General features: G+C 42.0%; 53 protein-coding genes and 1 pseudogene (1 of these 54 cut by a window edge). 43 read left to right on the forward strand and 11 right to left on the reverse strand.

From position 1 onward, the window contains the following. The first annotated feature begins 263 nt into the window (after nucleotides 1-263). From H9647_RS18945 to H9647_RS18965, 5 genes are all read left to right on the forward strand, one after another. Nucleotides 264-626, forward strand: coding sequence for a B-box zinc finger protein (locus H9647_RS18945; protein ID WP_225229412.1), 363 nt, complete (start codon nucleotides 264-266; stop codon nucleotides 624-626). Between the two features lie 135 nt (nucleotides 627-761). Next, nucleotides 762-1,559 (forward strand): prolipoprotein diacylglyceryl transferase, encoded by a 798-nt coding sequence (locus H9647_RS18950; protein ID WP_191802891.1) that lies wholly within the window; start codon nucleotides 762-764, stop codon nucleotides 1,557-1,559. 27 nt (nucleotides 1,560-1,586) lie between these two features. Beyond that, nucleotides 1,587-3,029, forward strand: coding sequence for a radical SAM protein (locus H9647_RS18955; RefSeq protein WP_191802893.1), 1,443 nt, complete (start codon nucleotides 1,587-1,589; stop codon nucleotides 3,027-3,029). A 146-nt stretch (nucleotides 3,030-3,175) separates the two neighbouring features. Next, nucleotides 3,176-3,751 (forward strand): RNA polymerase sigma factor, encoded by a 576-nt coding sequence (locus tag H9647_RS18960; RefSeq protein ID WP_191802895.1) that lies wholly within the window; start codon nucleotides 3,176-3,178, stop codon nucleotides 3,749-3,751. After that, complete coding sequence (locus H9647_RS18965; RefSeq protein ID WP_191802897.1) at nucleotides 3,748-4,869, forward strand: DUF4179 domain-containing protein; 1,122 nt, start codon at nucleotides 3,748-3,750, stop codon at nucleotides 4,867-4,869. Before H9647_RS18960 ends, H9647_RS18965 begins: the two co-directional genes overlap by 4 nt. Before the next feature lie 113 nt (nucleotides 4,870-4,982). Here H9647_RS18965 and H9647_RS18970 read toward each other — a convergent pair whose 3' ends face one another. Continuing rightward, nucleotides 4,983-6,107: an ROK family transcriptional regulator gene (locus H9647_RS18970; RefSeq protein ID WP_191802899.1), complete on the reverse strand. Its 1,125-nt coding sequence runs from the start codon at nucleotides 6,105-6,107 to the stop codon at nucleotides 4,983-4,985. A 249-nt stretch (nucleotides 6,108-6,356) separates the two neighbouring features. Here H9647_RS18970 and H9647_RS18975 point away from each other — a divergent pair, with 249 nt between their 5' ends. From H9647_RS18975 to H9647_RS18990, 4 genes are all read left to right on the forward strand, one after another. Further along, on the forward strand, nucleotides 6,357-7,133 hold the full coding sequence (locus tag H9647_RS18975) for an SDR family oxidoreductase (protein ID WP_191802901.1): 777 nt from the start codon (nucleotides 6,357-6,359) through the stop codon (nucleotides 7,131-7,133). A 47-nt stretch (nucleotides 7,134-7,180) separates the two neighbouring features. Next, on the forward strand, nucleotides 7,181-8,710 hold the full coding sequence (locus H9647_RS18980; RefSeq protein ID WP_191802903.1) for an FGGY-family carbohydrate kinase: 1,530 nt from the start codon (nucleotides 7,181-7,183) through the stop codon (nucleotides 8,708-8,710). 76 nt (nucleotides 8,711-8,786) lie between these two features. After that, nucleotides 8,787-10,115 carry an MFS transporter gene (locus H9647_RS18985; RefSeq protein ID WP_191802905.1) on the forward strand — a complete coding sequence of 443 codons (1,329 nt, stop codon included), beginning with the start codon at nucleotides 8,787-8,789 and terminating at the stop codon, nucleotides 10,113-10,115. A gap of 251 nt (nucleotides 10,116-10,366) precedes the next feature. After that, nucleotides 10,367-10,528 (forward strand): hypothetical protein, encoded by a 162-nt coding sequence (locus H9647_RS18990; RefSeq protein ID WP_191802907.1) that lies wholly within the window; start codon nucleotides 10,367-10,369, stop codon nucleotides 10,526-10,528. A 169-nt stretch (nucleotides 10,529-10,697) separates the two neighbouring features. Here the strand turns inward: H9647_RS18990 and H9647_RS18995 are convergent. Then, a protein-coding gene (locus H9647_RS18995) for an IS3 family transposase (RefSeq protein ID WP_404822640.1) occupies nucleotides 10,698-11,815 on the reverse strand; the annotation gives its coding sequence in 2 pieces (ribosomal slippage) (nucleotides 10,698-11,569 and nucleotides 11,569-11,815; 1,119 coding nt in all). A 308-nt stretch (nucleotides 11,816-12,123) separates the two neighbouring features. On the opposite strand from H9647_RS18995, the gene H9647_RS19000 reads away from it, so the two are divergent. The 3 genes from H9647_RS19000 to H9647_RS19010 all read left to right on the forward strand — a co-directional run bounded on the left by H9647_RS19000 (nucleotide 12,124) and on the right by H9647_RS19010 (nucleotide 14,010). Continuing rightward, nucleotides 12,124-12,444 (forward strand): nucleoside triphosphate pyrophosphohydrolase, encoded by a 321-nt coding sequence (locus H9647_RS19000; RefSeq protein WP_191802912.1) that lies wholly within the window; start codon nucleotides 12,124-12,126, stop codon nucleotides 12,442-12,444. Nucleotides 12,445-12,610: 166 nt separating this feature from the next. Further along, complete coding sequence (locus H9647_RS19005; RefSeq protein ID WP_191802914.1) at nucleotides 12,611-13,753, forward strand: WXG100 family type VII secretion target; 1,143 nt, start codon at nucleotides 12,611-12,613, stop codon at nucleotides 13,751-13,753. Nucleotides 13,754-13,758: 5 nt separating this feature from the next. Next, nucleotides 13,759-14,010 carry a hypothetical protein gene (locus tag H9647_RS19010; protein WP_191802916.1) on the forward strand — a complete coding sequence of 84 codons (252 nt, stop codon included), beginning with the start codon at nucleotides 13,759-13,761 and terminating at the stop codon, nucleotides 14,008-14,010. Between the two features lie 115 nt (nucleotides 14,011-14,125). On the opposite strand, the gene H9647_RS19015 is transcribed toward H9647_RS19010, so the two are convergent. Continuing rightward, nucleotides 14,126-15,571, reverse strand: a complete 1,446-nt coding sequence (locus tag H9647_RS19015) for a methyl-accepting chemotaxis protein (protein WP_191802918.1) — start codon at nucleotides 15,569-15,571, stop codon at nucleotides 14,126-14,128. Nucleotides 15,572-16,041: 470 nt separating this feature from the next. Here H9647_RS19015 and H9647_RS19020 point away from each other — a divergent pair, with 470 nt between their 5' ends. From H9647_RS19020 to H9647_RS19030, 3 genes are read left to right on the forward strand one after another with little or no spacing between them, the layout of a single operon-like run. Then, the gene (locus H9647_RS19020; protein WP_191802920.1) at nucleotides 16,042-16,212 is read left to right on the forward strand and encodes a hypothetical protein; all 171 of its coding nucleotides are present in this window, start codon (nucleotides 16,042-16,044) and stop codon (nucleotides 16,210-16,212) included. Next, nucleotides 16,209-16,697 (forward strand): hypothetical protein, encoded by a 489-nt coding sequence (locus tag H9647_RS19025; protein ID WP_191802922.1) that lies wholly within the window; start codon nucleotides 16,209-16,211, stop codon nucleotides 16,695-16,697. The genes H9647_RS19020 and H9647_RS19025 overlap by 4 nt, the downstream gene beginning before the upstream one ends. Nucleotides 16,698-16,744: 47 nt before the next feature. Next, on the forward strand, nucleotides 16,745-17,221 hold the full coding sequence (locus H9647_RS19030) for a GNAT family N-acetyltransferase (RefSeq protein ID WP_191802924.1): 477 nt from the start codon (nucleotides 16,745-16,747) through the stop codon (nucleotides 17,219-17,221). Nucleotides 17,222-17,350: 129 nt separating this feature from the next. On the opposite strand, the gene H9647_RS19035 is transcribed toward H9647_RS19030, so the two are convergent. Beyond that, nucleotides 17,351-17,935, reverse strand: coding sequence for a GNAT family N-acetyltransferase (locus H9647_RS19035; RefSeq protein WP_191802926.1), 585 nt, complete (start codon nucleotides 17,933-17,935; stop codon nucleotides 17,351-17,353). Between the two features lie 407 nt (nucleotides 17,936-18,342). Further along, nucleotides 18,343-19,314 (reverse strand): aldo/keto reductase, encoded by a 972-nt coding sequence (locus H9647_RS19040; RefSeq protein ID WP_191802928.1) that lies wholly within the window; start codon nucleotides 19,312-19,314, stop codon nucleotides 18,343-18,345. Nucleotides 19,315-19,480: 166 nt separating this feature from the next. Between H9647_RS19040 and H9647_RS19045 the strand changes: the two genes are divergently transcribed. Beyond that, nucleotides 19,481-19,672 (forward strand): hypothetical protein, encoded by a 192-nt coding sequence (locus H9647_RS19045; protein ID WP_191802930.1) that lies wholly within the window; start codon nucleotides 19,481-19,483, stop codon nucleotides 19,670-19,672. Between the two features lie 101 nt (nucleotides 19,673-19,773). Here the strand turns inward: H9647_RS19045 and H9647_RS19050 are convergent, their stop codons facing one another. Continuing rightward, the gene (locus H9647_RS19050; protein WP_191802932.1) at nucleotides 19,774-20,109 is read right to left on the reverse strand and encodes a nuclear transport factor 2 family protein; all 336 of its coding nucleotides are present in this window, start codon (nucleotides 20,107-20,109) and stop codon (nucleotides 19,774-19,776) included. 411 nt (nucleotides 20,110-20,520) lie between these two features. Here H9647_RS19050 and H9647_RS19055 point away from each other — a divergent pair, with 411 nt between their 5' ends. Both H9647_RS19055 and htpG read left to right on the forward strand, forming a co-directional pair. Beyond that, nucleotides 20,521-21,297: an arylamine N-acetyltransferase family protein gene (locus H9647_RS19055; protein ID WP_191802935.1), complete on the forward strand. Its 777-nt coding sequence runs from the start codon at nucleotides 20,521-20,523 to the stop codon at nucleotides 21,295-21,297. Nucleotides 21,298-21,462: 165 nt separating this feature from the next. Next, entirely contained in the window at nucleotides 21,463-23,349 is a 1,887-nt protein-coding gene (gene htpG / locus H9647_RS19060; protein WP_191802937.1) for a molecular chaperone HtpG, read from the forward strand. A 77-nt stretch (nucleotides 23,350-23,426) separates the two neighbouring features. Here htpG and H9647_RS19065 read toward each other — a convergent pair whose 3' ends face one another. The 4 genes from H9647_RS19065 to H9647_RS19080 form a co-directional block, all read right to left on the reverse strand. Further along, a complete protein-coding gene (locus H9647_RS19065) occupies nucleotides 23,427-23,696 on the reverse strand; it encodes a hypothetical protein (protein WP_191802939.1) in 270 nt (89 codons plus the stop codon). A 74-nt stretch (nucleotides 23,697-23,770) separates the two neighbouring features. After that, nucleotides 23,771-24,043: a hypothetical protein gene (locus H9647_RS19070; protein ID WP_191802941.1), complete on the reverse strand. Its 273-nt coding sequence runs from the start codon at nucleotides 24,041-24,043 to the stop codon at nucleotides 23,771-23,773. Nucleotides 24,044-24,239: 196 nt separating this feature from the next. Further along, nucleotides 24,240-24,395, reverse strand: coding sequence for a hypothetical protein (locus tag H9647_RS19075; RefSeq protein ID WP_191802943.1), 156 nt, complete (start codon nucleotides 24,393-24,395; stop codon nucleotides 24,240-24,242). A 100-nt stretch (nucleotides 24,396-24,495) separates the two neighbouring features. Next, nucleotides 24,496-25,470 carry an NAD(P)H-binding protein gene (locus H9647_RS19080; RefSeq protein WP_191802945.1) on the reverse strand — a complete coding sequence of 325 codons (975 nt, stop codon included), beginning with the start codon at nucleotides 25,468-25,470 and terminating at the stop codon, nucleotides 24,496-24,498. Nucleotides 25,471-25,714: 244 nt separating this feature from the next. Between H9647_RS19080 and H9647_RS19085 the strand changes: the two genes are divergently transcribed. The 25 genes and pseudogenes from H9647_RS19085 (at nucleotide 25,715) to H9647_RS19205 (ending at nucleotide 57,136) form a co-directional block, all read left to right on the forward strand. Then, nucleotides 25,715-26,422 carry a response regulator transcription factor gene (locus H9647_RS19085; RefSeq protein ID WP_160033897.1) on the forward strand — a complete coding sequence of 236 codons (708 nt, stop codon included), beginning with the start codon at nucleotides 25,715-25,717 and terminating at the stop codon, nucleotides 26,420-26,422. Between the two features lie 5 nt (nucleotides 26,423-26,427). Next, entirely contained in the window at nucleotides 26,428-27,648 is a 1,221-nt protein-coding gene (locus tag H9647_RS19090; protein ID WP_191802947.1) for a sensor histidine kinase, read from the forward strand. 170 nt (nucleotides 27,649-27,818) lie between these two features. Then, entirely contained in the window at nucleotides 27,819-29,093 is a 1,275-nt protein-coding gene (locus H9647_RS19095; RefSeq protein ID WP_225229413.1) for an ArnT family glycosyltransferase, read from the forward strand. Further along, complete coding sequence (locus H9647_RS19100) at nucleotides 29,068-29,820, forward strand: glycosyltransferase family 2 protein (protein WP_191802949.1); 753 nt, start codon at nucleotides 29,068-29,070, stop codon at nucleotides 29,818-29,820. Before H9647_RS19095 ends, H9647_RS19100 begins: the two co-directional genes overlap by 26 nt. Beyond that, a complete protein-coding gene (locus H9647_RS19105; RefSeq protein WP_191802951.1) occupies nucleotides 29,810-30,343 on the forward strand; it encodes a DUF2304 domain-containing protein in 534 nt (177 codons plus the stop codon). The genes H9647_RS19100 and H9647_RS19105 overlap by 11 nt, the downstream gene beginning before the upstream one ends. Nucleotides 30,344-30,407: 64 nt before the next feature. Continuing rightward, nucleotides 30,408-30,689 carry an EamA family transporter gene (locus H9647_RS19110; protein WP_449867023.1) on the forward strand — a complete coding sequence of 94 codons (282 nt, stop codon included), beginning with the start codon at nucleotides 30,408-30,410 and terminating at the stop codon, nucleotides 30,687-30,689. Nucleotides 30,690-30,999: 310 nt separating this feature from the next. Further along, entirely contained in the window at nucleotides 31,000-32,394 is a 1,395-nt protein-coding gene (gene hemG / locus H9647_RS19115) for a protoporphyrinogen oxidase (protein WP_191802955.1), read from the forward strand. A 125-nt stretch (nucleotides 32,395-32,519) separates the two neighbouring features. Beyond that, nucleotides 32,520-32,687 (forward strand): DUF3934 family protein, encoded by a 168-nt coding sequence (locus H9647_RS19120; RefSeq protein ID WP_191802957.1) that lies wholly within the window; start codon nucleotides 32,520-32,522, stop codon nucleotides 32,685-32,687. A 293-nt stretch (nucleotides 32,688-32,980) separates the two neighbouring features. Next, nucleotides 32,981-34,631 (forward strand): annotated as a pseudogene (locus H9647_RS19125) (catalase). Between the two features lie 197 nt (nucleotides 34,632-34,828). Next, the gene (locus H9647_RS19130; RefSeq protein WP_191802959.1) at nucleotides 34,829-35,047 is read left to right on the forward strand and encodes a hypothetical protein; all 219 of its coding nucleotides are present in this window, start codon (nucleotides 34,829-34,831) and stop codon (nucleotides 35,045-35,047) included. Nucleotides 35,048-35,243: 196 nt separating this feature from the next. Then, nucleotides 35,244-35,564, forward strand: a complete 321-nt coding sequence (locus H9647_RS19135; RefSeq protein WP_191802961.1) for a hypothetical protein — start codon at nucleotides 35,244-35,246, stop codon at nucleotides 35,562-35,564. 112 nt (nucleotides 35,565-35,676) lie between these two features. Further along, a complete protein-coding gene (locus H9647_RS19140) occupies nucleotides 35,677-35,844 on the forward strand; it encodes a hypothetical protein (protein ID WP_191802963.1) in 168 nt (55 codons plus the stop codon). Nucleotides 35,845-36,000: 156 nt separating this feature from the next. Continuing rightward, nucleotides 36,001-36,522, forward strand: a complete 522-nt coding sequence (locus H9647_RS19145) for a GNAT family N-acetyltransferase (RefSeq protein ID WP_191802965.1) — start codon at nucleotides 36,001-36,003, stop codon at nucleotides 36,520-36,522. A 193-nt stretch (nucleotides 36,523-36,715) separates the two neighbouring features. Further along, on the forward strand, nucleotides 36,716-37,339 hold the full coding sequence (locus H9647_RS19150; RefSeq protein WP_191802967.1) for a deoxynucleoside kinase: 624 nt from the start codon (nucleotides 36,716-36,718) through the stop codon (nucleotides 37,337-37,339). Next, nucleotides 37,336-37,989 (forward strand): deoxynucleoside kinase, encoded by a 654-nt coding sequence (locus H9647_RS19155; protein ID WP_191802969.1) that lies wholly within the window; start codon nucleotides 37,336-37,338, stop codon nucleotides 37,987-37,989. Before H9647_RS19150 ends, H9647_RS19155 begins: the two co-directional genes overlap by 4 nt. A gap of 291 nt (nucleotides 37,990-38,280) precedes the next feature. Next, nucleotides 38,281-43,983: a pectinesterase family protein gene (locus H9647_RS19160; RefSeq protein WP_225229414.1), complete on the forward strand. Its 5,703-nt coding sequence runs from the start codon at nucleotides 38,281-38,283 to the stop codon at nucleotides 43,981-43,983. 232 nt (nucleotides 43,984-44,215) lie between these two features. Next, a complete protein-coding gene (locus H9647_RS19165; RefSeq protein ID WP_191802971.1) occupies nucleotides 44,216-46,573 on the forward strand; it encodes a helix-turn-helix domain-containing protein in 2,358 nt (785 codons plus the stop codon). A 264-nt stretch (nucleotides 46,574-46,837) separates the two neighbouring features. Continuing rightward, complete coding sequence (locus H9647_RS19170) at nucleotides 46,838-47,809, forward strand: ABC transporter permease (protein WP_191802973.1); 972 nt, start codon at nucleotides 46,838-46,840, stop codon at nucleotides 47,807-47,809. An 18-nt stretch (nucleotides 47,810-47,827) separates the two neighbouring features. Continuing rightward, nucleotides 47,828-48,700: a carbohydrate ABC transporter permease gene (locus tag H9647_RS19175; RefSeq protein ID WP_191802975.1), complete on the forward strand. Its 873-nt coding sequence runs from the start codon at nucleotides 47,828-47,830 to the stop codon at nucleotides 48,698-48,700. Nucleotides 48,701-48,728: 28 nt separating this feature from the next. Further along, nucleotides 48,729-50,225 (forward strand): extracellular solute-binding protein, encoded by a 1,497-nt coding sequence (locus H9647_RS19180; RefSeq protein ID WP_191802977.1) that lies wholly within the window; start codon nucleotides 48,729-48,731, stop codon nucleotides 50,223-50,225. Nucleotides 50,226-50,470: 245 nt separating this feature from the next. After that, entirely contained in the window at nucleotides 50,471-51,823 is a 1,353-nt protein-coding gene (locus tag H9647_RS19185) for a sodium-dependent transporter (RefSeq protein ID WP_191802980.1), read from the forward strand. Between the two features lie 106 nt (nucleotides 51,824-51,929). After that, nucleotides 51,930-54,644: an alpha-L-rhamnosidase gene (locus H9647_RS19190; RefSeq protein ID WP_225229415.1), complete on the forward strand. Its 2,715-nt coding sequence runs from the start codon at nucleotides 51,930-51,932 to the stop codon at nucleotides 54,642-54,644. A 186-nt stretch (nucleotides 54,645-54,830) separates the two neighbouring features. Then, nucleotides 54,831-55,871: a hypothetical protein gene (locus H9647_RS19195; protein ID WP_191802982.1), complete on the forward strand. Its 1,041-nt coding sequence runs from the start codon at nucleotides 54,831-54,833 to the stop codon at nucleotides 55,869-55,871. A gap of 18 nt (nucleotides 55,872-55,889) precedes the next feature. Next, the gene (locus H9647_RS19200; RefSeq protein ID WP_225229416.1) at nucleotides 55,890-56,429 is read left to right on the forward strand and encodes a hypothetical protein; all 540 of its coding nucleotides are present in this window, start codon (nucleotides 55,890-55,892) and stop codon (nucleotides 56,427-56,429) included. Nucleotides 56,430-56,500: 71 nt separating this feature from the next. Next, nucleotides 56,501-57,136: a DUF975 family protein gene (locus tag H9647_RS19205; RefSeq protein ID WP_191802984.1), complete on the forward strand. Its 636-nt coding sequence runs from the start codon at nucleotides 56,501-56,503 to the stop codon at nucleotides 57,134-57,136. An 80-nt stretch (nucleotides 57,137-57,216) separates the two neighbouring features. On the opposite strand, the gene H9647_RS19210 is transcribed toward H9647_RS19205, so the two are convergent. Continuing rightward, a protein-coding gene (locus tag H9647_RS19210; protein ID WP_191802986.1) for a serine hydrolase domain-containing protein crosses the window boundary here: on the reverse strand, nucleotides 57,217-57,671 show its final stretch. 586 nt of this gene lie beyond the right edge of the window; only the last 455 of its 1,041 coding nucleotides appear in the window; its start codon lies off the right edge, out of view — the gene reads right to left on this strand; its stop codon occupies nucleotides 57,217-57,219.

The raw sequence follows: 57,671 nt of genomic DNA on the forward strand, positions 1-57,671 counted from the left end.
AAGTTAGGTATTGAGTAGATATATAGAATTTGGTGATGAGTGAGAGAGCCTGCAAATCAGGCAGATCGGTGGAAAATTAAAGCTAAATAGATAGAACCCAAGAGGATAATCTCTTGGGTTCTTTTGTGTATCTAGATAGAATATTTATTTACAGTATGTAGAGATAAAGGTTTTGTATATCCATTATATGGATTATTATGGTATATAATCTGTGAACTCCTATCAGGGCGAAAGGATACGATCCTTTTCTCAAAAAATAAAGAATGGACTTCTCATTTAAGGATGGAAGTTCACAACGTTCTAGCATAATACAAAAAACAAAGTTACAATGGATAACGAAACTTACCAATAGAGGTGAAGTAATGGCAGAATTCCTCTGTATGAACCATCCTCATAAGCAGGCAGTTGCTCAGTGCAGAAGATGTGGGAAACCGGTGTGCCAGGACTGTTATGATCCATCGACTGGATATTGCCGTGATCAGTGTACCAAGAATGAAGCCGTTTCTTCTGTACATACATCCAAGAAAAATGTTGTTCTTCAAGTCATTGTTGCAATTTTAGCAATCATTGGGGGACTTGCGATACTCTTGATTACGATATGCGGTGCCTTGATATTATCTTACTAATGTTAGTTATTATTACGTTATTCTTCTTCTTCTTCTTCTTCTTCTTCTTCTTCTCTAATTCTAACTACTCTAGTGTTCATTACTATATTCGCACACACAAATACGAGTTTACTATCTCAATCTAGGAGTGGACCGATGGATTTTCCTGTATATCTATATCTTGGGTCCTTGCGGATTCACCCTCATGTACTATTTGAGTCTCTTAGCTATTTTATCGGATTTAGGGTCTATCTATGGACACGAAGACCGAGCGGGATGTCTGCCCTGATGAGCCTGCAAATTTTAGCAGGTACGATTCTGGGTGCAGCGATTGGTGCCAAGTTGCTGTTTTGGTTGGAGGACCCGGTCGCCACCTGGGAGCATCTTAGTCAAGGACAACTCTTATGGGGCGGAAAGACTATTGTCGGAGGGTTACTCGGAGGACTGATCGGGGTGGAACTTACAAAGCGCTGGGTAGGTTGGTCCCAATCGACGGGGGATGATTTTGTGTATCCGCTGATGCTCGGTCTTTGTATAGGAAGAATAGGCTGTTTCCTGACAGGACTGGACGACCATACCTATGGTACGCCAACGACATGGATTACGGGTGTGGACTTTGGAGACGGGATTTACCGTCATCCAGCGCAGCTTTATGAAATTTTCTTTCTTATTATATTGGCTGTTCTGCTCATACCTTTGTATCGTCAAAGCCGCGGGAAGAGTAGCACTTCTACTCAAGTAAGGTATGTATCAGGGCGGATATTTCAGTGGTTTATGGCAGGATATCTGCTGTTTCGTCTGGGGATTGAATGGATCAAACCTACGCCTCATCCTTACCTCGGACTGAATAATATTCAGCTTGCTTGCATCGCTGGTGTGCTTTATTATGCTTGGCTTATTTATGGCAAGAAGAAGGTAGATCATCATATAACGAGTTCGAATATGCAAGCCTAATCTGTATTTAACAGGAGGAACGATTTCATGCCTAACCGTCCTTATCTCTATCATGAGCTGACGAATAGTATATGTACGACCTGTTATCGCAAAGTAGAAGCCAAGGTGATCGAAGAAGACGGCAAAATCTACATGGTCAAAAGATGCCTTATTCACGGACCGGAGAAAGTGCTGATCTCCACCGATGTGGAGTATTATCACCGGACTCGTAAGTTTATTAAGCCTTCAGAAATGCCGCTCGTGTGGAATACTCCGATCAAGTACGGATGCCCTTATGACTGCGGATTATGTCCAGATCATGAGCAGCATAGCTGCCTAACCTTACTGGAGATTACAGATCACTGTAACCTGCAGTGTCCGATCTGTTTTGCAGAATCTTCCCCGCATCGTACCTCATATCGGTCACTTGCTCAGATTGAATTTATGTTAGACCGTATTATCGAAAATGAAGGCGAAGCAGACATCGTGCAAATCAGCGGCGGGGAGCCGACAACGCATCCTGATTTTTTTGAAATTTTGGATATGTGTAAATCGCGGCCCATCAAGCATATTATGGTGAACACGAATGGGATTCGTATTGCACAGGATCGGGAATTTGCTCGCCAGTTATCTGAATATGCTCCTGGATTTGAGGTCTATTTGCAGTTCGACAGTTTTGAAGCACATGTACTAAAAGAACTGCGGGGCGCAGACCTGAGACGGATACGCCAGCAGGCCATTGACCATTTAAATGAATTTAACATCTCCACTACACTCGTCGTTACACTAAAAAAAGGACTTAATGACGGAGAGATCGGTGACATTATTCAGTATGGACTTCAGCAGAAAGCCGTTCGCGGAGTCACCATTCAGCCTATTCAGGCGGCAGGCAGACTCGAAGGATATGACCCTGCAACAGATCGTCTGACGGTGAGTGAAGTGAGACAGATGATTATTGACCAGTCGGGAGTATTTGACGAAGATGATATTTTACCGGTTCCATGTCACCCGGACTGTTTGGCAATGGGATACGCGCTGAAGCTTGGCGGACAAGTTATTCCGCTGACAGGAATGATTGATCCTGACATTTTACTCGAAGGGGACAGCAATACGATTATATATGAACAAGATCCGGTAATCAGAGATAAAATGTTTGAGCTATTGTCGACCGGCCACTCGCCGGAGTCTTCCGCTCTATCATTGAAAAGCCTGCTCTGCTGCCTGCCGCTTGCAGCCGTTCCCGAAGAGATTACGTATGACAACGTGTTCCGGGTGATCATTATGCAGTTCCTCGATGCGCACAATTTTGATGTACGTTCTGTCAAAAAGTCCTGCGTCCACATCGTTCATCCTGATGGACGGATCATTCCTTTTGATACTTATAATTTGTTCTATCGGGACGATAAGGAAGAGCTGCTGAAAGAACGGAAGAATGAGATTGTAACCGCATGGGATCGAGATACCAAGGTTGTACCTGTGAGTGAGAAGTAGAATTTAGGATAGAGAAGGGTCGGAGAGCAGAGATGCGTTCCGGCTTTTATTTTTGTGTGAAGAATTTATCGGAATTATTTTAATGTAATGTCACATTTCGAAACTATGAATTGTTATATAGGCATGGAAAGGAGGGAGAGGCACTGTTGAACTCTATACAGCGGAACAGTACAGACGATCGTGAGCAATTACATTTAGATCATATGATCCAGAGGATACAGCAGGGAGAGACTGAGCCCTATAGAGTCATTGTCGAGAAGTATCAAAAGCAAATCTATGTGTATTGTTATTACTTATTAAAGCAGACTGAAATGACACAGGATGCAGTTCAGGACATTTTTATTAAGGCATATGAGAACATGCTAAGTTACAAGAGCCCCGGTTCCTTTTCAGCTTGGCTTTATAAAATTGCGTACAACCACTGTATGAATCTCAATAAAAAGAAATTCCGAGATGTAGAGCTGCTCCAATTCTTTAAGAATACTTACTCGGCAGAAATGGCATACAAGAAGGATACCCAAAGCAGTGACAGATTAGAGATACTAATGGATGATCTTTCTTTTGATGAAAAACATATTCTGCTGCTTCGCGCAGTGGAAGACTACTCCTATGATGAGATCGGACAAGTCATGAATATCAAGGCGGCTACGGCGAGGAAGAAATTTGAGCGTATACGTAAAAAACTGATCAAAAGAAATGGGGAAGGTGGGCTGCGTGTATGAAGAATCATTTACATAAAAAAGAGGAACCCATGGATCAGGTCATCCGAATGATACGAGAAAAAGAGGCTCCTATCGATCTTACAGATCGGGTGATGGAGGAGATCTATCAAACTAAAATGAAGCGTAGGGGGCGAAAGAAAATGTGGAAGAAAATTGCGGTTTCAACGATCGCAGCAGCGTCAGTAGTCTTGGTGATTGTAGGGAGCGGATTTGTATCACCAACGATGGCCGATTCGTTACAGCAAATTCCCGGGATGAAGAGTATCTTTGCATTTGTGGATGATCTTGGACTGAGGACAGCATCAGAGAAAAAATTAGCGGATACCCCAAATGTAAGTGTTGCTCGAGGGGATACCACATTTACGGTCCCTGAAATCATCTATGACGGCACGAGGATATCACTCAGTCTAGTACGTACGATGCAAGATAATTCAGACGAGGCAGAAGAAAAGCTGAACGAAGATCTAAGCGGCTATACGCTGCAGATCAACGGAAGAGATATAAACGAGTATGCACCCAAATATGGTGGGATATCTAAATTTTTTCATCCTGGTGCATCTGAGAATTCTGTGATTTTGGAATTTTCCGATTTACGAAATCAAGAAGGAACACCTTTTCCTGATTCGTTCATCCTTACATTAAACCTAGAAGTCAAACCATTTGATGACCCTATCGTTATGCATATCCCCGTTGAGAAAACGAAACAGGATATCGTTGATATTTCTCCTAATGAGACCAAGACCCATGGAATCTATACCGTAACTTTAGAAAGAGTAGAATTAACACCAATAACGACAAATATCACGACTCATTTCGTTCTTCCAGAAGGAATGAGATATGATCCGCTAACAAACGATTTGGGTTACGATGTGTATGATGATGAAGGTAATGAGCTGAGAATAGTTAGTGGAAATGGGAGAGGTCAGGCAAATAGCTCTGGAATGATTTCAGATCTTCGTCTAGAACCTTTTACTACGATCCCGTCTAAGATTATCATCAAACCATATCAAAATATATATAGTGACACCGAAAAAGGGAAGGTTAAGTTTGACGAGGAAGGGAATGAGATGAAAACCTATTTTCCTGAACTTGAGTTTGAGGTGGATATTGAGAAATAGTTTTTTTATCAGCTGAGGCGGGGAAGAATTGAATTAGAAGAAGAAATGACTTAGAAAAATTAGAAAAAAGTAACCTTCGATTTAAGGTTACTTTTTTTTATGCATATTTTCGTTTAAATCTCATTCAAAAAGGATTGAATAAAAGTGATGGCAGCACCATTAGAAACTCCATTCTCAGATGAACGGCTAATATAAATAAATGACTCATTGCTAGGAAAAGCGGTGCGCTCATAAACTTTTTCATGAAGAAGTTGAATATCATGTTCTGTTAAGTAAGGAGATATATGACCGCCCAGAATAAATTCTCTATTAATGACAAGATGGATGTTGTTAATCGATAGTGCTAAATGATCTAAGAATACATTCCATCTTTCCATATAGGAAGGGATTCCAGAACGTAACTGCTGGAAGAAAAATTCTAACGATTCATCTTCTTTTAATAGCGCACTAACAGAACATAGTGTTTCCATACATCCTGTTTTTCCGCAGTAGCAAAGAGAACCACGTGGATCGATTGTCATATGTTCTACCGTGCCGCTATGTCCTTCATTCCCCATATAAATTTGGCCATTGATAATGATGGCTCCCCCAAGATGCGTACCAATCGACAGATAGACAGCATCGTCAATATCCTTCCTGATCCACAGTTCCGTGGTTGCAGCGCATTTGGCATCATGAAAAAATCGGCAAGGATAATCAAGGTGCTGTGAAAAAACAGAAATGTGGAGACCCGTACAATTTAATATTTTTCCGTAGGTGATGTTTTGTCCATCTGCTGATGTTAATGCTTGTATTGCAAAACCAACACCCAGGACTTGCTCTTGTTCGATCATAAGAGAGGAGATGAAAGCTTGTACAGCTTGACTTACTTGTTTGAAGTAACTCTCTTCATTTGTGTATGTAAGTGACAGATTGGTTTTATGAAAAACAACACCAAGCAAATCTACTGCGGAAATACAAATTGTATTTCTTTGGATTTCAACCCCTATGCTGACACGAGCCTGCGGACATAATGCATATGCCGTTGCGCGTCTTCCAACCGAGGATTCAAATTGCCCGCTCTTTTCAATCAGTTTTTCCTTTTCTAAGCGAACTAAATTTTGAGTTACCGTTGGCAGACTCAGATGAAGTTGATTTGCGATTTCTTGTTTTGAAAGCTTCTCATTTTGATAAATAAGATGATAAATCGATGAGTAATTACTTTTCTTTATATCCCTAAATGTAATGTTATGATCCATAACTAAACCCCATTATACAAACGACTTTTATAAAATTTCTTTAAATATAACATAGCTATCGAATAAATAACAATTTGGAGCAAAATGATGTGACTAACGAATCATAAAATTCATGCAATCGATGTGAAATAAGTCGCTGTTTTTTTATGGAAGGTTGACTTGTCTTATAAGGTGGGTATATTATGTGAATTAATTTTATTAATCTATTTAATAAAACGGTTTTACAAAATAGAAAGGGGAAATAGATTTATGGGAATTATTGAAAAAATGAGATTAGACGGAAAGAAGATCTTCGTTACAGGCGGTGCTAGAGGAATTGGCAAAAGTGTTGCAACCGCTTTCTGCGAGGCAGGGGCTGATGTGGCTATCGTGGATTTGGATTTTGAAGAAGCAGAGAAAACAGCTGCCGAACTCGAAAAAAATCATGGAATTCAAGCGATTGCTATTAAAGCGGACGTCACAAATCCTGAAGATGTGGATTCTATGATTACAAAAATACTCAGTGCCTTTGGACGTTTAGATGTTGCTTTCTGTAATGCTGGAATCTGCATGAATATACCTGCTGAGGATATGACATATGAACAATGGAAAAAAGTAATAGATATCAATCTTACCGGAGTGTTTTTAACAGCTCAAGCAGCTGGAAAAGTGATGTTAAAGCAAGGCGGAGGTTCCATTATTAACACAGCTTCTATGTCAGCACATATCGTAAATGTACCGCAGCCGCAGTGTTCTTATAATGCTTCTAAAGCAGGTGTCATTCAACTGACAAAATCTCTAGCGGTAGAGTGGGCGACTAGAAATGTGCGCGTGAATTGTATCAGTCCAGGCTACATAGGAACAGAACTTACGTTAAATTCCCCAAGCTTACAACCATTAATTGAACAATGGAATCAAATGGCTCCTCTTGGCAGAATGGGAAGACCGGAAGAACTACAATCCATTTGTGTTTACCTTGCAGGGGATACTAGCAGTTTTACTACAGGAGCAGACTTTGTAGTGGATGGCGCTTTTACTTGTATCTAATCTAATAGACTTAACTAATGAAACAATTACATCAGGAGGCGACATCCTTGTTCTATTTACTCGGCACAGATATTGGAACATCCGGCACCAAAACCATTTTAATGGACACAGAAGGCAACTTAATTGCCCAAGATTTACAGGAATATGATGTGCTTACACCGAGGCCTTTATGGGCTGAACAGTGGCCAGATGTATGGCTCGAAGCAGCGAAGGTTTCTATTAAAAACACAGTGAAGAAGGCAAATGTCCCAGCAGAAAAAATACGCGGAATCGCGACTAGCGGTCTGTATGGAGGTTCTGGAATTCCGTTAGATGAAAATATGGAGCCAGTTAGACCTTGTATGATCTGGATGGACCGCAGAGCAGAAGAAGAAACCAAATGGGTTCTAGACACGATTGGAGAAGAAAAACTATTAGATATTACCCACAATGGAGCAGATCCTTACTATGGCTTCACCAAAATATTATGGATGAAAAATAATGAACCGGAAAACTGGAATAAAACGAAATTATTTTTGCCTCCAAATGACTACGTTATTTATAAACTGACCGGAAACATTGCGATTGATTATTCGTCCGCAGGTAATATTGGCGGTATTTTTAATATGAATAACAGAACATGGTCTAAAGAAATGATGGATGCCATGGGAATTCCTATGTCGATGATGCCGGAAAAAATCGTGGAATCAACAGATATTGTTGGCGGGCTCACAAAGGAAGCCGCGTCTGAACTGGGGCTCTCTGAAGGAATGCCAGTGATTGCAAGTGGTATTGACTGTGGTGCAGCGAATATTGGACTTGGTGTATCTGAATCTGGTATTTACGCAGCGGCAATTGGAACTTCCATGTGCGCAGCGTTAATTTCGGACAAACCAATCAAGGGAAAGAATCTCATTGTCTGGCCTTATTTATATGATGCGCAAAGACTTTCTTATTATTTTGCCGGCGGTGCCACAGCAGGAGCAATTGTGAAATGGTTCCGTCAAACGATGTGCCAATTTGAAGTGGAAGCCGAGAAAAATGGCGGAGAAAATGCCTATGATGTATTGAATAAACAAGCAGCTACGATTCCAGTTGGCAGTGAGGGCCTTATCGTTCTTCCTTACTTCATGGGGGAAAGAAGCCCGATTTGGGATTCAGATGCAAAAGGAACGATGGTTGGACTTACGCTGGCACATACAAAGGCTCATATCTACCGTGCATTTCTGGAAGCGGTTGCGTTCTCATTGCGTGATGCAATGGAAGCGACGGGGGAGAACTTAGGTGAATCTATTATAATCGCCGGCGGCGTAACAAAATCAAAATTGTGGAGACAAATCTTTGCCGATGTGACGGGTTATTCCGTTGTCTGTCCGATTCATGATGTAGAAGCCAACATGGGGGATGTTATGCTTGCCGGAATTGGCACAGGCCTTTTATCGTATGAAGATGTGAAAAAGTGGCAGGTACTGGATCAGAAGATTATGCCTGACCCGCAAAACCATGAAAAATATAATGAATATTACCGTGTATATAAATCGGTATATCAACATTTAAAGCAAGATATGAAAACGTTATCAAGATTATCGAAAATATAGATTAGTTCACAGGGATCTTTTTTCATGAGATCAGGGGAAAGCGACATCGATAGATTAGTAGGGACGGAGTGAAATTATGTCTAAGTGGAAAAAAAGAATTGGGTACGGGATTGGCGATCTAGGATGTAATCTTGTGTTCAGCACAATGGGTTCCTATCTTCTCTTCTTTTATACTGACGTTTTTGGAATAACAGCAGCAGTTGCAGGTACATTAATGTTATTAACGAAAATAATTGATGCTTTTGCAGACACCGGCATGGGATTATTAGTAGACCGAACACATACCCGCTGGGGTCAAGGAAGGCCTTACTTTATCATTGGTGCTATTCCTTTTGCTGTATTTACGATTATGACATTTATTGTGCCTGATTTCAGTATGACTGGAAAAATTGTATGGGCCTATGTCACGTATACCTTACTGAACATTGCTTACTCCGTTGTTAACATACCATTAAATACGATCGTACCAAGATTAACGTCAGATAACCATGAACGAAACTGGTTAGTTTCGACAAGAATGATTTGCGCATTACTTGGAACCGCATTAGTCATGTCGATTACCATGCCGATGGTAGATTTTTTTGGACAAGGTGATGATCAAAGAGGTTATTTAATTACAATGAGCATCTATGGCATCATGGCGCTTATCATATTTGTGATTACTTTTATGAGTACCAAAGAGGTTGTACCACCAACCATCAATCCTGGAAAATCTTCCTTCAAAGAAGACTTTAAAGGATTAACCGGTCAAGCTGCCATATTTTTTATCGTGAATTTTCTCTACTTTGCTCTTTTTGTTATACGAAATACAACCGTAATTTATTATTTTACTTATAATTTGAACCGTCAAGACTGGCTTGCTTTTGTTGGGCTATTCGGAATTTTATCGGGTCTACCTATGCTCATTATTTTACCTTGGCTTCAAAAGAAAATGTCGAAAAGAAATATACTGCTTTTAAGCACGGTCATTTACATTGTGGGAGATTTGCTTATTTATTTCGGGAAATCTTCATCTTCTTTACTGATAGCAGGGCTTGCGATAACAGGACTTGGTATTTACGGGATTTTCGGAGTTACATTTGCTATCCAGCCCGATATTATTGATTATTCAGAGTATAAAAAGAATAAAAGTATATCTGGGATGATTGCTGCGATTCAAGGTTTCTTTGTAAAAGTAAGTTTGGGACTCGGGAGTTTCTTAATTGGGGTTGTTCTAAAAATGGGGGGCTATGTTCCCAACGCTACACAAAACACAACAGCACTCAGCTATATTGAAATCTGCTTTATTTGGGTGCCCCTAATCATTTGTCTGTTGATTGGAATTACCATGTGGTTCTACAAACTGGATGATCAGCGGGCAGCGATGGATGTAGAGCTTGAAAGACGACGTGCACTTATTCAATAAAATGTTTATATAAAAAAATTACTAGCTTCCTTGAGTATAAATCAGGGAAGCTCTTCCTTTTTATGAAGTACATAAGATAGAGATTGAATAGAAGTTAAAGGAATAACGGCCGATGTAATATTTTCCATTATTTGATAGAATTTATTCACCTTAACTAACAGTGAGAGTGAAAACCTTATGGTGAAAATAATAGTAGGATTTAGAATTCTAACTAGCTTCCCAATCATTAAATAGTAGTAGGTGGGATAATCTTGAATGACGAAATGAACTTTACAACTTTTAAGTATTTTCTTGAATGTTATTTTAATCCAAGTGCTAACTATGATGAGTTAGATAAACTCATTGTTGATTTTAACTCATTTGAAAATGTGGGACAACATAAAAAACTTCATTCAGAGTTATTAGTTCTTTAGCTAGTGGAGTTCAGTATTATGCAGGAGTTTGTAAGAAAATATGGTATGAGAAAAATGGATGATGAGAAACTGAAATGGTTAATTCAGCGGATGTTAGATAAATTAGAGCTAAGTTAATACGTTGAAAGCCAAAGCACAGTTGAGCAAAAATTGGACTGTCAACATTAAATCAGACAACTTTTTTAAGGGATGCAGCTTTGTACTGAATTGGGGTCATATATCCTAATGTGCCATGGATGCGATGCTTGTTGAACCAATTCACATAATCATATAATTCCAACTCTAGATGGTGAAGACTTTGAAAATTCATTTGGTTTACAAATTCCGTTTTCATCACTTTGTAGGTGGCTTCAGCTACGGCGTTGTCGTAGGGACAACCTTTCATACTTAAAGAGCGCCCGATTTGGAATGTCGTAAGAGTCTCATCGATTAATCTATTCTTAAATTCACTTCCACGGTCCGTGTGAAACCATTGAATGTCGCTCAAGTTGCCTTCTACCGAGGCGAAAGCACGAGAAATTAGAGCAGCGTCTTTATGGGGACCTGCACTTTGTCCAATGATTTCGCGATTAAATAAGTCAATGAGTACACAAACATAGTGCCACTTGTGCTGAACTCTGACATACGTGAGATCGCTAACTACAAAGCGTTTCGCTTCGGTTTGATCGAACTCACGTTTCAACACATTCGCAGTTGTTGCTTCGTTGCAAGCGGTCTTATGCGGCTTATACTGCGCTATCGTGTACGTGGACACAAGGCCCTCCTCTTTCATGGTACGACCGATTCGGCGTCTGGAAACGATGAATCCTTGTTCCTTAAGTTTGACTTTGATCTTACGTGTTCCGTATGCTTTTCGATTGGTATGAAAGATTTCTACAATAGCCGTAGTCACTGCCTCTTCGTGATCTCTCTCTTTCGCTTCATAGTAGAACGTGCTTCTTGCGATTTGCAGGACTTCGCACATTGCTGATACCGAGTATCTATCACTGTTTTGCTTAATGATCTTTACTTTCGTCCCATGATCAGCGCGGCTTGCTTTAAAATGTCATTCTCCATTTCGAGCCGCTGAACTCGTTTGCGAAGAGCGATGAGCTCATTCTCTTCAGTGGATCGGTTATCTTTTTCCGAAAACGAACCTGAGGTTTGAGCTTGTTTGATCCATCGATCGAGTACAGATGGACTAAGCTCATACTCTCTCACAATAGCTGCTTTTGGCTTTCCATTTTCATATAACTGAACCATTTGTCTTTTAAAATCTGCTGTAAATGTGCGTCTTTGCTTTGGCATAGTAGATCCGCTCCAAATCGTATTCTTTTCATTCTACTAGCCCTTATTTTTTCTGTCCAACTAAGTGTAGACTATCCAAATTGCTCTCTGTGTTTTTGTGTTACATCTATAATAGAAGTGATTTTTTTTAACATCCAAATGGAGGTGTCCATATGAAGCAAGGAGAGTTACTAGTACAACTTAGTTGATCGAACAACTATAGAATCTTGATAATATGTACGATGAGTGGATATTTAGGAAACATGTTTTAATAATTTCATGAGTTAGATTAATGTTAGATTGAGATCGAGAGGAGACCGATATAAAACGTGCGAACCTATAATAAGCTAATAAGGGACTTAATTCCGAATATTATCCAATCTCAAGGGAAACGATGTAAGACTTTAATTCTAGACCAGAAAACTTACAAATCAGCGCTGAGAGCAAAGCTGGAAGAGGAACATAGAGAATATCAAGAAGCGGAAACAGATGTACTAGCTAATGAAGAATTAGCGGATATGCTAGAGGTCATTTATGCACTGGCTTCGGTTCATGGCATTAGTGAAGAGGAACTAAATAAGATTCGTAAAGATAAGGCGGATCAGCGAGGGGCATTTAAAGAAAAGATATTTCTCGTGGAGGTGGATTAGTAGAGTCAGTGATGAAAAACATATCTATTAATTCACTGAATTTTCATTTTTATGAAGTACATAAGATAGAGATTGAATAGAAGTTAAAGGAATAACGGCCGATGCAATATTTTCCATTATTTGATAGAATTTATTCACCTTAACTAACAGTGAGAGTGAAAACCTTATGGTGAAAATAATGGTCTCACCTGACCAGCTGATGGAAGTTGTCGAACACTTCTTGAGCCAGCGTCAGGAACTGGAACGGATGTGCGGTCAATTAGACAAGCAAATTTATTTTATAAGAGAAGGTTGGTCAGGGGCGACAAAAGAACGGTTTTTTCAAGAGTATTTATCGGCCAGGCAATCCATGGGTGTGACGATGGAAAAAATTTCTTCGATTGCCCAGCAGCTGAACTTTATAGCCAGAAGTTTTGCTGAAGCGGATGGTGAAGGAGGATCGGTGATCGTTATGCCTAGCTTACCTCCAAAAGTGGAGGCAAAGCTAGAAAGTGGTGTTGATTATACTGCCTCTGCGCTTAAGGGGGTAGGAGCTACGATCGTAGGGCTCTTTGACGATGCAGTTGGTACAGTAAAGAGTTTTTGGGAGAGTCCCTTCGGAACAGTATATGATATTGGATATGCATTTACAGTTGGGAGAGTGGTCGATGTATTATTAGGTGCACGCTTTGCATGGGATTATGCCTGGGGGACAGGAACTGCACGATCGGATGCTGAACGTTTATTAGAACAAATAAAGCAAAAAGAGGAAGAAAACGGAAGAGGGTATTATACTGGCTATATAGCAAGTCAGGCGGCTTCTTATTTAACGATAGGGAAGCTTCTAAAGAAAAGTCACGCTAAACATGATAATCTGGACGGTTCAGGAGGTGATACTGAGGCTAAGAATTCTATTCAGTATGCTGAATCAGGTGGAAGGAACATACCCCCAGAGCAGTTCTTTAAGGAAGAAGCTATTGCTGAAGAAATGTATGAAAAATTTAGGAGTATAGGAACAGAAGATGTTTATGCGATTGCTAAAAATACTGGAATTTCTACTACTAGAGTACAAAGGATTAAAGAGCATGTTTTTATTAACTCTCATATAAAGGATCATGGAGTAGGCAGATTTGAACCGGATTACGAATTAGCTCAAGCATGGCAAAGATTAATAGATGGGAAGCAAATAGAGTCTGATATACAATTATTACAACACGAAATTTTCGAATCGAAATTTGAAGGTATATTCCATACCAACTATAGAACAGCGCATGACAAAACGATAGAATCTGGGAGACCGTGGGATTGGGAGAAAAACTATGAGGAGTGAGATTTATGGCAGTTTTTGTGTTGATGTTAAAGGAATTTGAGGACGAAGAAAAAGTAGTGTATCTTTATGGACCAAATGAAATTTCGATGGGGAAAATTGAATATGATAAAAAAAAGGGAGTTATTAACCAACTCTCGCCAATTGATTCAAACGAATTCGCTGATGAGTTTTTCTTTAAGAGAGCAGGGCGCCGTCTAGCAAGAATGATTATTAAAGAAAATCAAAACTTTGTTGATCGAACAACTATAGAATCTTGATAATAACAAATAGATATTTTTATATATTTAATTCAACGGTTGCGCAATGCCTACATGAAAAAAACTCTTTCCAAGCAAATAACGTGGAAAGAGTTTTTCTTATTCATCAACACAATTATCCCTGCAAAACCTTATTCAAACTTTGTGTCGTTTCATTGAGCTTTACTATACTCTCCACCATATTAGTAACTCGTTCCTGCTGCAATTCAGCGCTGGCAAGCACTTCTTCTACAGAAGCAGCGGATTGCTCCGTCACAGAGGATACTGAATTTAGTTCGTCATTAATTCGAGCAGAAGCCTCTTGCAGCTGACTATTGAGATTTTGCAGGTGAACAGCTTGCTCCATCACTTCGGTAGTGTTGAGGTCAATATTTGTGAAAAGTGCTTCAATAATATCAGTAGAAGTCGCTCCTGTCATCGATGCTTCTTTGCCCTCAGAAATACGTATGGCGGCACTGCTCACATCTTTCTGAATGGAGGACAAAATTTCGGCAATATCGGCTGATGACTGCTGGGTAGACTGGGCTAACTTACGAATTTCAGTAGCAACAACGGCAAAGCCCTGTCCATGTTCACCTGCACGTGCAGCTTCAATAGATGCGTTTAGAGAGAGCAGGTTCGTTTGTGTGCTGATCTCCTGAATTGCGTTAAGAATCCCGCCAATTTTCTTGTTTTCATTATTTACTTTTTCAATCATTAGCGTTGTATCTTCGACGATTTCAGACACGAGGTGAATCAAAGAACTGAGCTCAGCAACCTGAATCTTTCCATCCTTCGTCAACTCTGCGGCTTTACGAGCATGGTCACTTGTGGTGTTTGAGGCATCAGATGTTCTTTGCACGGATTCATTTAACTCATGCATTGAAGAACTAATATCAGACACACTACCTGTTTGAGATTCCATTCCCGTTGATATTTCTTGAAAAGCAAGCAGCACCTCATTATTAATCTTTCCCGCCATATTGGCATTTTCGTTAAGTTCTGCTCCAGACGTAGTGATTACATTAGATACTTGCCGTACTTCGGTCATGAGCAGTTCCATCTTTTGTCTTGCCTGTTCCGATGCTTGCATGCTGGATCTCATATTTTTCAGCATTCGTTTTCCAATAGTGCTTTGACCGAGCAGGGTAAGCCAAGTGACTAAATAATAAGCGTTGATACCTAGTGTATTTTCGCCAACATAGATGGCAAAGCAGAAATAGATGAGCACAGCGAGTCCAATGATTCCGTTGAGAAGCAGTGGCTTCATATCCATATAAAGAGAGGTGAGAACTAGTCCGAGCAACAGAATGACATAATCTCCGGGAGATTTACTTGCATACATGAAGGTAAAACAAATCACATTAAATCCAACAGCGACAAAATACATCGTTTGTTTCACATACCACTTCTTAAGGTAGAACAGGGTGCATACTGCTGCTACAGGAACTGCTGTGTACAAGATCGCGAGTATGATATCTAGACTTCGGTAACTTGCGGCGAGCCCAAGAGCAGTACAAATCCATAACAATCTAACCATAAGTCCATTTCTTTTATGTAATTCACTTAATTCTTGCGTCATTGCTTTTTTCCTCCCGCGTTAGGTGATGATTTTTATTAGGGACCACATGTTATAGAAATGTTCCTGCAACGTTTACGCGTTAGTTTCGCTCTTGTGAAAGGTTCGCCATATTCGTAGGTAAAACGAACTCTATAATGAAGGCCTATATTACTATATCGTCTGAAATACCTTCACATCTTATAGTCGGAATTTACATTTTCAATGAGATTTTATATAGAGGAATGAGTATTTAAATCCTTTCATCCGCAAGGAAGGTAAACGCATAATAAGATAGTGATAAAGATAAACGCCCCGTTTGCAAGGGTGTTTTTTTTATGGGTTTTAATTCCAATTCAATAATATGAATGTATAATAATGGAATATGAGATTTGAATCAGGAAAGGAGAGGAATCGTATGGTACAGCAGAATGAAGAGGAGCTTGAGCAGCCTGGTAAAGCCATACCGAAAAAGGTTGAACCGGTAACGGTCAGTGAACTATTTACACTATGAAACTACGACTACAGGGGGAGATCATGTTCTTCTTGGTTTTGTTGCAGGTGCAATTGGTTTTGGTGTTCTGTTCGTCCTATGGAAAGTATGTTGTGAGTTGCTACTCCTCATATTCAAGTCTCTTCAGAAATATGTAGGAGCGGACAATTGAGAATAAGAAGTCTCACTTTACTAATCGTTTTGATATTTTTGACCACGGCATGCAGTAATTACAGATTACATAAGGTAGACTCCCTTGCTAGTGAATTTCTAATAGAACAAGGCTATGAAATCATTCGGCAAGAAGACACAGTTTATGAACGTAGGCTTGAAAAAGAAGATCTGACACAGCTGCCGCATCAAATGTATTGGAGTGTTCAATCTGTCGATGCCGCTTCGTATATCGGGAAAATAATTTATACTTCTAAATTCTATGTGAAGAATCATTCGTTAGATCAAGCCCCTTCCAACCTTAAGGGCCAAACGATCGTATATGTAATGCAGACGGAGAATGAGGTGATTGGCGGGTACAGCTTACCTGACCTTGATGATCCTACAGATGGATGGGTGTATTCACTAGATGGGCGGACACTGGATGAGTTTTCGGGAATGGATTATGGAACATGGAAACAAGAGTGGGACAACAAGTACAAGTGACTACTATTAAAATACGCTCCGCGTGGATGTAAAGGATGGTCAAACCTATGAATAATTTGAAATTTATACCGATGAGCCATCAGCATGCTAAAGCCATTGCCACTTGGACGTATCCTGAACCTTATTCGCTGTACAACATGGATGATGTTGAAGAGACCTTGGAAGAACTCATGGACGGTAGCTATTATGTCGCACTAGATGAAGAAGAGCAACTTATCGGGTTTATTTGTATAGGAGAAGCGGCGAGAGTTCCGGGAGGATATGCAGCAGGAATCTACAATAATGAACAGCAAATCGATATAGGCTTAGGGATGAGACCTGACCTGACAGGCAACGGGCAGGGCGGTTTGTTTTTAAAAGAGAGCCTTTCATTCATCCGTCATCTTTCGAATCATTCGTCATTACAACTCGTTGTTGCCACATTCAATGAACGAGCTATGAAAGTATATGAGAAGGCTGGGTTTCGAAAGGGACAAACCTTCCTTAGCAGGGACAGGGAATTTATAGTGATGGACCAAATATAACTATCAAAAAACTGCACCGTTTTATTAGAAGCGTCTAACATAGAGGTGCAGTTCAAGTCATTGGCGATGGGTTCACTAAATACGGCTTTACCATCATTGAGTTCATGTTCTACTTAGCGGGGGAAATCTTTAAAATTCTTTCCCTCGTATTTTTGAGAAAACCATCGTATCCGACAACTTCCCATAGACATCCAGACTGTCTCCGCGTAAAATTCCTTCAAGGACAAACCCATTCCGCTCGGCTACCCTCGCGCTTTTCCCATTCCTTGCGTCACAGCGAATTTCGATCCGGTTAGCCGCGAGTTCACGAATTGCGTAGTTTGTTATTGCTTCTACAGCTTCGCTCATATAGCCTTGTCCTGCATAGGAGCTTCTAAGCCAGTAACCGATTTCGAATTTACGAACATCCCAATCAATCCGGTGCAGCCCGCTGCTTCCAATTAATTGTCCATTTTCTTTGGAGAATAGCATGAGCCGTAAATCGGAACGCTCTAAAAATTTCAGATGTGCCTGCCTGATGTTGATCTCGGAATTTTCTGCGGTAAGCTGATCATTTGCAAATGGCATCCACGGCCGTAATTCTTCCATGCTTTCCTGGACTGCTTCATAGGAGGCCGCGCCATCCCCATATTTAGGTGCACGGATGATCAATCTTCTACTTTCAAAGGATTCTGGAATCGTGAGCATGATCTTTTCTTTAGTTTCATGGGTCATATTGCTAGCCTCCAGCAGAAAAATTTCTCATAAACATAACATGAAATGTATTTTACTGGCAATTAAATTATTAAGGAGAGTTGACTAAGTTGTATAAGTACGCAATCACAAAATATAATCCTCATTTCCGCGATGAAGAGGGAAGATATCTAAAGGAAGATTGGATGCGCAATTGATTCCATAATACCGTTAATCGAGCAACTGGGATTGTTTGTTGAAGAACACTAACCCTTTAATAACTTGAGGGCAGGCAAAACCATGTATCAAATAAAATCACTTCATTCGTTAGATTCACCCGGAGTTATACATAACCAAAGTAAAGTAACCCACTCGCTAGTTTTCACTGGAGTAGGTTACTTTTTTTCTGAATAAAATTCTAATTTCAAACGCACTTTGTGCAGATCTACCTAAATACGGTACGTTGCAAAAGGCTTGGCATGAATGAACGGCTCACTGATCTGATCCAGTTCAGCACCGAGATCTGAATTCATATCAATCTCAAGGCTTTTGATATTATCGTCTAGCTGCTCTGTTTTTGTCGCACCCACAATAACCGTAGATACCGCTGGGCGGTTCATGAGCCACGCAACGGATAGAGCACTCGGGGAGTAACCATGAGAAGCGGCAAGATCACTTACTTTACGTCCAAGCTCCAAATTATGCTCTTCTAGGAACCGGTTGAAGTTCGGATCCGTCTCGGCACGGGAACCAGCTGGAGCACTGTTTTTGCTTGTATATTTCCCTGTTAGAATTCCCCCTGCAAGCGGGAAGTAAGGGATAATACCAACACCTTGGTCAAGACACATCGGTACGAGTTCAAGTTCAGGCGTACGATCTGCAAGGGAATAACTCGTCTGAGTAGATACATAGCGCACATAATTCCGCATTTCGCTAATGCCGAGTGCCTTCATGATCTCCCAAGCAGCATAGTTAGAAGCGCCGATGTAGCGTACTTTACCGGAACTTACCATGTCATCGAGTGCTCGCAGTGTTTCTTCCAGAGGTGTATTAGGATCAAAGGTATGAATCTGATAGAGATCCACATAATCAGTTTGGAGTCGTCTCAGGCTGTTCTCCAGCTCAAGCTGTAAATGATAACGGGAAGATCCACGCCCATTAGGCTTATCGTCTTTGACAAGACCTGCTTTTGTAGCAAGTACGACTTGATCGCGCTTCCCTTGCAGTGCTTGTCCAATGATTCGTTCTGATTCGGTCCCAGCATAAATGTTGGCTGTATCAATAAAGTTAATGCCATGATCGATGGCGTGATGGAGAATACGGGCGGAGGTTTGTTCATCCGCTCTCTTACCAAAAGAATTCGTGCCAAGACCAAGCTGAGAGACTTGAAGTCCACTTTGACCTAGATAGTTATATTTCATTAGAACAATGCCCCTTTCGAGATCTTCGGTAGGATTAGTCAGAAAATATCTATAGACATTAAGTATATTATTTCCAGAGATAGAGAGCAAAAGAGGTAAGTTTATGAAATTGATTCAGTAAATTATTGGTTTTTAGTATAGAATGGAAAAAAAGGAGGGTATATGTATGATTATCGTGATTCCCTTACTTATTTTATTTTTAGCTATGGGTATCTATTTCATTGTGAAGTCGAAAAAGGATTCGTCAAATAAAGGTTTCTATCAATGGATTGGAATTTCTTTAATTGTAATGACAATCTTTTTTGTTCTACTTAGTTCCTATCAATTCATTGCGCCGGATGAACATATAGGACACTAGCAACTACCATATGAAATTCAGAATTCTTATAAAGAAAGGTAAGTCCCTGATCCATTATGATTGGGGACTTACCTTTTTATTTTTATTTCAAATTCGATGAATTAACCAATGAAACGTACATGTGTGATCAGACCATCTTCAACACGATAGACAGGAACAGCATACAGCAGATCCGTTCTTCCGCTATGTCCGCTGACTTCTTCATGATCAATGACATAAGGACCGTTTACAATCCGAGTCAGAATCTTCGCATGCAGCTCAGGACTAACTTCAAATGTCTTCGTATATCTAGCGCGAATCTCTTCTCTGTTCGTTTGTTGCACGTTGCCCGAAGCATCTTCTATAACGCAATTGGGATGATAAGTACGGAGCAAAGCTTCAATATCACGGGCATTGTAAGCTTCAAGCTGAGCATCAATAACTTGGGTGATAGACATAGGTAAGTCTCCTTTACGTATGGGAAGATGGGTAAATGATAAGTTCATTTGTTCAGAATATAACAATTTTTACTACATCAATCAACTAGTATTTTAAAGTGGTAAAGCGAAGTGTTTCATAATAAAAAAACAGGCTTGCTTTGGAGTGGTTTTTTTGTCTTACGGTAGCAGCCCGAATTTATATGGAATGATATCTATTGCTGAGAAACCGATCCGTGGAGGTAAAGAACGTACCCGTTATGTCAATAAGATGCTTAAATTGTGTGAAGATCTAGTAAAAATTTGCAACGTGAAATTGCTACTGAGAAACTAATAGAGACGGTAAGTGGTAAAATAAAAGTCAACATGTCTCACAAAAGCAAAAGAGGGTTGTTCAATTAAGAGATCATTATGTAAGGGGGATCCATCTAGATGTTGAATTTTAGTCAATTATTCTGTGAAAGATTAGGAATACCTTTGGTGAATAGCATTTCGTATGATGATCTAAACGCTATTCTTGAAAAAACAGCAAAGACAATCCCTTTTGAGAATTTAAATATTATAAATAAATTGACGAAAGAAATAACGAAGGACAATTTAATTAATAAAATAATTCACCAAAATGAAGGTGGACTTTGTTATGAACTAAATTCATTGTTTTATTTTTTCTTAACTGAAAATGGCTTTGATGCTAAGTTAATTCGTGGTTTGAGATATGACTATAGCAGTAAAAGCTGGAGCAATCTAGGTAAAACCCATGTCGCTATCCTGCTCACTTACAACGATAATGTACAACTAGTTGATGTTGGATTTGGAGGGAATTCACCACTAACAATGGTTCCATTAAATGGAGAAAAGGTAACTTCTCAAAATGGGGAATTCAAAGTTATTAATTTTGAAAGCGAACACGGTGATTTTATTTTTTGTATGAAACTGAAGGACAAGGATACGGAATGGACATATGGCTATGCTTTTGATTCCAAAAACCCCATTATGGACCTATCAGAGTTAAATGAGGTTCAGAAAATCAACATTGAGCACCCTGAAGCGAAATTCAATAAAAAACCAATAATCACCAAATTCCTGGATAATGGGATTATAACCTTAACCGATACTTCGTTTACTGAGAGGGTGAATGGTCAGGTGGAGAAAACAGAGATTGACCGAGTGGAATTTCGCAATATTGTAAGAAAACATTTTGGTTTTTAATATCCTTCCTACTTAACTTGTGGATCTAGACGAAGGTTGGTCTCAAATTTATAATCAGTCCTGAAACTTGACATTAAAAAATGGAATATGGTATATAAAAGGAAGACTTAGCACTCTCTTTATTAGAGTGCTAAAATAGGTTAACGAGTCGAAGGGAGACTATTCATGGCAACGAAACAATTCCAAGCGGAATCCAAGCGTTTACTTGAAATGATGATTAACTCCATTTACACCCAGAAAGAAATTTTCTTGCGGGAACTGATTTCTAACGCAAGTGATGCGATTGATAAAATGTACTATAAAGCTTTGGTGGAAGATCAGCTGACTTTCCAGTCCGAAGACTATTTTATTAAAATTACGGCGGACAAAGAAAACCGCACTTTAACAATTTCCGATACAGGAATCGGGATGACGCAAGAAGATCTGGAGAATAACCTCGGGATCATCGCGAACAGCGGTTCTTTTGCGTTCAAGAACGAGAACGAACTGAAGGACGGACACAATATCATTGGTCAGTTCGGGGTTGGTTTTTACTCTGCATTCATGGTGGCTGACAAGATTTCCGTGATTACGAAAGCATGGGGAAGCGAGCAGGCTTACAAATGGGAGTCCGAAGGCGCAGATGGATATACCATTGAATTAGCAGAGAAAGACAGCGTAGGTACCGACATTATTCTTCACATTCGTGAGAATACAGAAGAAGATACTTACGATGAATACCTTGAAGAGTATCGTCTCAGAACCATCATCAAGAAGTATTCTGATTTCATCCGCTATCCAATCAAGATGGATGTGAAGACTCAGAAGCCGAAAGAAGATGCAGAGAACGAGTTCGAGGAAGTTACTGAAGAACAAACCGTGAACAGCATGGTGCCGATCTGGCGTAAAAATAAAAATGAGCTCACAAATGAAGATTATGAGAACTTTTATTTTGAAAAACGTTATGGTTTCGACAAACCGCTGAAACACGTTCATATCAGTGCAGACGGTGCGGTTGTATATAATGCAATCCTGTTTATACCTGAGAAAACGCCGTTTGATTACTATACAAAAGAGTACGAAAAAGGTCTTGAACTATACTCTAACGGCGTTCTAATTATGGACAAATGCGGTGACTTGCTGCCGGATTACTTCAGCTTTGTGAAAGGGATGGTAGACTCCGAGGATCTATCACTCAATATTTCCCGCGAACTGCTGCAGCATGATCGTCAGCTGAAACTGATTGCGAAAAATATCAAGAACAAAATCAAATCCGCACTTCAATCCATGATGAAGGATGAGCGCGATAACTATGTGAAGTTCTATGAGTCCTTCGGCAGACAGCTGAAGTTCGGTGTATATAATGACTACGGTATGAATAAAGGTGATATTCAAGATCTGCTCCTGTTCTACTCTTCTAAAGAGAAGAAGCTTGTGAGCCTGGCTGAATATGTATCCCGTATGCCGGAAGATCAGAAGTATATTTACTATGCAACAGGTGAGTCTGTAGAGCGTATCGATCGCTTGCCGCAAACGGAACTTGTAGCCGATAAAGGATACGAAATTCTGTACTTCACAGATGATGTGGATGAGTTCGCAATCAAGATGCTTCAGAACTACCAGGAGAAAGAGTTCCGTTCTGTATCGAGCGGTGACCTTGGATTTGAAGCGGATGCGAATGAGCAGGAAGCGGAAGCGAAGGAAAACGAGAACAAGGAATTGTTCGAACAAATGCAGGAGTTACTTGGCGGTAAAGTGAAAAAAGTCAAAGCTTCCAAACGTTTGAAATCTCATCCGGTTTGCTTGTCTGCTGATGGGGAAATCACTATTGAGATGGAAAAAGTGCTGAATGCCATGCCAAATGCAGATGGACAGCAAGTGAAAGCTGATAAAGTGCTGGAAATCAACGCAAACCATGAAGTGTTCAACTCACTGAAACAAGCATTTGAGAACGATAAAGAGAAGTTTGCTGTGTACACAAGCGTATTGTACAATCAAGCGCTTCTAATTGAAGGATTGCAGGTCGAAGACCCTGTTGCTTTCACTAATGATATTTGCAAAATTATGGCGTAAACTACGTATTGATATAGTGCAGATTGCAGAAAATCCCTCAGTCCTTATAGGACTGGGGGATTTTTATTTGGGTAGAACTAATTGCTTCTAATAGCAAGATAATATACTCCAATGAGGCCTACAATATAAATAACAATCCCGATAGCCATCCATAGTAAGGATGCTTTTGCAAAATTAGACTTGTTTGGATTAGTGCTACTGCTAAATGCCCAAATAAATAAAAATATGAGATTTACAATAGGGATAGCCACCAGAAAAGTAACAAGCATCCAACTTTTGACGCTTACAATGGGAGCCTCTGGTGGAGTATCTCTTTCAGGTGTAACATATGGATCATTGTTCAGCATTTTTTGATCTCCTAACTTATGTGATATGTATATTCGTTTATATAAAATAACATTAATATGTAAAAATTGGCAACTCATTTAACTAATATTTTTATTTCGAATAAAATGAGTACGAGTTTTTTTCCTATAATCGCGGCAATGAAGTAGAGCAACATATTAATGATCAATATATAAGCTGCGGATATCCCCAAGCCGAAAACTGGAATCCCAAAATAGTACATTAAACCAATAACTATAGCTGTAATGAAAAGCCCCCACAGAAAATGATTAACAGATAACGTGAACGAATTATCTTCCTGATGATTCATTCTTGCTGCTTTATACTCCAGATGATCTCGTTTGTTCATAAAACCCAACACCCTTCGCTGTAAATAACATGATCTTAAGATATAAACAATAAATAACATAAAATGGTTACACCAAAATACATAGCTGTTTCATCTTTATAGAGCATGAATATGATAGTGCTGCGTAAAACAACGACAAAAAAACCGCACAGATTAGTGCGGTCTTTTGTATTTGAATGACTACTTAAAATATAAATTAATCCTTTTTGTTCGGATTAGGAAGGTCACGAGGGTTCCAGTTCTCCGCTTGAGGCTCAATATCCTCATGTTTTTTCACTTTCTCTTGCTGCTCGAGGGAATTGTTTTTGTTATCCTCTTGATTACGTACTTTATCTCCAGTTTGTTGTTGCATCTGAATTACCTCCTTAAAATGGTTAACGATGATTTCGATATAATAATAGATACCCGATCCGACATTACTCAAACATAAACGGTAGATGATCCGAAGGGCATTATTTGCTATGTTTGCTAAGCTGCTTAAGGTGAAGGTCAAAAGCTTTCATAACCCACAGATGAAGTTTGGCCTGAGTATATTTATAGATAAACCAAGGTAATGAAGGTACATAATCATGAATCGCTACGATACATTCTCTCGAATTGGGCAACTGTAAAAATTCAAGTCTCCCATTATGAACTTCCTGCCTATTAACCAAGGTTCCGCTTGAAATTCGGTACGAAGCATAAGTTGGACTACTTTTCGTTTTATCATAGGTGAGTTCGAGAAGTGGTGCTCTTGTGGCCCTAAGAAAAATGCGGACAATCTGATCTTCACTTCTTGAAATCCGAATGAACGGTTTCGTAATACGTGACAGCCACTCTATGTAATAGTGCAGAACCCAATGTGCATTTTTCCCTTCCGGTAAACAGATCCGCTGTATAGATCTCACATCTGATTTCATTGATTTTTTCGCTAAACCCGTAATTGGAGAAGAAGAACTAGACGGGCTAACAAACGGCCCTGCCTGAAGGGTAGTAACAGGAATATCATACGAGCCTAAGATCCGCTCTACTTCAAGTCTGCCTCGCAAGTGACGGGATACGTCTTTGTTTTCTACCTCCGGCGGAATCATTTCGCTTACATATACGATTTTTTTCACACTGTTCCGCTGGGCTGCTCTGGCAAAAAGCTCTGCCAAAATCGCATCCATATCCTCAAAGCTGCCTTGAGTCAGTTTAGCGGAAGGCAACATGGAGTGGATCAGATAGATGGCATAGTCTGCTCCGCGCAATGCTTTTTCTGCATCTTCATAGGAGAAGAAGTCACAAGCACACCAAGTGACATGCTCCGAATTTATATGGTGACCTCTGCTTCGGGATATTGCGATGATATCGTAATTCTTTTGAAGTTCGGTCATTAGGTACTGGCCAATATTTCCCGATGCGCCGGTAAGGGCAATGACGGGACGATAATTCTCCTCTTGATCCATAGGATGTATCTCCTTTGTTATTAAATAGATAACCTTTGATTTCAGCGATACCTCTGTTTTCATCTAACTTCCTATTAACTGTATAAAAAGCGTGAGATTGCTTATTCTAAAGAGAATTCATCAACAGGAATTTAAGCTAATATTAAGATATTTACGACCGTAATATTAAGGTTTCTGGTTTATAATGCTATTTATTAAAGCATAATCTTAGATTTTAGAATATTCAAAGAGGTGTGAAAACAGCATGTCCAGAGAAGCAATCTTACTTGTTGATGATGAAAAGGAAATTATCGAACTCATTGAAATTTATTTAAAGAATGAAGGATACATAATATTTAAGGCATTCAATGGGGTGGAGGCCCTCGAAGTACTGCGCAACAACCCAGTTGATTTAATTATTCTCGATGTCATGATGCCACAGATGGACGGGATTCAAGCATGCATGAAAATACGAGAGAAAAACAATACTCCCATTATCATGTTGTCTGCAAAAAGTCAGGATATGGATAAAATTTCAGGCCTGAGCATCGGTGCGGATGATTATGTTACTAAGCCTTTTAACCCGCTTGAACTGGTCGCCCGGGTTAAATCACAGCTCCGCCGGTACAAAATGCTCAATAACCGCAGTGATTCGGGCGAGGATGAGATCGTGATTGACGATCTTGTGATTAATACCGCTACTCATACCGTGACGGTGGGGGATCAGGAAGTAAAGCTGACGCCCCGCGAATTTGATATTTTAAAGCTTCTGGCCGTTAATCAGGGAATTGTTCTGAGCATGGACAAAATATACGAGGAAGTCTGGAACGAGCCGTTCATGGACTCGAAAAATACGGTCATGGTACATATCCGCAAGCTCCGCGAAAAGATCGAGAAGGATACTCAGCATCCCGCTTACATTAAAACGGTTTGGGGCATCGGCTACAAAATGAGATCTACAAAGGAGATGTAAGGGATATGAATACGAAAGTACACATCAGTATTCGTTGGAAATTCCTTGCCATATTTCTTGGATGCATGGGACTCACACTGCTGTTCGTTCTGCTTGGGGGGTTGCTCGCTTCCTATGTTATCAAACTGAGTCCCTATAACGTGCCCCTAGCGTGGATCATCAACCATGTTGGCTCTCAAAATACCATTCTTATTTTTGGAACTGCCTTTTTTATCACCTTATATATCTTTGCAACCCGTCCGCTTGTCTTACGTGCGAAGGAACTTGCAAACGTTCTTGAGGAGATGGCGGACGGCCGGCTTCATACGACTGTAAAGGTGAAGGCTTCTGATGAACTGGGTACAATCGCAGGAAACATCAACAGCGTGTCTGAACAGATTCATACGTATCTGGAGGAGATTAATCAAGGGCTTGCGAAAATCGCTAAGGGGAATTTTGACCACGAGATTCCGGTTAGAGAAAAACATGAGCTTGGCCTGATTGCAGAGAGTATCAACGCGATGAGCGAACAGCTGAACCGTTCCATTCAAGAAGAGCGAAACGCGGAGAAAACGAAGAACGATTTAATTACTGGTGTTTCCCACGACCTTCGAACCCCGCTTACTTCCATACTCGGATTCTTAGAAATCATTGATAAAGACCGTTATACGAACGAGGTGGAACTTCGCTATTACATGAATATCGCGTATGAAAAATCACTTAGCCTCAAAAAACTCATCGATGATCTATTTGAATATACCCGTATTAACAACGGCATGCCTCTTCATTTACGTGAACTGGATGTAACAGGACTCATTGAGCAGCTGGCTGAGGAATTTGTCCCGAGTCTGGAGCAGGCGAATATGACCATTCGAACGCATGTACCAGATCACCCGATGATGATCAAGGCTGACGGAGACCAACTTGTGCGAGCATACGAAAACCTTATTTCTAACGCGATTAAGTACGCAAGCAGCGGTAAATATATAGACATTTACATTGAAAAAAAAGATGGACAGGTTGTTGTACGTATCTGTAACTATGGGGAACCTATTCCCAAGCGGGACCTTCCTTATATCTTCGAACGTTTCTACCGCGTCGAACAGTCCCGTTCAAAAGAAACGGGCGGAACGGGCCTCGGACTTGCGATCACAAAGAGTATCTTCGATGTGCATGGGGGCGAAATTTCCGTGGAAAGCTCGCCTAGACAGACTGTGTTCGAGACTCGGCTGCCCATCTTGGAATAGCCTAAGGGCTATTTTAAATAAATCAATGAAAAACTTAAGAGTTTGTTAAGCATTTAGATAAGAACCGTTAAGAACTGTCTTGTAGTCTTGACTTTAGCAAGAGGACATCAAGTACCTTCGATGAACTGGTGCCTCTGATATATTACTTCAGGAAGGAGCAAGACTGAGGAATGGACACGATGGCGTCTAAGATGCTTACACATAAAAAAACATTGCTAATAACGATGATTGTATTGATTTTCGGACTGGCTACTTTTTTAAGACTGGACTTTCTCGTATCGGTCAATCATAAAGTATCGCATGATACGGTGAATTACGACATTATGGTTCGGCAGCTGCTGGAAGATGGAATCTATGCTTATAAAGATACGGAGCCAAACGCCCAGGTTACGCCGGGTTATCCGCTCTTTATGGCGGCGGTTTATAAGATGGTTGATTATCAAAATAATGATCCTTTTCCATACATTCGATATATCCAGGTCGGTATTAGCCTCGTTACCCTGGGGCTGATTTATTCCATTGCCCGAAAACTTGCGGGTCAAACGGTTTCGATCATTGTGCTGCTCATAAGCGCTGTATATCCTCCATTCATTTGGAGTAACGGCGCGGTGCTCACGGAGGTGCTGGCATGCTTTTTCCTCATGCTTTATATCCGCCTGCAGCTTTCGACGTTTGAGAAAAAAACACGAACTCTCGCTCTGCTTAGCGGTGCTGCAATGGGACTGCTTGTGCTTACGCGTCCGGAATTTTTGATTCTAATCCCAGCGGTTTATGTGTTTTATTACTTCTGGAAAAAGAACTTCAAGTTCACGCTGAAATTACTGCTGTTCACCTGCATTGGTACGGGGGTTGTTCTCTCACCTTGGGTGATCCGCAACATCGTGACTCTGAACGAGGTCGTTATTGCTTCTACACAGGTTAATCCCTTTGCGGCGGGTACTTATCCAGATAAAAACTATGATGATGGACTGGTTGACCGTCACGGTAAAACCCAAATGGAGGTCGCAAAAGAGCGACTGAAGGTCGGTTTTACTGAACACACATGGACGTTTGTAAAATGGTATACCGTTGGAAAATTGAAATACATCTACTCAAATATGTATTTTGGCAGCGGTCATACCCCGATATACAGTGTGCTTCCAAGTCCGCTCGGCAGTATGCTTCATTTAGCACTTGTATATTTTTGTCCGGTCGCTTTGATTGCTGTTGTTCGAAAGTGGAGAAAGCCGCTTACGCTGCTTACGTTGATTCTCGTGGTCATGACAGTGACACGCTTAGCTTTCGTACCGGAATACCGATATAACTACACCTCAATGCCACTGATCATTATGCTGGATACGGTGGTCGGCGTTGCGATCCTACGCTGGTTCTGGAATAAATACGTAAGACCTTCACATTCACAGAAAGGAGCTGTTATCTATGATGGATCGACCAACAATTCATAATTCTTCGCTCAAAGTGCTTGTCATTGTTCCTGCCTATAACGAGGCGGAAGGCATTGGGCAAGTGATTCAGCAGATTCGTCAAGATATCCCCTATGTGGACGTGCTTGTCATCAATGACGGATCAAGTGACGACACCAGTCGGATCGCAAAATCTGCTGGCGCGAGCGTTATTGATTTAACTTGTAATCTGGGCATCGGCGGAGCTGTGCAAACGGGTTACCGCTATGCGGCTGAACATCATTATGATTATGCCGTGCAGATTGATGGTGATGGACAGCATAATCCGAGTGATCTCAATCGGCTTCTGGATGCGATACTCGAGACGGGAGCTGACATGGTCATTGGTTCTCGCTTTATTACAAAGGAAGGGTTTCAGTCGACCTTTGCCCGCAAAATGGGCATCGGTCTGCTATCCGCCCTTTTGACTCGGCTCACCGGGCAGACCGTAACTGACCCAACTTCAGGCTATCGCTTCTGCGGAAAACGAGCGATTTCCCTGTTTGCCCGCGAGTATCCGACCGACTACCCAGAAGTAGAGGCACTGATGCTACTATATAACCGGGAACTCACCTTTACTGAGATTCCTGTCATCATGAAGGAACGTCAAGGCGGGGTATCAAGCATATCGGCGATGAAATCCGTGTACTATATGTCTAAGGTGATCCTATCTGTCTTGCTCATGAAAACCATGAAAAAGAGAGCGTGGGAACATGGCTATGAATCTTAATGTTTACTTCGTCAGCTTCTGTATCAGCTTAGCGTTTGCCACTACGATTTTATATTTAATTCGCAAGCGAAAATTAAAGGAGCAGTACGCGCTACTTTGGCTTTTGATGAGCGCAATCATGATGGTTTTATCTTTATTTCCGTCCATTTTGGACGAGCTGGCGGTACGAATTGGTATTTTTTATGCTCCGTCGCTGCTTTATTTACTGAGTGTAGTTGCTATACTGTTCATTCTGCTGCACCTGACGATCACCGTATCCTCACTTACGAACCGGGTCGTCGTACTGACACAAACGCTGGGGCTTACGGAAGAACGCATTCAAAAGCTGGAAAAGCAGGTCGAGAAAGCAGCAGAGGCACAGGGAATAACTATAGCTGAAGAAGAGAAGCAGGGGATAGCCATACCGGATTTCTCACAATCCCCCGGGCTGTCTCTGAAACACTCATATGACCAAGTTTGCCCTTCATCTTTAGACCGTGATGTTGTTCCCCCTCATGATCCAAGCAGGGAGGAGATCCGATAATATGGCCTATGCCGTGTTGTTACTCAATATATTACTACTCGTCTCTGGCCAGATTGTTTGGAAGATGGGCCTTGAACAGCAGGGTGGCATTCACCTCAGCAATTTCTTGTCGGTCCTGTTCTCGCCACTGATCCTGCTCGGTATCCTGTTCTATGGCTTGGCTACGGGGCTATGGTTTATTGTTCTGTCCCGTCTGCCGCTGAGTTTAGCTTATCCGCTGCAAAGCCTTGCTTATGCGATTGGGATTGTGGCAGCCTGGTATTTCTTTGGGGAAAGTGTCCCCCTGAACCGCTGGATCGGAGTGGCAGTCATTGTCATCGGTGCGGCTATCATTGCTGCAAAATGACAGTGCCGTGTGACTATATAGTTCATCGTTATCGTAAGCCTGGTCCGGTCCACCGGCAATTCCATGTGGAGAGATGGAATACTATACACTGTGCTTTTAATGCTCACATAGAGCATAGATTCATATAGAGAGTCTGCATCTGTTTATTCCTTACGTTGATGAAAGGCAATCAACATTATAGGATTGGCAGATGTTTTTTTGTATTCAATTACGTTTTGTCATAAGAAGCAACAGGAAGGGTATGGTATACTTTATTGCATGATTTATAAGTTAAATAACCATATACTTCAGATATAGTAGGTGAACAGTTGTGAAGACGATAGCTGTAATTGGAGGCGGCATTACCGGATTGTCCGCAGCATATACCTTGCAAAAAGAAATTGAAAAAGGGGATCTTGCTGTTCGTGTTATTTTACTCGAATCGAATCGTCAGCTGGGCGGTAAGATCTGCACTGCACACGATGACAGCTTTACGATGGAGACAGGTGCAGATTCCATTGTCACTCGTAAAAAACATATTTTCGATGTAATTGAAGAGTTGAAGCTCAAGGAAAAAGTTGTCTATAACGAGACAGGGACTTCTTTCATTCACACGGATGGAGAGCTCAAGCAGATTCCGGAAGATGCGATGTTTGGGATCCCGATGAGCATTGAGTCTCTTGCCCAGACCACGCTGGTATCTGCCGAAGGAAAAGTTGCAGCTTTGAAAGATCTTTACACGCCCAACGAGTCATTTACAAAACAGGACTCGCTTGGGGATTTTCTTGAGGCATTTCTTGGTGCGGAGTTTGTGGAGAAACAGATTGCTCCGGTAATTTCCGGCGTGTATTCTGGAGATATTCATGAACTGACCCTTGCATCAACGATGCCTTATTTATTGGATTATAAAAATGAGTATGGAAGTCTCATACGTGGACTTGATGCTCATCGAAACGAGCTGAAAGGTCCCAAAGAAGGTAAGAAATTTTTATCTTTCGAAGGCGGGATGGCTGAACTTATTGATGCCTATGAGCGAGAACTGACGGATGTAACCATCTGCAAGAATACGGCCGTTACCAAAATCGTTCATGGACCGCAGGAAGGAACCTATACGGTTTCCGTTTCCGATGGAGAAGATATCAGCGTAGATCAGATCATTCTTGCTGCGCCCCATAAGGCAGTACAACAGATGCTTCAGCATGAAGAACTGAATCGGGATTTTGAGCAGCTGCGCAGTTCATCGATAATCAGTATCTATCTCGGATATGATGTGCCGGACGAGCGGCTTCCTGCGAATGGGACTGGATTTATCACTTCCGGGAGCAGCGATCTCATCTGCAATGCCTGCACTTGGACGAGCCGCAAATGGAAACATACTTCGAAGAAGAGTCAGCTGTTAGTCAGACTCTTTTATAAAAGTGTGAATCCAGCCTACGAACAAATGAAGGATATGACACAAGAAGAACTGCTGCAAGTAGCAGCAGAAGATGTACGGAAAAGTCTCGGTATGTCTGAATCTGCCGTAACTCATAATGTGAGAGTATGGCATGAAGAAATGCCGAATTATCACCGTAAGCATCATGAGCTGGTTACGTCACTCGAAGAGAAGATGTCAGCGCATTATCCAGGTGTTATGCTTGCGGGCTGCTCTTATTACGGGGTTGGTATTCCAGACTGTATTGCGAATGGGGAGAAGACTGCCTCTAAGGTGATAGAACAGCTATAGAAGGATACAAATTTCATAGATTGGCAGGGGAAGCAAGATCGCTATTTTTCCTGTCTTTACTGTACTTATCGCTATTTTTCCTGTATAGTTCAGGCATAACATAGGAATAGAGCTGGAGTGATTGGATGAGTAAGGCAAAAGGTAAGGGTGGAACAGGAAGAGGTACGGGGAAAAAAGGATGGAATCGTTGGCAAGCAGGCGAACGACGCGCTAGTAGTTCTCCTAAACCATACAAGAGTAAAGGTACAAAGAAAACAGAAAATAGTGAAGGCGGCTCAGCCGATACTCGCTAATTTTTATGACATATGAGATTGATAGACATGAAATAAAGAACTCGCCATTTCGGCGGGTTTTTTTTGTTTTAGCGGACAATAAGCTGCATGAATCTGACCTTGATTAATGAATGATGAAGATATGATGTAGAAGGAGATTTCTTGGTGAATTTGACTCATTTGAGCGGTTCATAAAGAGCGGACTGAGTGTAATAAATATTGAAGAATAAGAATGAAAACAGATTCGTTATTCTCATTATAATCCTTCATTCTACAAGGCTTGAGGGACTATTTTAATTAGGGAGGTTTACATTTTGGCAGAAGACAATAATAAGAACACGACAACCGGACAAGATGTGAAACGAGAGACATTAACCACCCGTCAGGGACATCCGGTGACGGATAATCAAAACATCCGTACCATTGGAAATCGGGGGCCTGCAACGCTTGAAAACTATCACTTTATTGAAAAAATATCCCACTTTGATCGAGAAGAAGTGCCAGAACGTGTGGTTCACGCACGTGGAGCCGGAGCATTTGGATATTTCGAGACCTACGGTAAAGTAGGAGATGAACCTGTAGAAAAATATACACCGTGCGAAAGTATTTTCGGGTGCAGGGAAGAGAACACCGCTCATGGTTCGTTTCTCCACTGTGGCAGGATCCAAAGATTCACCGGAGACAGCACGAGATCCGCGCGGATTTGCCGTAAAAATGTACACAGAGGATGGCAACTGGGATTTGGTAGGTAACAACCTGAAAATTTTCTTTATCCGTGATGCAATGAAGTTCCCGGATATGATTCACGCCTTCAAAGCAGATCCAGCTTCCAATGTAGCGAATCCTCAACGGATGTTTGACTTTGTTTCCCGTTCGCCTGAAGCTACCCATATGATTACTTTCTTATTTTCACCATGGGGTATCCCAGCTACATACCGTCATATGCAGGGCTCTGGTGTAAATACTTATAAATGGGTGAATGACAAGGGTGAGGCTGTTCTCGTGAAGTACCATTGGGAGCCGAAACAAGGCATTCGCAACTTAACTCAAGAAGAGGCAGATGCTATCCAAGGGAAAAATGTGAGTCATGCGACACAAGATCTGTATGAAGCGATCGAACGCGGGGATTATCCTGAATGGGAGCTATATGTACAAATCATGGAGGATGACTACCATCCTGAACTTGATTTTGATCCCCTTGATGATACGAAGCTTTGGCCGGAGGACAAGTTCCCGTGGCTGCCGGTAGGGCGCATGGTCTTGGATCGTAATCCGGTAGATTATCATGCAGAGATTGAGCAAGCTGCTTTCGGTACGGGGGTTCTGGTGGACGGAATGGACTTCTCCGATGATAAAATGCTGCAGGGACGTACCTTCTCCTACTCGGATACGCAGCGCTATCGTATAGGCGCGAACTACCTTAAATTACCGGTAAACGCACCCAAAGTACCTGTGCGGACGAACCAGCATCGCGGACAAATGGATATTCGTGATCCAAAAGAGTCGGGCAACAATCCGCATGTTAACTATGAACCATCTATGATTGGCGGATATCAAGAGGCAACTAGTGAAGGACGTCCTGAGCACCGCCCAACGTATAATGCGCAGGCGATGAGTGCTCCTATTGACCGGCCGAACAATTATGGTCAAGCAGGTGAAACCTATCGTAATTTCGAGGACTGGGAACGTGATGAACTCATCAAGAACCTATCCGAAGCTCTTGCCGTCTGTGACAAACTAATTCAAGATGCCATGATCGAACACTTTACTGAGGCGGATCAAGACTATGGCCGCCGTGTGCGGGAAGGGCTTGAGAAGAAACAAAAAGAACTTGAGGAAAGTAAGATGGATAACAAGCTTCCAGGCCGTGAAGCAGGCCAATCCAAATATCGTCAAGGTTCACTAGCCGAAAACGAAGCTACAGTGGATGCGGTGAAAAACAGCCACGAAGCTGATCCATATTAATTAAAGAGAGCAAGTTATAAGTGGCTACCAATATTATCAGTGAACCGATAATATTGGTAGCCATTTTTGGTTTTGAATTTTTTATTGCGATGATCATGAACTCTTGGTTCTGATAACAACAGTACTTGATTTTTTATCTGCTTTAGGTTGTAAAATAGCCATTCTTATTTCCTTTCTTAATAAAGGAGGAATGAACAATGGAAAATCTGAACTTGGAAGAAATGGTCTATCTCATTACGAATATAGGTTTCCCAATGGCAGTGTGTGTTATTCTACTTCGCTATGTTCTGCAAACCATCGGGTCACGTCTTGATAAACTAGATAGCTCTTTACTGAGACTTAACCGGAGTATTAGAGAACTCGATGCCGAAGCGAAGGCAAAACATACAGCGTCTGAACGGAAAAAAGAAGAGTGATGAGACTCGTTTTGTTATACTGGGAGTTTGATAAACGTACTCTATCCCGAAAGGTTGATACAAAACAAGATGAGAAAACGATTAACAAGTCTAATGGCAGCAGGATAAAATCATTTATAAGCTGGAAGAAGAGAATGAAGCTGACCTCGCTGAATGGGATGACGATAATGAGCAGATTAATAAAGTAAGCACCCTTGTGTATTCACATCTGGAACAGAAAGGCAAAGAATTCGCAGGAATAGCCGAGTTTTCGAATGAGTCGAATGAGCCGATCACTGTTGAAATGAGGTTGCCGCTGGGTGCAAAGCAGGCACTGTCGGAGCCGAACATCTCCGTGCTTGAAAGAAAATTAAAAACAACGGTGTATGAGGTATCCTTTTCGGCAAATGAAGATTTCTTTAAAGATAATCCGAACACAGAAGTTTTTTATGAGCTTAAATGGAAACAGCTTATAGGCGATACAATGCATACGATCACGAGATTCGAAAGCTCAATAGAAACAGATGAAATCTTCTAGATGATTTTATTTCAGGAAGAAAAGTAGGCACCTCTTTGCGTTTCGAATTCTGTAAGAAGGGTAATTTTCAAACAAGAAGGTAACCATACTACTTACGAAGGAGGAAATTGAAATGTTGAAAAAAAGAGGTTTGTTTTTAACAGCTGTCGGTGCTGGGGTAACGTACTTGATGAAAAATAAAACGGCACGTGATAAAGTTTTCACTACGGTATCCGGTATGATGAGAAGTTCACGTTCTTCTCACGGTGGACAAAAGTCGCCGCGTGTTGATGTGAACTAGGAAGATTGATAGAAGATAACTCGGCCAATTTCGTGGCACGGGTTATTTTTTTTGCTTCCGTACTCGGCAGAACTGGATAAGCTTTACGTCAAATGATAGACTGGTGCTAACTTAAGTGAGGATGAATGAAGGTAACAACAAGAAGGAAGTGACTTTATGAGCAAGATTCAGTCCCATGTATTTGAACAGGTGTATAGCATTATGGAGGAATCGTTTCCTCTGATTGAATATCGCTCTTTTGAAGGACAGCAAGCTTTGCTTACGAATGCAAGCTATCGACTACTCACCAAAGAGAATGACCTGGGTGAGGTCATCGCCTTTCTGGGCGGTTGGGAATTTGATGAATTCTGTTTCGTAGAGCACATTGCCGTAAAACCATCCATTCGCGGTGGCGGGCAGGGCAAGCAGTTGATGATGGACTTTATAGCGCAAACGAATAAGCCGGTCGTGCTGGAAGTAGAGCCGCCGGATGAAGAAATAAAACAAAGAAGAATTGGTTTTTATGAGCGGCTTGGTTTTCATGTGAATTCCTATCCGTATGTACAGCCGCCGCTTCGAGAGGGGCAACCCGATTTCCCTTTGCTGCTGCTGAGTTATCCAAGTCTGCTTACAGAGGAACAGTTTCAGTCTTACCGGGATACCTTGTATGCAGAGGTATATCAAGTGATATCGAAGTAGAAAACAGCTAATCATTCACACCATTTCCAGTGCGTTTGCATGGGAGTGGTTTTTTGCTGTTTACACCATTTTTGTGGATTGGGAATTGTAATGGTTTCTTCCTTTTTTTAATCGCTCCGAAAAGAGATATTCTGTGATACAATATATTCTCTATGACGGTAATATCGGTTACGAATATAACAGGAGGATTCACATGACAAAAGGCATGTTTATTGCGGTTGAGGGTCCTATAGGAGCTGGAAAAACGACGCTTTCGTCCATGCTTTCCAAGGAACTAGATATCCCTTTATTAAAAGAAATTGTAGAAGAGAATCCGTTTCTCGGAAAATTCTATGAAAACATAGATGAATGGAGCTTTCAGCTCGAGATGTTCTTTTTGTGTAATCGGTATAAGCAGTTGGAAGACACGACGACGAACTATATCCAACATCAGAAAAGAGTTATTTCCGATTATCATATCTATAAAAATTTGATTTTTGCACAGCGCACGCTGAAGGGTGTCAAAAGAGAAAAGTATCGCAAGATCTATCATATCCTTACCGATGATCTTCCGAAGCCTGATCTTATTATATATATCAGAGCGGATCTTGATACGCTGCTTAAACGAATTGCCAAACGCGGACGCTCTTTTGAACAGAAGATGGACCCCGCTTATTTGGAACAGCTTATTATAGATTACGATGAAGCAATGACGTCTCTTGCTGAGCGAGAGCCAGATACAAAAATTATTACAATTGACGGTAATCAGATCGATTTTGTCGCAAGTCCTGAGCAATTTGACCTGATTGTGTCTGAGATAAAGGAGTACATTCAATGAACGATTACAACATTCCGCAAAATGCTTTGATTACGGTGGCGGGTACCGTAGGTGTAGGAAAATCTACCTTAACCGCTGCACTTGCGGATCGACTTCATTTCAAAACCTCTTTAGAGAAGGTGGATCATAACCCTTATTTGGAGAAGTTTTATCATGATTTTGAGAGATGGAGCTTCCATCTTCAGATTTATTTTTTGGCTGAACGTTTTAAAGAGCAAAAAAATATTTTTGAAGCAGGGGGAGGGTATGTTCAAGATCGTTCGATCTATGAAGATACCGGAATTTTTGCTCAAATGCATGCAGACAAAGGTACGATGAGTGTAACTGATTTTGAGACTTACACTAGCTTATTTGAAGCAATGGTGATGACCCCTTATTTCCCTCATCCAGATGTACTTATCTATCTCGAAGGAAGCCTTCCATCGATCTTGAACCGGATTAAAGAACGCGGCCGCGAGATGGAAATCCAGACAGATCCGGCCTATTGGGAAGAAATGCATGGACGTTATGCGAAATGGATCGGAGAATTTAACGCTTGTCCTGTGCTGAAATTAAACATTGATGAGTATGATGTGCATGATCCAGCTTCCTTGGACAGCATACTCGCGGAAGTTGGAAAGACGATCACTAAGCATCGAAACAATAAGTAAATAGGGAAAGGGCTCCTCTAGTATATAAGGTACATAAGAGGGGTCTTTTTTTGTCCTAATGTAGTGATGTGCAGAAATGATCAAGAAATATGCAGGAAACAACTTTATTGATAACGCTTACATATGATCTTCTATTCTGATTCAGTAGGTTGCTTCAGATATATAGCTTGTAAGTGTTACCCTGACTGATAATGAGGTTAATCTCTGAGACAAAAATCATTGAAAGTTCATATCAGGGAGGTAAGGAGGATGTAAAGCAAGGAAGCTATTCATTTGAGGAGGGATTGGTTAATGATGAAAAAACTCGGTGTGCTGCTGCTTGTTCTATCGCTTATTGCATCTATGCAGCCAGCTGCTGCGGCAACGTCTGATGTTTCGTCAGAAGCACCCGCTCTGCCGGCATTTCCTGGAGCAGAGGGCGGAGGCATGTATACAACTGGCGGACGTGGCGGTGAAACGGTATATGTCACTACATTAAAAGACAGCGGACCGGGTTCACTAAGAGAGGCAGTAGCTAAAAGCAATGCAACCATCGTATTTGAAGTGGGAGGAACCATCCATCTGGAGTCCCCGCTCAAAATTACGGGTTCTAATTTAACGATTGCAGGGCAAACCGCACCGGGAGAAGGCATAACGATTTCGGATTACACCACTTCTTTTGCAGGTGATAATCTGATCATCCGTTATTTGAGATTTCGTCTGGGAGATCGTTATGTAAATGAAGATGATGCTTTTGGTGGTCGTTACCACAAGAACATTATCATTGATCACTGTTCATTCAGCTGGTCAGTTGATGAGGTGCTCAGCGTCTATGATAACGAAAATACAACGATTCAGTGGTCCATCGTTTCTGAAAGTATGCTGATGACCACACATTTTAAAGGCAGACATGGATATGGCGGGATATGGGGAGGAAAGAATGCAAGCTTCCATCATAACCTGATTGCCCATAATGCCAGCAGAAATCCTCGACTTCCGGGTAAATCTCCAGAAGATAACGTAGATTTTTATAATAACGTAATCTATAACTGGGGATTTTTCTCCACTTATGGAGGGGAAGTCGGGCAGTACAACATTCGAGACAATTACTATAAATATGGACCAAATACTTATCGTACGGTCCGCGACAATATTTTTCAGGAAGTTCATGAAGGCTCGAAAATATATATTGGCGGCAACTATGTAGATGGTTCAGAAGAAGTGACAAGTGATAACTGGAAAGGGGTACCGATTGTTCGTAACCCAGCTTCCAAGCTGAATACACCGATCGTAATGCCAAACCCATCTGCACCGGAAACCGCGACGGATGCTTATGAGAGCGTGCTCGAAGGAGCAGGTGCTGTGCTACCGCGAAGAGACTCCGTTGACGCAAGGATCATCAGAGATACAGCGGAACGGACCGGGGAACATATTAATTCTCAGAAAGAGGTTGGAGGGTACCCGGAATTTGCGTCTGTGAAGTCTGATCTAGCGGATGATGACAGGGACGGAATGCCGAATGTGTGGGAGATTCAGCACGGGCTGAATCCTAACGATCCTTCTGATCGAAATGGGACGCAGCAGTCTGGATATACGAACCTAGAGGTATATCTAAACGGAATCGTCAGTAATGGTTCCGTGAGTCCTGTAGTTACGATTAGTTTACCAGCGCATAATACGATGATTGCAGCAGGAGACTCGGTTACCATTGCGGCAGAAGCGATGGATCCAGATGGATTGATTGATCGAGTAGAGTTCTATCAAGGGGATCAGCTGCTTGGGGAAGATAAAGCAGAGCCGTATTCTTTTGAATGGAAGGACATACCCGATGGTACGTTTTATATAACGGCCAAAGCAATCGATAATACGGGAACCGCTGCACAGTCAGATAAAGTGACGATCCATGCCAACACAGAAGGAAACACAGAGCCATGGGTTTCAAAGGATATTGGAAATCCGGGAATCGCTGGTCATCTTCAAATCGGTGCGGACAGTTCAGAAGTTACATTGAAAAGCGCCGGAGATATCGGTGGTCCTGCCGATTCGTTTCATTTTGCCTACCAAGAACTTGTCGGTAACGGTGAAATAGTAGCAAAAATAGAGCACATCACAGGAACAGATAATGAGGCTGAAGCGGGTGTGATGATTCGTGAAAGTCTTGAGCCGGGTTCCAAGATGGCAGCTCTGATGATTCCATACGTTAAAGAAGGAAAGAAAACGGTCCTCATTTCGAGAACTGCCAGCGGAAAAAATGCAGTTACGAAAGAGCCAGAAGCTTTTGTGAATACCCCTTACTGGGTCAAACTTATGCGCCTGGATGACAAAATTACAGCCCTTACTTCAAAGGACGGTAGCGAATGGACACAGCTGGATACCATCACTCTTCCGATGAATGAAAAGGTATATTACGGTCTTGCAGCAGATGCCTCTAAAGCAAATGATGAGGTGCTGAAATATAATACTTCAAGGTTAACAGGAGCAGAGGCAAAGAACCTAAAAGCTGATTATCCTGTAGCACCAACGGGAATAAAGACTGAGGCTGGAGATCAGCAAGTGAAACTCTCTTGGAATGAAGTTCCTCAGGCGGAGAGTTACCATATTTATTCTAGTACGATACCTGGTGGACCTTATGAACAGGTCGCATCCGCTGTTACAGGTTCTTCGTACCTTCATACGGGTCTGACTTCAGGGCTTGCTTATTATTATGTTTTGACAACCGTGAACGCAAGCGGCGAAAGCTTCCGTTCTTCCGAAGTAAGCGCGATTCCGACAGGATCGGTTGGAACAATCCATGTGGTAGATGATAACTTTGAAGAGGCTGAACTCGGAGCCACCCCTACAGGTTATGTAGTTCTTCCCAATCCACAGGATGCAGATCATACAGTAACTGTGGTAGATACTCCAGCAAGTTCAACAGGAAATTCATCGGCGAAGAGTCTAAAAGTTTATGATAACGCGCCTGTGAATACCCAATTCACTCGGCAGTTTACAAAACAGACAGGTGCATTTGTTGTAGAAGCTGACGTGATGTCCGAATCATGGCCGGGTACTTCCGTCCTGCTTCAGCTTCAGGATGAGACAGGTACCAAGATTCCGCTGTCCATTGAAATCCGGAAACCAACCCAGCCAGCGGCAGAAGGAACGGACACTTTCGTATATAAACGCAGTGGAGCGGACTATAAGCTTGCAGACCGTCCGGAAAATAACCGCTGGTATAATGTGAAGGTAGCGGTGGACATCACTGCACAGACTGCGGATATCTATATTGATCATGCTCTTAGTGCAGATGATGTACCGCTTCAAGCGGATGTGCGAGCTAGTGGAATCAGCCGCATCATGGGCAAGATGCCGGGAAGCGGCAAGGGTACCATCTATTATGACAACCTAAAAGTGTATAACGAACCTGTAGCGTCTCCAAAAGGACTTAAAGCTTTGCCTGGCAATGGAAAAGTTCAACTCGAGTGGCAGCCGGCTGCAGGAGCTGCTTCTTATACGGTGAAACGCAGTCAAAAAGATGGCGGTCCTTATGAGATACTAGCAAAAGGACTGACCGAATTTAGCTATGTCGATGAAACCGTTAAGAACGAAGTCAATTATTATTACGTAGTGACAGCAACAGGACCCGCTGGAGAGAGCGGCCTATCCAATCAGGCGACAGCACTGCCGAGCGCAAGCGCAGTGAAACCAGATGCTCCAAGCGGACTTACCGCTGCTGCCCGGAGTGGTCAGATTGATCTGAATTGGCAGCCGCTTACACAGGCAGTGACTTATACAGTGAAACGCAGTCAGACCATGACAGGACCTTTCGAGGTGGTGGCCAGTAAAATTAGCGGTTCCTCCTATCGAGATTCCGGTCTTGTAAATGGTCAGGCATATTACTATACGGTATCTGCTTCAAGTGTTGCAGGTGAGGGACCCGATAGTGAACCTGTTCAAGTTACACCTGTTCTACAGCTGAGAACGCCGGAGATAACAGGCGAAAGTATCTCTCAGGGTGCCCTTATTTCTTGGACTGCTGTGGATGCAGCTGAGAACTATTCCGTACAGCGAGCTGTATATGCTGATGGACCATTCGAGGAACTAGGGATTGCCGAATCCACATCCTATACGGATACGAATGTAATTAGCGGCAAGCCTTATTATTATCAGGTAATCGCCAAAAATCAGGATTCGCGTAGTTTGGGATCGAAAGTGGTTGTTGTGAAGCCTCAAGAAAGCGAGGGATCACCACCGACAGGACCTCAGGGGGTTATGATTGTGCCGAGCAATGAACGGCTTACCCTGAAATGGGAGCCTCTAGCGGGAGCAGATACGTATTCACTGAAAAGAAGCTCGTCTGAAGACGGCACTTATCTAACCATCGCGGATGGTTTGACAGAGACTTCCTTTACTGACACAGGCCTTACGAACGGAGAGTCTTATTACTATATTGTATCTACCGTCATCGGGGGAGTAGAAAGCGCAGCTTCACTTCCCGTCAGTGATATTCCAGCCCGCAGTATTACTGTGGCACTGGACGGAAGCGGAGATTATCAGACCGTACAAGAGGCGATTAATGCAGTACCAGATCAAAATACATCTCAGATGATTATTTATATTAAGAACGGCACATACCGCGAGAAATTGGTCCTTCCGGCCACGAAACCGAACATTCGGATGATTGGGGAGAGCAGGGAAGGTACCGTTCTCGTGTATGGCGACAGTGCGAGTACCCCGGGAGCCGACGGCTTGCCAATGGGAACTTCCAATAGTTCTGGATTCAAGGTGCTGGCAAACGACTATTCAGCAGAGCGATTAACGATTATGAATGATGCAGGAGATGACGCCGGTCAGGCGGTTGCCTTGTATACCAAAGGAGATCGTATGACATTCCGGGAAGTAAATCTGAAGGGTTATCAAGATACCTTCTATGCCAATGATGGTCGTCAGTATTTTGTAGACAGTTATATTGAAGGGGATGTTGATTTTATCTTTGGCGGAGCAACTGTTGTTTTTGAGAACAGTGTTATTCACAGTCTGAATGATGGTTACGTCACAGCGGCATCAACCCCGGAAGACAAACTAGGTTATGTATTTTTGAATAGCCGATTCACTGCAGAACCAGGACTTACGGGTACAGTTCCTCTGGGACGTCCGTGGAGACCTTATTCTAATGTATATGTCATTAACAGTGAACTCGGTGATCACATTGAACCAACGGGATGGGATAACTGGAGAAATCCTACGAATGAATTGACAGCACGCTATGGGGAATTTGCGAGTTATGGTCCTGGCGCGAATCCATCGGCAAGATACACTTGGTCAACACAGCTAACATATGAGGAAGCATCTTTGCTCACTCCTGAACATATTCTTGCTGGAGATGATGGATGGAACCCAGCCTCTATGATTGCCGTTCCAGACGGAGATACAGCTTTATCTTCGATCATCATCGGCGGCCAGCCGCTGCCAGAATTTGATGCAAGCCGTTTATCTTATGAAGTTACAGTGGGAGCTGGTGAGGATGTACCTCTACTAGAAGCTGCGGTTCGTTCTGCTTATGCGAAAGTGGACATTATACAGGCGGACGCGGATTCGAGGCAGGCTCTTATTACGGTTACTGCACAAGATGGAAGTGAACGTAAATATACAATTCAGTTTAATACACAAGAACAAATCGATCAGACACCACCGCAGTTAACTCTTTCCGTTGATAAGCCGGTATTGTACCCAAGGGGCAACAAGCTGGAAGCGATCAAAGTAACGGCTTCTGCTGAAGATGACCTTTCTGGAGTAGCGAATATCAATCTAGTGTCGATTACTAGCAGTGATGAAGATAAACATGAAGGACACCAAAGAGCAGATATTCAAGAAGCAGAGTTTGGTACTCCTGATTTTGAATTTATGCTTCGTGCTGAAGTAAAAGGTGGTTCGAAAGAGCGTGTATATACGATCGTATATGAAGCGATTGATCATGCAGGTAACCGGACACTTGCCGAGACTACAGTAACGGTGAAAAAAGGAAAAGATAATTAAATTGGTTCACTAATTAGGAAAATGATGAGGATAGAGGCACCCCGTTTGCTTAAAAGCAGACAGGGTGCCTCTATTTTTTGTATATAACAAATTGATGCAAGTAAAAAGGAGTCATATAAGTCATGTCGAATGAAATATATAGTATAATTTGTCATTAATGAATAATTATTTCAAATAACATTGTAAACGCTATCATAATAGTTAAGCTTGGGTTAGAGGTGGAGGGTGAGTCATGCGCAACTATTGGATCAAGCTTTTGGTATTCTGTCTTTTACTCGGTGCGGTACCTACCCTATTTATCGGCCTGTTTTCCTACATCACTGCTTCTCAAGATGTTAAGGATAAAGTTCAGGCAGCCAATATGCTTGTGTTACAACAGACCGAAATGCAAGTAGAGCAAATGCTGCATACGTTAGAAGATTCAGTCACGCAGTTTGCAAACACGGCTTTGGTTCAGGAGGCCTTTCATCAATCCCTTACCAGCGAAGACTTCGTTACCGTTCGAAAGCTTACGAATGAAATGGCGAATCTGCGGTCTTCGGCTGATATTAAAGATACGTATATTATTCAATTTGAAAAAGAATGGGCGATTCATTTTGCTGCACTCCGAAAGCTTCAGGAATTACCGAATTTAGATGAATTTGAAGCCTATGCAAGTGAATCTAAGGGGCTGATGTGGAATACAAGAGCAAAAACTCAGCCCATAGCTCAAACGGAGCCAGGCAGTGATAACTCAATGGATGCGCTGGAGGTTCCAGAGGAAACGATAAGTTTGATCTATAAACTGCCTTTGCTCGCGGGGACGGATAAACCGGAAGGCATGATTGTTGTCCGCGTGATGTCAGATGAGATAAGAAGAGTGCTGACGAAGAGTAAGGAACTCGGAAACAGTTATATTTTGGATGCCTCAGGTCAGATGTTTCTCTCTTCCGCTTCGGAAAAAAACGAGTATGCAGAGATTAACCGTGCTATAAGAGAACAAATTAGGGAATCATCTTCTTCCAGCGGTTTTTTAAACACGAAGTCAGGCGGTCAGAAACTCGGTGTGAGTTACCGTGTTTCTAATTACAACGACTGGGTGTATGTTTCTGTTTCGTCGATTGCCGCTGTGACAAAGGAATCCCAGTCGATCGGTCTAATGACCATCGCTGTTTGTGTTTCTATATTGCTTCTAGTGGCGGCAATTTCATACTTTGGCAGCCAGCGCATGTATAAGCCGATTCGTTATCTGACGCAGCTGACTAGAGAAGCCAATGAAGAATCAGACATGATAGAGCAGAAGGACGATTTAGTGCTGATTCAGGAAGGAATCCAGACACTGGCTTCTACCAAAAGTAAACTTAAACACGTAATGCAAGGACAAATCCGGCATTTACGCGAATTTTTTGTTATTAAACTCTTCACGGGGCAAATGTCGGAGGAAGAGCTGATTCAGCGATCCGATATGTATGGCTTCCCAAAAGAATGGGAGCATCTGTTAGTCTTTGCCGTACAAATTGATGATCTATCCTATACGAGGTACGCAGATGAGGATCGTGAACTTTTATTATTTGCGCTAAATAATATCGTAGAGGAATTGCTGCCCCCTGATCGTAGATTTAGTCCCGTTTTGCTTGGTGGAACTCAGATCACTTTGATTGCGAACCCGGAAGGAAGCAAAGAAGAAATTTTGAATTATGCGGCAGAACAAGCTGAAATGATTCAAGCCAAAGCAATGGAATATCTACAGTTGCAGATTAGTATCGGGGTGAGCAGACCTTTTCATAATATAGCAGATGCGGTCATCGCTTATGGGGAAAGTCTGGAAGCGCTGCGCTGCAGAAACAGCCTTGGTTCCGGCATGATAGTTCGTGTTGAAGAAATTGACAAACGCGCGTCAGGCGAAACGGCGGTATATGGACATCTCAAACCGCTTGAAGAGCAGCTTGTACACTCTCTGCGAGAAGCTGATCTTGAGAAAACCCTGGGAATGCTGGATCAGTATTTGTCTGCTGTATTGCACAAAAATAGCTACGCAAAAGAGAGACGAATTCTACTTTTACAGCTGATGATGCGAATTGTGCAGATTGTTCAAGAACAAGGAATTCCTGTCCATAAGATCATTGAAGGAGAAAAAACAATTGAGCGGTTCCTAAAACTTCAGACTCACGAGGAGATTAGGTCGTGGTTCCAGAATCGGCTGCTTACACCGATTGCAAGTCTGCTGCAAGAACGGCAGGAGAATCAGTTTGTCAGCGCGGCTGAAAAAATTGTATCCATCATACACGAACGCTATGATCAGGAACTCACACTCGAAGCGATTGCAGCTGAGCTTCATTTTCATCCGGTGTATCTAGGCCGTGTATTTAAGAAAGAGGTAGGACATACCTTTAGCGATTACGTAAGTGAGTTCCGAATGAAGATGGCTAAACACATGTTGGAGACGACAAATATGAAAATTTCGGAGATTGGTGAGAAATTAAGATATAAAAACATCAGTGCCTTTATCCGGGCATTCCGTAAAATGTATGGATCAACACCAGGTCAATATAGAGAAGAGCGAAGCAGTTCGCGAATGGAAACAGAAGGAAAGTCCGTAGATCATGCCTGAAGAAAGATGGATGGATTCACTTTCTTTTCTTAAAAGCAGCATACCGGAATTTTCGGGGTGCTGCTTTTTTATATAAGCAGTAAAAATGATAAAGTTGTACCCTGCATATCACTGGTTGCCTGCTGCGCATAAGTACGGCAATGACAGGGGGAATCAGGGATGTTAGATTCACATTGTGTGGAGGTTGCCTCGTAGGTATAGCTTGCACTGATTCCTGACTGTCATAATCAGGACACCAAGCGACAAAGGAGGTAACCACCGCAAATGAAGAGCGAATCGACGTTACATAATCCGGAGCAAGGAGATGCATTCGTACCTAAATCTAAGATGAAGGGTGCGGTCATGCGTGATCTGATCCGGGATAGATGGTTGTATTTCATGTTAGCGCCGGGCATAGCTTACTTTATTATTTTCAAGTATGTTCCCATGTACGGCATTTCGATGTCTTTTCAGGATTACCAACCTTACCTCGGTTTTTTTGACAGTCCATGGGTGGGTTTCAAGCATTTCGAAAGATTTTTTGGTGAACCGCAGTTTTGGATGTTGTTCCGTAATACAGCAATTCTAGCGTTGTATAACTTGATTTTCTTTTTCCCATTGCCGATTATGCTGGCATTGATGCTGAATGAGGTTAGATCTTCTTTTTATAAAAGATTTGTCCAAACCTTAGTGTATATTCCGCATTTTGTATCATGGGTTGTGGTAGTAGGTATTTTCTACATGCTCTTTACGACGGAGAATGGACTGATTAATGAGTTTTTATTCCAATTAACAGGTAAGAAAATCGCTTTTCTTCAGGATCCGGAATGGTTCCGAACGATGATCGTATCTCAATCCATATGGAAAGAAGTCGGCTGGGGGACCATTATTTTTCTTGCCGCACTTGCTGGCGTAGACCTTCAGCTATATGAAGCAGCGAGAATGGATGGAGCGGGAAGATGGCGTCAGCTGTGGCATATCACTTTGCCTGCGATTAAGAGTACCATTGTTATTTTGCTCATTCTTCGGCTCGGTAATTTCCTCGATTCCGGTTTCGAGCAAATCTTCCTGATGCTGAACCCAACCACTCGGGATGTAGGTGAAGTATTTGATACGTACGTCTATGTGAAAGGGTTGACCCAGGCGCAGTATAGCTACTCTGCAGCTGTTGGACTATTCAAATCGGTTGTGGGACTGGTCCTTGTCGTCTCGGCAAACTGGCTGGCTAAACGGTTTGGCGAAGAAGGCGTTTACTAAAGGAAGGGGTCAAATGCAATGAACCAAGATAAAACCATCGGAAACCGGCTATTTGATATCATCAACAACTCGCTGCTACTTTTAGTGGCCTTAGCATGTTCGCTACCTTTTGTTTATGTGCTTGCCGTCTCGTTCACAAGCCCTGCTCAAGTGGCTCAAGGCGGAATCATTCTTTTTCCGAAGGAATGGTCACTCTCAGCATATCGCTACATTTTTTCTACCGATACACTGATGCGAAGTATGATGGTTTCGATTTACATTACGGTAGTCGGTACGTTCATTAATCTGGTGTTCACTTCGCTCATGGCTTATCCGCTGGCGAAAAGACATCTTCGCGGACGTAGGACGATTATGATGGGAGTTCTGTTCACCATGCTGTTCGGTGGCGGACTGATCCCCACTTACTTTGTTGTCAAAGCGCTCAATCTAACGGATACCTTATGGTCCTTAATGATTCCTACTGCAATCAGTGCATTTAACCTTATCGTGCTAAAAAACTTCTTTCAGCAAATCCCAGATGGACTGGAAGATTCAGCAAAAATCGATGGATGTAATGATCTAGGTGTTCTCATTCGGATTGTCCTGCCTTTATCCTTACCGGCGATGGCGACCTTTGGTCTGTTCTATGCGGTTGGACACTGGAACCAGTTCTTTAACGCGATTCTTTATATCAATGACAATACGAAATGGCCTATTCAGGTATTACTTCGTGAGATCGTTATTCTCGCATCGGGCCGTATCGGGGATACCAATATTGACGATGCGGAAATACAGCCGCTGACGATTCGAATGGCAGTCATCGTTTTTGCAACGATTCCTATTTTGGTCGTATATCCGTTCCTGCAAAAACATTTTGCTAAAGGAGCAATGCTAGGCTCAGTTAAGGGTTAAATTATCATTTGATATAGGGGGAAAAAAGATGAAAAAGAAAGTTCATTTGTTGTCCGCTTCCGTTATGACTGCTGCGCTGGTATTATCCGCATGTGGCGGTGGAAAAGAGGCCGTCGTGATTGATGGAAGTAAGCCTTATTCACTGAAATATGTTGTAAATCAGGTAGGGGAGATTCCGACAAAAGGGAATGAGATCGAGAAAGCAATTATGGAGTACACGAATACTGATCTTAATATCCAGTGGATTCCAGCTTCTGCTTATGATGAGAAAGTGAATGTAATGATCGCTTCGGAAGAGCTTCCTCAGCTGATCAAGCTCGGATATAATCCGACAACGATCGGAGCACTCAAAAATGGACAGTTTTGGGAAGTCGGACCCTATATTAAGGATTACCCTAACCTGGCAGCACAGAGCGAAGATTTCTATAATAACATCAACGTAAACGGTAAAATATACGGGGTGCCTTTGTTCCGTGACCTGGGACGGGCGACGTTACACTACCGGAAAGATTGGCTCGATACGCTTGGGCTTCAAGCTCCTGTTACACTAGATGATTGGTACAACGTTATGAAAGCGATTGCTAAGGAAGATCCAGATAAGAACGGAAAAGATGACACGTATGGCCTTGTATTTGATAAAAAATACAATCAGGAAGCGGCCTCAACACTGACTCGTCTCGCCGTTTCACAAGGTGCACCTAACAAATGGGCAGTTGATGCAGAAGGTAATTTCACACCGGAATTCATGACTGAGCCTTACTTTGAAACCATGAATCTGGTAAAACGTCTGTATGAAGAAGGATTAATTAATCAGGATTTTGCAGTGGTAGATACGAGCGAAATTGATAAATTATACGAATCCGGCCGTGCGGGTATTCGCTTCTCCGGAGGAAATGCCCAGTCTTGGCAGGATAAAGTCATCAAGAACGTTCCGGAAGCAGTCATTGACGTGGCACCGGTAACCGGTCCGGAAGGACGCAGACTTCCAGGAGAGACAGGCAACGCAGGATTCCTGGCTATTCCTAAGAAGACAGTAAAAACAGAAGAGGAAATGAAGCTCATCCTGAAATTTGTTGACCAGCTGATGGATCCCGAAATGGCGACTCTTTTAGTTAAAGGGGTAGAGAACAAACACTGGAAGGATGCAGGCGATGTAACGGAGGTACTGGACCGTGATGCGGATCTGAAAGAAGTGAAGCCTTACCGTGATACGATGCCGAACCGCAACGAGAACTACAACATTGAAAAACTCGCGAAGCAACCGGATTTGTTCCGTAAGAGTCAAAAGTTTGTAAAAGAAAACGATGAATTTATTGTTCCTAACCCTGCTCTGACACTAGATTCTGCGATCTATGCGGAACGTGGTAAGGAGCTGGAGCTGATGGCCACCGATGCACAGACAAAGTACATTATGGGTCAAATTGATGAAGCCGGCTGGCAGGCAGCGATAGAACAATGGAAGAAGCAAGGCGGCGACCAATTGATGTCTGAATACAAGGAAGCTTACTTGAAAACAGTTAAATAAAAGAGAACGAAGAGAACGAGCAGAAATAGAGGCAGTAACACACTGCCTCTATTTTATTTTTTCTGATGATTCAGAATTAATATTTTCATTTGAATGCAGATACCGGTCACTTAGTTAGGTATTAAGACTTATTCGTTATTTAACATAACATTACATATATACGTTTAAAGTTCTATCTTGTATAATACATTATTATTTATTTAGTAGTCATACTTAAATACGGATTAACCGAGATGGAGGGCTTCATGGGACCAAATAAGACAAACGAAAAAGGCACAGGAACCAGTGAACGGTTCTCATCCTCAAAAGGATTTATACTAGCCGCTATTGGTAGTGCAGTAGGACTTGGTAATATGTGGAAATTTCCCTATATCACGGGGGAAAATGGAGGCGCAGCCTTCTTTCTATTATTCATTGCATGTCTGGTTGCAGTAGGACTTCCTGTTTTGCTTGCTGAGCTGGCAATCGGCCGGGCAGGCCGGGGAAGTGCAGCTTCATCCTTCGTAAAAGCAGGGGGAGGGAGAATTTGGGGGAAACTAGGATTTATCTCCGTTATTGCTCCTTTCCTAATCATGACGTTCTATATCTTAGTAGCCGGCTGGACTCTTCACTATGCAGTACTGTCCTTTAGCGGTCAGATGACGGCGGGAGTAGATTTCGATGCTCAGTTTGTTAAGTTTACAGGAAGTTACTTGCCTTTAATCTGGGCATTTGTTGCTATGCTGATCGCTGCTTTGGTTGTTATAAAGGGGATATCTGACGGAATTGAGAAGTTTAACAAAATACTCATCCCTGGAATGCTTGTTCTGCTTGTCATTCTTATGATTCGTTCGGTCACACTGCCAGGTGCGATGGAAGGTGTGAATTTCTTCTTGGCTCCTGATTTCTCTAAGCTTTCTCCAGAGGCCGGACTTGTCGCACTCGGACATGCTTTCTTCTCTCTATCTCTAGGAATGGGGACGATGATTACTTACGGAGCATTTGTGGACCGTAATCAATCGCTAGGAACGGCTACCCTAGCCGTAGGTGCAGGTGATTTAATCTACGCTTTCATAGCGGGTCTAATTATCTTCCCAACCACATTTGCTTTTGGGATTGATCCAAGTTCCGGTCCGGGACTCGTATTTGTAGCTTTGCCGGCTGCTTTCTCAGCGATGCCGCTGGGCTGGTTGTTCGGAGGTCTGTTCTTTATCTTGCTGGCAATTGCCGCCCTGACTTCTCTAGTATCCTTGCTTCAAGTACCGGTTACGCATGCGATGGAAAAATGGAACTGGACTCGTAATAATGCGGTATGGATTATTTCCCTGCTGATCTTCTTGGTGAGTATCCCGTCAGCTCTTTCCATGGGTCTGATGCAAATTAATATTGGGGAACGAAATTTCTTTGATTATGTAGACTTCTTTGCTTCGAACTGGCTGCTTCCGCTTGGCGGACTTATTGTTACTCTATTTGCCGGGTACTTTTGGAAGACGGCTGCAAAAGAAGCGGGCCTTACAACAAAATGGTTCCGCATCTGGCTGTTCATGCTTCGTTATGTAGCACCGATTCTGATGATATTCGTATTCTTACATTCAACCGGAATTCTAAAATTCGAATAAATAGGAACAATAAAAATAAAAAAGATCTTTTCTTGCTTTTATGCAGAAAGGATCTTTTTTTATGCTAAAATGAAAGCGATTTCCATATTACTCAACCAGCATAGACATGGCATTCAAAAACGGTGAAACAGGAGTTGAGATGAGCATGAAAGTATGGTGTGTAAAGGAAACATCTGTAGAGTACAGACAGAAATTACTCGGTACCGATATTCGAAAACCAAGGTTTAGCTGGAAGACGTTATCTGATCGGAGAGGTGTGCTGCAAAGTGCCTATCAGATTCAAGTGGCAGAAGAGGATGATTCTTTTACGAATAAGCTGTGGGATACGAGGAAAATAGACTCCGAAGAAGCCATTCTTATTCCTTATGAAGGACCGGAACTCATGTCCAGAACTCGTTATTATTACCGAGTGAAGGTCTGGGATGATCAGGGGAACGAATCTTTATGGAGTGATCCTGACTTTTTCGAAACGGCTTTTCTATGTGGTGAAGAGTGGCGATCCTCATGGATTACACCTCACCCAGCAATGATTAATCCCGCAGAAGAATCGGCTTTCCTGTTAAGAAAATCATTTGTACTAAAAAAAGATATAGCTGCTGCCCGTGTATATTGCACCAGTGCAGGGCTATATGAGCTATATATGAATGAAAAGCGAGTAGGAAAAGATCTACTTACACCCGGCTGGTCTTCTTATCAACACCGTTTGCAATACCAAACCTATGATGTCACGCAGGAATTACGTGATGGAATCAACGCGGTGGGACTAATCGTAGCAGACGGTTGGTATAAGGGGGAACTTGGCTGGGAAGGACACAAGGGACATTATGGAAGTACACGTGCCGCTCGGCTTGAGCTATATGTGAAGTACCAGGATGGTTCAGAGGATCTGATCGTTACCGATCCGACATGGAGGTCAAGTACAGGACCTATTCAATATGCTGAAATCTATCACGGTGAGCGATATGATGCCAGGCTTGAAAAAGAGGGATGGTCAGGAAGTAACTATAACGATGCCGCCTGGTATGAAGTGATCGTTACAGATCAAGTGCCTGCAAATCTGGTGGCACAAGAGAATGAGCCTGTTCGAATAACAGAATCTCGCCCAGCAGTCAGCTATGTTGTCACACCAGAAGGAGATTATGTTCTGGATATGGGACAGAATATGGTTGGCCGTATGCGCCTTGCGGTAGAGGCAGAAGAAGGAACGCGAATTCGGCTGTCTCATGCTGAGGTACTGGACAAAGAAGGGAATTTTTACACGGATAACTTACGCGGGGCGAAACAACAAGTGGAGTATATCACGAAGGGAAATGGACCTGAAAGCTATGCATCGCATTTTACATTTCAGGGATTTCGTTATGTGAAGATTGAAGGCTACCCTGGATTAGAAAAACATGTGCCGCTGGAGTCTTTTACTTGTGAAGTGATGCATTCGGATATGCCGAGCACAGGCCACTTCCATTGCTCACATCCACTCCTAAACCAGCTTCAATCCAATATTCTATGGGGACAACGCGGTAATTTTGTAGATGTTCCTACCGATTGTCCACAGCGTGATGAACGTCTCGGCTGGACAGGAGATGCACAAGTTTTTATAAATACGGCTTTGTTTAACTATCAAGGCGCTCCATTTTTTACAAAATGGCTACGAGATCTTAAGGCAGATCAAGGGGAAGATGGAAGCGTTCCTTCTGTTATTCCCTCCATTGGGAATATACCGATATCTTCGGCATGGGGAGATGCCGCTACCATCATACCCTGGGCTATATATCAACAATATGGAGATAAAAGAATTCTTGAAGAACAGTATGAGAGTATGAAGGCGTGGGTGGAATATATTAGGGATCAAGGAGATGAACCCTACCTATGGAATACCGGATTTCATTTTGGTGATTGGCTCGGACTAGACGCGCATGAAAACAGCTATGATGGGGCTACTCCCAAAGATCTGATTGCTACTGCGTACTACGCTCACTCTACAAGAATCGTCAGGGACACCGCAGCCGTACTTAATTATCGTGAAGATTATGATAAGTATACGGAATTACACCGCGGGATTGTGAATATTTTCCAAGAGGAATATGTTACTCCACGAGGAAAGCTCACTGCCGATACCCAAACAGCACATGCACTTGCTATCGCATTTGAACTGGTAGAAGGTAAGACGAAGGCAAGAATAGCGCAGCGGTTGAACCAATTGATCCAAGAAAAAGATGATCATCTGACAACTGGTTTTGTAGGTACGCCACATTTGTGTTTTGCTTTGTCAGCTGAGGGATATACCGATACAGCGTATCGTCTGCTGATGCAAACTTCATATCCATCATGGTTGTACCCCGTCATTAAGGGAGCGACTACGATATGGGAACACTGGGATGGCATCAAAGAAGATGGTTCTTTCTGGAGCCGGGATATGAATTCTTTTAACCATTATGCATATGGTGCGATTGGGGATTATTTGTACCGGGTTGTTGCGGGGCTGGATCGTGATCCTCATATCCCGGGATACAAAAAGTTGGTAATTCAGCCGGCGATACAGGAGAACAGTGGTATTACTAATGCTGAAGCGAGTTATGAGAGTGAGTACGGTCTCATTCGATCAGCATGGCGCATAGAAGATGAATATATAATTATTGAGGTTAGTATTCCATCCAATACGACAGCCCTGATTAGGGTGCCGAGTTCACTGCCACAAGCAGAGCTGCAGGAATGGGTTGAATCTTATCAAAAAGAAGAAGGAATGATGTCGGTTAACTGGGCTGCGCAAGGAATTGAAATTCAAACAGGGTCCGGTGATTATCAGTGGAAGGTTCCGCTATAGTCAGCTGCAATATAATGAAATGTAAGGCTTCCCTTTTTAATAGGGAGGTCTTTTTCTATTTTTTTATGAAAACGGATAGCAACAAACAACAAATTTCGACAATTATCTCTGCGTGCATCTGCTATATTGAAAATACATCTTTGAAAGATAGGGTGAAACTGTTCCTTAGAAAGGGGAGTTTCTACAATGAAAAGTTCGAGAAGAATGGAGTTATTGATGATAAGTCTGCTTATGATCATATTGACTTTAACTATAATCATTCTGTTTTTTTTCCAAGGTAAAGAGCGTCCCCCAATAGATTACGGAAGTTCCGAGATAATAACCGAATCCTATGAGACCATGCAGGATACCTCCCTAGAAGTAAGTGGAGATCTGGTAAAACAACCGGCTAATCCCTATTATCCTAACGATCTTGCGGTGCCGCTGACGTCTGATCAAGGCAGAATTAAGGATCAGAGTTCTTTTTCGATGCATTCGATTCAAAAAACTAGTATCTTAATACATACAAATGAGGGTGAAAAAACGTTTAGCACACCACCCCAAAATAACAGTATGATATTAGAAGCATTCGGCAGCATTAATCTATCTAACGCTAAAGCTGACATTGCAGAACCATCTCAAGATGGGATTATTTATATTCGTTTTCATGCAGCTAATGTAGTGTACTCGGTTCCTTATGATTTGAATAGTAATACGTATAATCTAGGTGGACAAAGATATTATGCTACATATAACACGATTGTATATATGAATTTATTTTGCCGGCCAGGGACAATCTTAGCTACGCTAGGTGAAATGAGAATGACCGATATGGAGACGGAAGATGCGTCAAAATATGTACTTACTCAAAACGATCAGTACGATGCGAGTGAATTGAAGGTGCAAAATCAGAACTTTACTGAATGGTATGATCACATCAAGGGAGATCCTAAGTACATTCAGCAGATGCGTTTTTATTCGATTCGGGATGATAAAATAAAGACAATTCTTGTAGATGAACAAAATGGTATTTTATTCACGGGTTTAAGTGTTTTTTTTACGAAGAACGAGGTAGAGACTGCTGATGGAATATCCATTGGTAGCAGCACGCATGATGTGGTAACCCGACTCGGACAGCCGAGTAAAATGACCAGAGGCAAATGGAGCTATCAGGTGGATGAAGAGCACTATTTACATTTCTATATGAAAGAAAAGAAGGTTCAGTTTATGTCACTCTCATGTCTTTAGGCTGGAATTACTTTAGATATGTGGAAAGGAGCTATTATGTTTGACCCTACCGTTTTTGATAACTTAAAAGTAGCACTGGAGAATGAACTATATGATATGGACAATCTAGATCATCGTGTACGCATAACAGGCAGAGTAGACCGGATGGAACTTGCTGTGATGTCACGATTATTTCGGATTCAGTTTCAATTGCCTGATGATGACCTTATTACGGGTGAAATCGAACTTGCGGCATCACTGCAAGAGCTGGCCTCAGAAATTTTGGAACAAAAGGGAGCGGAGCCAGGCTGTGTACTGACCATCAGATACAAAATGCCAATTTCAAACCCCGATGAAAACTGCCCGCAAATGCAGCAGGTGATGGAGAAGATTTGGCCGGATCAGATGCTAACTCAGACGATCAGTTACGTATACAATCCGGAGAAAATAATGCCAATACTCTGTACAAGTGAAATATCATTTCCTCGGAAAATTAACGAAGAACAAATGAATGATATTCCAGAATTAGCGCTGTATGCTGTGCAAACGATTCAGGAGCTGAGAGCCCAAATAAAGTAATCTTTACGCAAGGTTCCCTGAGCTGAATAACCGTGCTATAATCGAGTTTTGACAGGAGGAATGAATAAATAATGGGCATTATGAAAATGAAGCACCGTTCACTTGATGCGCTGAAAGGAAACTGGGGAAAAGCCATCTTACTGACGGTTCTTATCTCGATACTCACCATGATTATCCCAACAGCGATGGATATACAAAACAGTGGAGGGGTGAAACCATGGCTTGACGAGGTGGCACCTGTTACTCTTTTTAGTTTTGTATATGAGATCGTATTAATGCCATTTTATGCCGGCATAGTATGGTTCTACATCAGTCTTGTAAGAAAAGAAAAAGCGCAAATTCGTAATATTTTTAAAATATACCCAGACGGTAGATTAACTTTAAAGTTAATATGGACGTATATTGTTATGATCTTCTTTATTTCTCTATGGACTCTGCTGCTCATTGTTCCAGGAATTATCAAAAGTATTTCTTATTCGCAGACGTTGTACGTATTAAGAGATCATCCTGAATACTCAGCAACCCAAGCGATCACCGAGAGCAGAAGACTTATGGACGGATACAAGTGGAAGTTTGTACTGTTCCATCTTAGCTTTATTGGATGGTTTTTATTAACAGCCGTAACTTTTGGACTGGCTTGGTTTTTTGTAGGTCCTTATTTCTCGGCAGCACAAGCTGTATTCTATGAAGAATTGAAAGATCAATAGATTATTTATGTGTATTTCACCCTAAGACTTTTTAGAAATAAAGAAGCTGACGCCTTAGGAAACGAAAGTTCCTAGAGGCATCAGCTTTTTTTAGTCTCCTGTTTTGCCGCAAGCAGAAGCTCCATTCCCATGGTAGTCGGGTTTAGCTGTCTATGATCACGAATATTCGATAAGATCACGACGCCAAACGGCAGATCAGGACGAAAACCAATGAAACTTTGATATCCATGAGTGCCAGCGCTGTGATAGAGAATTCCCTCTTGTGCATTTTGATGCCAGCCTAACCCGACTTTGAACTGGTTATTTTTTTGGAAATAGTTTTTTTGGGTAATAGAATAAATATCAAATATTTCCCTATTTGGATGTACTCCCATATGTGCAGATAGAAAAGTTAGCAAATCACTAGCTGTAGAACGGAGAGCACCCGTACCTGGAAAATCATTCAGTTCTATTGGTGGAGCTGTCCGGTGTCCTCTGAATCCAGGAACGAGTCTTGTCATCGCTTCGCTTGTGAGATGAATCGATGTATCTGGCA

This window comes from Paenibacillus gallinarum (genome assembly GCF_014836635.1).
Taxonomy (GTDB): domain Bacteria; phylum Bacillota; class Bacilli; order Paenibacillales; family Paenibacillaceae; genus Paenibacillus; species Paenibacillus gallinarum.

Bases quoted from the DNA above. Each gene is read 5' to 3' on its own strand.
- H9647_RS18955 (WP_191802893.1), top strand. From the start codon at position 1,587: ATGCCTAACCGTCCTTATCTCTATCATGAGCTGACGAATAGTATATGT.
- H9647_RS18975 (WP_191802901.1), top strand. From the start codon at position 6,357: ATGGGAATTATTGAAAAAATGAGATTAGACGGAAAGAAGATCTTCGTT.
- H9647_RS19120 (WP_191802957.1), top strand. From the start codon at position 32,520: ATGAGTAAGGCAAAAGGTAAGGGTGGAACAGGAAGAGGTACGGGGAAA.
- H9647_RS19150 (WP_191802967.1), top strand. From the start codon at position 36,716: ATGACAAAAGGCATGTTTATTGCGGTTGAGGGTCCTATAGGAGCTGGA.
- H9647_RS19190 (WP_225229415.1), top strand. From the start codon at position 51,930: ATGGCATTCAAAAACGGTGAAACAGGAGTTGAGATGAGCATGAAAGTA.
- H9647_RS19155 (WP_191802969.1), top strand. From the start codon at position 37,336: ATGAACGATTACAACATTCCGCAAAATGCTTTGATTACGGTGGCGGGT.
- H9647_RS19045 (WP_191802930.1), top strand. From the start codon at position 19,481: ATGATTATCGTGATTCCCTTACTTATTTTATTTTTAGCTATGGGTATC.
- H9647_RS19165 (WP_191802971.1), top strand. From the start codon at position 44,216: ATGCGCAACTATTGGATCAAGCTTTTGGTATTCTGTCTTTTACTCGGT.
- H9647_RS19095 (WP_225229413.1), top strand. From the start codon at position 27,819: ATGGACACGATGGCGTCTAAGATGCTTACACATAAAAAAACATTGCTA.
- H9647_RS18945 (WP_225229412.1), top strand. From the start codon at position 264: ATGGACTTCTCATTTAAGGATGGAAGTTCACAACGTTCTAGCATAATA.
- H9647_RS19015 (WP_191802918.1), bottom strand. From the start codon at position 15,571: ATGACGCAAGAATTAAGTGAATTACATAAAAGAAATGGACTTATGGTT.
- H9647_RS19180 (WP_191802977.1), top strand. From the start codon at position 48,729: ATGAAAAAGAAAGTTCATTTGTTGTCCGCTTCCGTTATGACTGCTGCG.
- H9647_RS19130 (WP_191802959.1), top strand. From the start codon at position 34,829: ATGGAAAATCTGAACTTGGAAGAAATGGTCTATCTCATTACGAATATA.
- H9647_RS19145 (WP_191802965.1), top strand. From the start codon at position 36,001: ATGAGCAAGATTCAGTCCCATGTATTTGAACAGGTGTATAGCATTATG.
- H9647_RS18950 (WP_191802891.1), top strand. From the start codon at position 762: ATGGATTTTCCTGTATATCTATATCTTGGGTCCTTGCGGATTCACCCT.
- H9647_RS19140 (WP_191802963.1), top strand. From the start codon at position 35,677: ATGTTGAAAAAAAGAGGTTTGTTTTTAACAGCTGTCGGTGCTGGGGTA.
- H9647_RS19160 (WP_225229414.1), top strand. From the start codon at position 38,281: ATGATGAAAAAACTCGGTGTGCTGCTGCTTGTTCTATCGCTTATTGCA.
- H9647_RS19110 (WP_449867023.1), top strand. From the start codon at position 30,408: ATGGGCCTTGAACAGCAGGGTGGCATTCACCTCAGCAATTTCTTGTCG.
- H9647_RS19050 (WP_191802932.1), bottom strand. From the start codon at position 20,109: ATGTCTATCACCCAAGTTATTGATGCTCAGCTTGAAGCTTACAATGCC.
- H9647_RS18970 (WP_191802899.1), bottom strand. From the start codon at position 6,107: ATGGATCATAACATTACATTTAGGGATATAAAGAAAAGTAATTACTCA.
- H9647_RS19055 (WP_191802935.1), top strand. From the start codon at position 20,521: ATGTTGAATTTTAGTCAATTATTCTGTGAAAGATTAGGAATACCTTTG.
- H9647_RS19080 (WP_191802945.1), bottom strand. From the start codon at position 25,470: ATGGATCAAGAGGAGAATTATCGTCCCGTCATTGCCCTTACCGGCGCA.
- H9647_RS19085 (WP_160033897.1), top strand. From the start codon at position 25,715: ATGTCCAGAGAAGCAATCTTACTTGTTGATGATGAAAAGGAAATTATC.
- H9647_RS19100 (WP_191802949.1), top strand. From the start codon at position 29,068: ATGATGGATCGACCAACAATTCATAATTCTTCGCTCAAAGTGCTTGTC.
- H9647_RS19040 (WP_191802928.1), bottom strand. From the start codon at position 19,314: ATGAAATATAACTATCTAGGTCAAAGTGGACTTCAAGTCTCTCAGCTT.
- H9647_RS19005 (WP_191802914.1), top strand. From the start codon at position 12,611: ATGGTGAAAATAATGGTCTCACCTGACCAGCTGATGGAAGTTGTCGAA.
- H9647_RS19200 (WP_225229416.1), top strand. From the start codon at position 55,890: ATGTGGAAAGGAGCTATTATGTTTGACCCTACCGTTTTTGATAACTTA.
- H9647_RS18965 (WP_191802897.1), top strand. From the start codon at position 3,748: ATGAAGAATCATTTACATAAAAAAGAGGAACCCATGGATCAGGTCATC.
- H9647_RS19170 (WP_191802973.1), top strand. From the start codon at position 46,838: ATGAAGAGCGAATCGACGTTACATAATCCGGAGCAAGGAGATGCATTC.
- H9647_RS19185 (WP_191802980.1), top strand. From the start codon at position 50,471: ATGGGACCAAATAAGACAAACGAAAAAGGCACAGGAACCAGTGAACGG.
- H9647_RS19175 (WP_191802975.1), top strand. From the start codon at position 47,828: ATGAACCAAGATAAAACCATCGGAAACCGGCTATTTGATATCATCAAC.
- H9647_RS19090 (WP_191802947.1), top strand. From the start codon at position 26,428: ATGAATACGAAAGTACACATCAGTATTCGTTGGAAATTCCTTGCCATA.
- H9647_RS19065 (WP_191802939.1), bottom strand. From the start codon at position 23,696: ATGCTGAACAATGATCCATATGTTACACCTGAAAGAGATACTCCACCA.
- H9647_RS19010 (WP_191802916.1), top strand. From the start codon at position 13,759: ATGGCAGTTTTTGTGTTGATGTTAAAGGAATTTGAGGACGAAGAAAAA.
- H9647_RS19205 (WP_191802984.1), top strand. From the start codon at position 56,501: ATGGGCATTATGAAAATGAAGCACCGTTCACTTGATGCGCTGAAAGGA.
- H9647_RS19035 (WP_191802926.1), bottom strand. From the start codon at position 17,935: ATGACCCATGAAACTAAAGAAAAGATCATGCTCACGATTCCAGAATCC.
- H9647_RS19030 (WP_191802924.1), top strand. From the start codon at position 16,745: ATGAATAATTTGAAATTTATACCGATGAGCCATCAGCATGCTAAAGCC.
- H9647_RS19195 (WP_191802982.1), top strand. From the start codon at position 54,831: ATGAAAAGTTCGAGAAGAATGGAGTTATTGATGATAAGTCTGCTTATG.
- H9647_RS19070 (WP_191802941.1), bottom strand. From the start codon at position 24,043: ATGAACAAACGAGATCATCTGGAGTATAAAGCAGCAAGAATGAATCAT.
- H9647_RS19075 (WP_191802943.1), bottom strand. From the start codon at position 24,395: ATGCAACAACAAACTGGAGATAAAGTACGTAATCAAGAGGATAACAAA.
- htpG (WP_191802937.1), top strand. From the start codon at position 21,463: ATGGCAACGAAACAATTCCAAGCGGAATCCAAGCGTTTACTTGAAATG.
- H9647_RS19105 (WP_191802951.1), top strand. From the start codon at position 29,810: ATGAATCTTAATGTTTACTTCGTCAGCTTCTGTATCAGCTTAGCGTTT.
- H9647_RS18985 (WP_191802905.1), top strand. From the start codon at position 8,787: ATGTCTAAGTGGAAAAAAAGAATTGGGTACGGGATTGGCGATCTAGGA.